This is a genomic window from Streptomyces sp. NPDC045846, assembly GCF_056431605.1.
In genome coordinates, this window is record NZ_JBWKKJ010000001.1 from 491,459 (window position 1) to 549,129 (window position 57,671).

The following is a 57,671-nucleotide window of genomic DNA, read 5'->3' on the forward strand; positions in this document are numbered from 1 at the left end:
CAAAACAGGGGGGAACCCCAGGACACCTCTCCCCCCCCCCCTTCTTACTCCCCTTCAAAGCCCCCCGCACAAGTGCCGTTCCCCGCCCCCGGACCGCGGTCCGGGGGCGGGGCACTTCGCGTGCGCGGCGAATCAGGTGAGGGCGGGCAGCGCGACCCCGGTCAGGGACTCGCTCAGCTCCCGCAGCCGGGCGCGGGCCGCCGGGTCGTAGGCCTGGGCGCCCGCCCGTGAGCGGCGGTCACGGTCGAAGTACTCGCCGCTGACCTCGGCGAGCGCGGGGTCGGTGACGAGCCGCGCCACATTGCGCATGCCCTCGGCGACGGTGCTCTGCGGCGTGAACAGGTGCACCACCATCTTGGTCGGCATGTACGAGGCCGGGTGCAGCGCGTTGACCGTGACGCCCGTGCCGGCGAGCTGCTCGGCGAGGTCCACGGTCAGGCTGATCTGCGCCAGCTTCGCCTGGCAGTAGGCCTGCACCCCGTCCCAGCGGCGCTCCAGCATCACATCGCCGAAGTCGATCGGGGCCTGCCCGGCCGAGCTGACGTTGATGACGCGGGCGGGAGCGGAGCTCACGAGCAGCGGGGCCAGGCGGCAGCTCAGCATGTACGCCGCCAAGTAGTCGACCTGGAAGGTCAGTTCCAAGCCGTCGCGGCTCTCCTGGCGGGCCAGCTCCACGCCGATGCCGGCGTTGTTCACCAGGACGTCGAGACGCTCGTGCTGGGCCAGGACGCGGTCGGCGAGGGCGCCGATCTCCTTGAGCGAGGCGAAGTCGGCGAGCTCGTAGGAGATCCTGTCGTTGCCGGTCTTCTCGCGCAGCTCGGCCAGCAGCTCCTGACCCTTGCGGGCGCTGCGGCCGTGCAGGATCAACGAGTAGCCCTGCGTGGCCAGTTCATGGGCGAGGGCCCGGCCGAGGCCGTCGGTCGCACCGGTGATGAGGACGGTCTGCTCGGTGACAGCGGTCATGCGGTTTCACTCCGTGGGATGTGTGATGGTGCCAATGGGGGCACGGCCGGTCGAGTGACCGGCCGTGCCCCGTGCGATCGTGCGGATTCACGCGTACGTCCGCAGCTCTTGTGGTGACTGGTCGGTGTAGCCCTGGCTCACCTCGATGACCACCCCGTCGGGGTCGGCGACCCACACGGTGCGCCAGCCGGGGATGAACTCGTCGAAGGAGAGCGGTCCGAGGGTGATCTCCAGTTCGCCGTCCGCCGCCGCGAGGAACGCGTCGACGTCGTCGACCTGGAAGGCCAGGTGCCGGGCCGCCCCCGGGTGGTCGGGCCCGTCCTTCGCGGTCTTGAAGGCGGGCGCCGCGTCGGTGGGGAAGAGCTCCAGGTAGACCGGCCCGCTGCGCAGGAACACCACGCGGCTGCCGTCGGCCTCGACGACGCGGGCCCTGCTGAAGCCGAACCAGCGGCTGTAGAACTCCTCGGTGGCTTTCTGGTCACGGCAGTTGAGGCCCACGTGGGACCAGCGTACGTGCACGTCGACGGGTGCGGACACGGGCCTCACGCTCCCGAGACGGCCGCGAACGGCACGCTGTCGTGGAAGTTGGACATGTAGTGGATCAGGCCCGAGGAGACGCGGAAGTAGTTGCAGACCTCCGCCTCCACGCTCGCGCCGCTCGTGGTGACGGCCGCGATGTGCGAGACCACCGCGGCCTGCTCGCCGTCCACCACGATGTGCACCGGGGTGTTGGAGAACGACGCGTACATCTCGGGGAAGCCCTTCATCATCTCCCGCAGCGTCTCCCGGCCCTCGACGTGCCCGGCCAGCTGCTCGTCCATGGTCTGGTCGACCGCGAACAGGTCGCACCAGGCGTCCCACTCACCGGAGTTGGCCAGCCGGTAGTACGTGTCGACGATGTCTCGCGTGCTCTGGGTGCTCTGCGTGCTCTGTGTGGTCTGTGTGCTCATCGGGGAAGTCCCTCCTCGGTCGGCGCGTACTTACGGCAGGGGCACGTCGAGCTGGCGCATCAGGCCCGCGGTGTCGGCCTGCACCCAGCGCTCGACCACCTTGAAGTTCTCCAGGCGGTAGACCTCCAGGCTGGTCCACGACACCTCCTTGCCGCTGGCCTCCATGCCGAAGAACGGACCGACGTGCTTGCCGTGGAAGGTGATGTGCATGATCACCTTGTCGGGCGCCGCGGCGTACAGGGCGTCCAGGGTGACCTTGAAGTCGAGCGCGTCGTGGGCGCCCTTGATGATGCCCTTGAGCTCCTCCAGGCTCCGCACGTCCCAGGCCGGGTTGTTGTCCCGGAAGGTGGGCCCGAACAGCTCGTCGAGGTCGTCGTAGCGCCGCTCGTTGACGGCGTCGCTGACCTTCTGCACGACCGCGACGTTCTCCTCGTCGGGCGACAACTGCCCGCGCAGGCCGAGCAGATCGTCCTCCGCCCAGCGCTCCACCAGGCGGCCGCCCTCGATGCGCCAGATCTCGGTGGTGGTCCACTCCAGCTTGCGGCCGGTGGCCGGCAGGTCCAGGACGGTGTCCTGATGGGTGCCGGTCAGCCGCACCCGGGTGATCAGCTTGTTCCCGGCCTCGATGGACTCCAGGAGCTCGCCCTTGATGTCGAGCGTGCGGTGCGCGCCGCGCAGCGCTTCGAGGTAGGACTCCAGGCCCTTGATCCCGAAGCCGGGGTGGTGGTCCTCGAAGTCGGCGTCGATGACGCGGGCGATCTCGGCGTAGTCCGCGGTGTTGAGCGCGGCGAGGAACCGCTCGTACAGCCGGAGGTTGTCAGACGTGGGCATGGGGATTCCCCTCGGTCCGAAGTGACGGTTGCAGGAAGGACTTCTTGATGAGACCGGCCGCCTTCTCGCCGATCATCACGCTCGGTGCGTTGGTGTTCCCGGCGACGATCGTCGGCATGACGGAGGCGTCGGCCACCCGCAGCCCCTCGACGCCGTGCACCCGCAGCTCGGCGTCGGTGACCGCGTCGGGCCCGGTGCCCATGCGGCAGGTGCCGACCGGGTGCCACAGCGTGGTCGCGTGCGCGGCGACATAGCCGCGCAGCTCGCGCGGGTCGGTCACCCGCTCGCCCGGCCCGAGCTCCGCGCCGCGGAACGGGCCGAACGCGGAGGTGTGCGCGAGCTCCCTGGCCAGCAGGATGCCGTGCACCAGCACATCGGTGTCGGCCGACGAGGCGAGGTAGTTGGCGCGGACGACGGCGTTGGCCGCCGGGTCGGCGCTGCGCAGCCGGAGACGGCCGCGGCTCTGCGGAAGCAGCGAGATCGGCGCGAACGTGAAGCCGGGGCCCTGCTGGTGCGCGGCCGGGGCGTCGGGCGGAAGGAACTTGACGGGCCCGAACGTGAACTGGAGGTCGGGCGGATCACCGGGACCCGCGTCCTTGGTGTGGGTGAACAGGCCCGCCTCGGAGAGCAGCGCGCCCTCGGGATGCTCCTGGAGCGACTGGTAGCACACCGGCACGAACAGGTGGTCCTGGAGGTTGCCGCCCACGCCCGGCAGGTTCTGTACGCAGTCGATGCCGTGCGAGCGCAGATGCGCGGCCGGTCCGATCCCCGACAGCATGAGCAGCTTCGGTGACTCGAAGGCGCCCGCCGAGACCACGACCTCCTGCTCGGCGACGGCCCGGTGCAGCCGGCCGTCCCGCTCGTACTCGACGCCCGTGACCCGGGTGCCGTCCAGGATCAGCCGGGTGGCGCGGGCCCGCACCTCCACGGTCAGGTTGGGACGCTTCAGCGCCGGGCGCAGATAGCCGTCCGCGGCGGAGGAGCGCGCCCCGGCGTCGTCCCGGGTCGTCTGGTAGAGGAAGCCGAAGCCGTCCTGGCGCTCGCCGTTGTAGTCCCGCTCCGGCGCGGTGTAGCCGAGTTCGGCGGCACCGGCCACGAACGCCTCGGCGAGCGGCGTCGGGTCGTCGAGGTCGCGCACCCGGACCGGGCCGCCGCTGCCGCGCGAGGCCGAGGCCCGGCCCGTGTAGTCCTCGGAGCGCCGGAAGTAGGGCAGCACGTCCTCGTAGGACCAGCCGGGATTGCCGAGCGCCGCCCAGCGGTCGTAGTCGTACCGGCTGCCGCGCACCCACATCAGCGCGTTCACGGAGCTGCAGCCGCCCGCCACCTTGCCCCGGGCGACCGGGATCCGGCGCCCGTCCAGGGCGGGTTCGGGCTCGGTGGCGTACCCCCAGTCGATCTCGGGGCTCCACTCGGAGGTGAGCAGCGCGAGGACCGCGGCCGCGTCCGTGCGGTGGATCTCGGGGCGCTCGTCCCAGCCGCCCGCCTCCAGGACGAGCACGGTCAGGTTCTCGTCCTCGCTGAGCCGGCTCGCCACGGCGCAGCCGGCCGACCCGGCGCCGACCACGATGTAGTCGAAGGCGCGGGACGCTGAATTGCCCGGGGAACGGGGCGACATGGTCTCTCCTTGGTCGGCGGGGTCGGGGCTCAGGCCGGGTCGAGGTCGCCGACGCGGTAGCCGGTGATGAGCGGCCGTCCGGTGCCGGCCTCGCGCGTCAGGCGCCAGGTCTGGCCGATGCGGAACGAGCTGACCGAGCCGTCGGAGGTCAGCTTGGCCGTCCACACGACGGTCAGCGAGATGTCGACGCCGGTGCCGTCCTCGGTGGCGTCGAGGCGCTCGACCACGTGGCTCTGGTCGGTGAAGGTCTCGCCGACCACCTCGTACCAGTCGCGGAAGTCGGCGTGGCTGCGCAGGGTGCGCTCGGGGAAGACCATCTCCAGGCCGTCGTCGACGACATGGGCGAGGAGCTCCTCGACGGGCTCGTGGCTGCTGAGAATGTCGAACCAGTGCTGGACGAACGCGGCGATGCCCGTGCCGGGCGCGGTCTTTTCGGCCGTCATGGCTGACTCCCTTCCGGTGCCGTGGGCGCGGGGCCCGCGGCACGACTCGGCGCGGCGCCCGGGGCGGGGGGCCGCACCCCGATTCCGGCACGGCGCGTACCGGCCGCGCACGGCCCGCCGCCCGGCCGGTGCGCACTGCGTGAAGTCGTCGTACGGGCTGCGGCAACTCGGCCTTCCGGCAGCCGATTTGGGCCTCCGCACCCCCTGTGGCCTGGGCCTGAGCGCGACATGCCGTAGTCCGTCCGCCCACTTGTGGATGTCCGTGCGCCGGGCCGTCAAGGGCTGGTCCCGGCCGAGCGCGCGGATCTAGACAGGACCCCGGCACCACGTGGAACCCCCCAAGGAGAGGAACTCCCGTGAGCAAGCGCATCCTCGTCGTCCTGTCCGAATACGGTTACTGGGGCGAGGAGTTGATCGGCCCCCTGGAGACGTTCGACAAGGCCGGCTATCACGTCAGCTTCGCGACGCCGACCGGCAAGCGGGCCCCGGCCCTGCCGCCGAGCATGGACCCCGACTACATCGACCCGCCGCTCGGCCGCTCGGTCACCACGCCCGACATGGCCGCCAAGGTCCGCGCCATCGACACCTCGGACCGGCTCGACGACCCGCTGGACCTGTCGTCCTGGCTGCCCGACCGCCCCTACCGCAGCAAGCCGTACTTCCTGCGCGACTGGGAGGCCTACAACACCCGCCTGGAGCAGGTCCGCGAGCAGATCGAGGGGCGCTACGACGCGCTGCTCATCGTCGGCGGCAGCGGCCCCATCGTCGACCTCGCCAACAACTGGCGGGTGCACGACCTGATCCTCGCCTTCCACGCCCTCGACCGGCCGATCGCCGCCGAGTGCTACGGCGTCGCCGCCCTCGCCTTCGCCCGCGACCAGGAGGACCGCACCAGCATCATCCGGGGCAAGCACGTCACCGGTCACTGCATCGAGTACGACTACAAGGACGGCACCGGCTTCATGGGCACCGACTTCGTCATCGGCCCGCCGCCGTACCCGCTGGAGTACATCCTGCGCGACGCCACCGCGCCGGGCGGTGCCTACCACGGCAACTTCGGCAAGGAGACCTCGGTCATCGTCGACTACCCGTTCATCACCGGGCGGTCCACCCCCGACTCCTACCTCACCGGCCAGAAGGTCGTCGAGGTCCTGGAGAACGGCCTGCGGCAGTGGGGTTACCTCACCAACTGACCGAAGGCGCACGGCAGTTCCCGTTCCGCACGAGAGGTGAGCACACCATGGTCAGCAGGCCCGCGCGGGTCGCGATGCTCGAACAGCTGCAGGCCGACGGGGTCCGGTACATGTTCGGCAACCCCGGCACGGTCGAGCAGGGATTCCTCGACGAACTGCGCCACTTCCCCTCCATCGAGTACGTTCTCGCGCTGCAGGAGGCCGTCGCCGTCGGCATGGCGGACGGATACGCGCGGGCCACCCGGCGCCCCACCGTCGTCCAGCTCCACACCGGAGTGGGCCTCGGCAACGGCATCGGCATGCTCTACCAGGCCAAACGGGGACACGCCCCGCTCGTGGTGATCGCCGGCGAGGCCGGTCTGCGCTACGACAACATGGAAGCGCAGATGGCCGCCGATCTGGTGGCCATGGCCGAGCCGGTCACCAAGTGGGCCACCCGCGTCGTGGACCCCGAGTCCACGCTGCGCACCCTGCGCCGCGCCTTCAAGGTGGCCGGCACACCCCCGTACGGCCCGGTGCTCGTGGTGCTGCCCGCCGACGTGATGGACCGGCACACCACCGAGGAGGCCGTGCCGGTCACCCACCTCGACACGGCGAGCACCCCCGGACCCCAGGCGCTGGGCCGGGCGGCCGAGCTGCTCGCCGGCGCCGAGCGCCCGATCGTCATCGCCGGGGACGGGGTGCACTTCTCCGGCGCCCAGCAGGAGCTCGCCCGCCTCGCCCAGACCTGGGGCGCCGAGGTGTGGGGCGCCGACTGGTCCGAGGTCAACCTGTCCGTCGAACACCCGGCGTACGCGGGGCAGTTGGGTCACATGTTCGGCGAGAACAGCCGCCGGGTCACCGCGGCCGCCGACGCCGTCCTCATCGTGGGCACCTACGCGCTGCCCGAGGTGTACCCGGCCCTGGACGGGGTCTTCGCGCCGGGCGCCCCGGTCGTCCACATCGACCTGGACACCGACGCCATCGCCAAGAACTTCCCCGTGAGCCTCGGACTCGTCGCCGACCCGAAGCACACCCTGGCCGCCCTCGCCAGTGCGCTGGAGGCCCGGATGAGCCCCGAGAGCCGTCGGCGCGCCGAGGAGTGGCTGCGGCGCCGCGCCACCGAGCGGTCCTACGAACTCGCCGCGAACCAGCAGAAGAACGAGGCGGCGCTCGACCCGCTGGCCCTGCCCACCACCGCCTTCGCACAGGAGCTGGCCCGCCAGCTCCCCGAGGACGCCATCCTGTTCGACGAGGCGCTCACCGCCTCGCCCGACCTCTTCCGCCACCTGCCGCCCACCCGGCCCGGGCACTGGTTCCAGACCCGCGGCGGCTCCCTCGGCGTCGGCATTCCGGGCGCGATCGGCGCCCAGCTCGCCCACCCCGACAAGGCGGTCGTCGCCTTCACCGGCGACGGCGGCTCGATGTACACCGTCCAGGCGCTGTGGACGGCGGCCCGCTACGGCATCGGCGCCAAGTTCGTCATCTGCAACAACAGCAGCTACAAGCTCCTGGAGGACAACATCGAGCAGTACTGGCGCTCGGTGGACGTCCCCGCACACGACCACCCCGAGATCTTCGACCTGAGCCGGCCCGCCATCGACTTCACCGGCCTCGCCAAGGCCCTGGGCGTACCGGCCGTGCGCGTCGACAAGCCCGGCCAGGCCGGGGCGGCCGTCGCCGAGGCGCTGGGGACCCCGGGACCGTTTCTCATCGACCTGGTGACCGGCCGGGGGAGGGAGTAGCCGTGCGACTCACCGGCCACAGGATCGCCGTCCTGATGGAGAGCGACTTCTACGAACCGGAGATCCTCTACTACCAGCACCGCTTTCCCGAGGAGGGCGCCGAGGTGCACTTCCTGACCCGGCTGTGGGGCCAGGACCGCATCACCTTCACCGGACACGAGCACCGGATGCCGTTCGAGGTGACCCGCTCGTTCGAGGACGTCGACGAGTTCGCGCTCAAGGAGTACTCCGCGGTGATCGTCCCCTCCGGGATGGTCTCCGACCGGCTGCGCTACACCGAGGACCCGGACCGGCTGCCGCCCGCCTCCACCTTCCTGCGCCGGGCGTTCAACGACCCGGCGATCGTCAAGGGCATCATCTGCCACGGCATGTGGCTGGCCGCCCCCGTCCCCTCGCTGATCCGCGGCCGCAGGGCGGTCGTCCACAACAACCTCCTGGGCGATCTGCGCAACATGGGCGGCGAATACGTCGACCAGGACGTGGTGGTCCACGACGACCTGGTGACCGCACGGACCGGCGCGCACTGCCATCTGTTCGCCCGCACCATCATCGACCTCCTCGCGGACCGGCGCGGCCCGGTCCGCGGGGCCGCCGTGAGGAGCGCCCGATGACCTCCATGACCTCCGCGCGCGCCGCCACCCCGGTCGCGCCGCGCCCCGCCCGCATCCCGGTCCTCGACGTCACCCCGCAGGTGCGCGGCGGCACGGCGCCCGCCAAGGCGGTGACCGGTGAGAGCGTGACCATCGGGGCCACCGTGTTCCGCGAGGGCAGCGGTCTGGTCGCCGCCAACGTGGTGCTGCGCGACCCGGCGGGACGCCCGGGCCCGTGGACCCCGATGGAGCTGGTGGACGCCGACGCCGACCGCTGGGAGGCCACCGTCGTCCCGGACGCCACCGGGCTATGGACCTACACCGTGGAGGCCTGGGCCGACCCCGTCGGCACCTGGCGCCGCGACGCACAGCTGAAGATTTCCGCCGGGGTCGATGTGGAGCTGACGCTCGCCGAGGGGGCCCTGCTGCACGAGCGGGCCGCCCTCGCGATCCCGGACAAGGACCGCCGGGAGGCGGTGACAGCGGCGGCAGGGGCGCTCCGCGACGAAGCGAGCCCCACCCCCCGTCGGCTCGCCGCGACCACCGACCCGAAGGTGATCGCCGCGCTGGACGCCCGTCCGCTGCGCGAACTGGTCACCGTCTCCCGGCCGCTGCCCCTGCTCGTCGAGCGCCGGCGCGCACTCGTGGGTTCCTGGTACGAGCTGTTCCCGCGCTCCGAGGGGGCCGTGCTCACCCCGGGGCAGACGCCCGTCAGCGGCACCTTCAAGACCGCCGCCCGGCGGCTGCCCGCGGTCGCCGCGATGGGGTTCGACGTGGTGTACCTGCCGCCGATCCACCCCATCGGGCGCAGCCACCGCAAGGGCCCGGACAACGCGCTCACCGCGGGGCCCGACGACGTGGGCTCGCCCTGGGCGATCGGCTCGGCCAACGGCGGACACGACGCCGTCCACCCCGCGCTCGGCACCCTCGACGACTTCCGCCAATTCGTCATGCGGGCAGGGGAGTTGGGGATGGAGGTGGCCCTGGACTTCGCGCTCCAGTGCTCGCCCGACCACCCCTGGCTGACCCAGCACCCCGAGTGGTTCACCCACCGCGCGGACGGCACCGTCGCCTCCGCCGAGAACCCGCCGAAGAAGTACGAGGACATCCACCCCCTCGACTTCGACACGGACTTCGAGGGGCTGGTCGCCGAGACCGTGCGGATCCTGCGCCACTGGATCGCCCAGGGCGTCCGCATCTTCCGCGTCGACAACCCGCACACCAAGCCGGTCGCCTTCTGGGAGCGCGTCATCGCCGCGGTCGCCGCGACCGACCCCGACGTGGTCTTCCTCGCCGAGGCGTTCACCCGCCGCGCCATGGTGCACGCCCTCGCGCAGGCCGGCTTCCAGCAGTCGTACACGTACTTCACCTGGAAGAACACCAAGGAGGAGCTGACCGAGTACGGCACCGAACTCAGCCGCGACAGCTCCTCCTTCCTGCGCCCCAACCTGTTCGTGAACACCCCCGACATCCTGCACGCCTACCTCCAGGACGGCGGCAGGCCCGCCTTCGAGGCCCGCGCGGTGCTCGCCGCCACCCTCGCCCCGACCTGGGGCGTGTACGCGGGCTACGAGCTGTGCGAGGGCGAGGCGCTTCGGGCGGGCACCGAGGACTACGCCCGCTCGGAGAAGTACGAACTGCGCCCCCGCGACTGGGCTGCCGCCGAGGCCGAGGGCGCCACCATCGCCCCGCTGATCACCCGCCTCAACGAGCTGCGGCGCGCCCACCCCGCCCTCCAGGAACTGCGCAACCTCCGCTTCCACCCCACCGACCACGACCAACTCCTCGCCTACTCCAAGCAGGTGGAGCGGGCGGACGGCGGCGCCGACACCGTCCTCGCGGTCGTCAACCTCGACCCGCACCGCGCGAGCGAGGGCACCGTGTCCTTCGACCTCGCCTCGCTCGGACTGCCCGATGACGGCACCCTGAAGGTGCGCGACGAGCTCACCGGCGACCTCCACACCTGGCACCCGCACACCTACGTACGCCTGGAGCCGGGACGCGCCCCCGCCCATCTGCTGACCCCGCTCGCCGAGGGGCGCACGCCGTGAGCGTCACCGCCACCGAGCCGGTCCTCGCCCCGCTGCTGCCCGCGCTCGCACCGTGGCTCACCACCCGGCGCTGGTTCGCGGGCGGCGGCGGCCCGCTCACCGCCCTGGACCCGGTGGCCGTCACCGTCGTACGGGAACAGTCCCCGGCACTGGTCCACGCCGTGCTGCGGGCCCGCCACACCGACGGCACCGAGCGGCTCTACCAGCTGCTGCTCGGACTGCGCCCGGACCTGCCCGGCCGCCTCGCGCCGTCCGCCATCGGCGAGGTGCCGGACGGGCCGTGGCGGGGCTGGACGCTGTACGAGGCCGTCGAGGATCCGGCCCTGCTCGGCGTGCTCCTGCGCACCCTGGCCGTGCGCGACCGGACCGGCGGGCTGCGCCTGGAGCGCACCTCGGGGCTGCCGCTGCCCGTCGGCCTCGTACCGCGCGCGCTGACCGCCGAGCAGAGCAACAGCACGGTGGCGTACGGCGACCGGCTGCTGCTCAAGCTCTACCGGCGGCCGGAACCGGGCCCGCACGCCGAGATCGAGGCCCTGCGCGCGCTCGCCGACCGGCGGTGTGCCCGCACCCCCCGCCCGCACGGCGCGCTGCACACCGACGCGCCGGGCGGCGAGGGCCTGGTGCTCGGGCTCGTGGAGGACTTCCTGCCCGCCGAGGCCGACGGGTGGGAGAGCGCGGTGCGGCACGCCGCCGACTGCATCGAGGGGAGCTGCCGCACCGTCCCGGCCACCGGCGGCTTCACCGCGCACGCCCGCACCCTCGGCCAGGCCGTCGCCGAGGTGCACACCGCGCTCGCCGAGTCCTTCCCGCGCACCCTGCTGGGGCCGGGCGAGGTGGCCGACGACGCGGCCGACATGGTGCGCCGCCTGAACGACGCGATCACCGAGGTGCCCGCGCTCGCCCGCTACCGCACCGCCCTGTGCGCCCTGTACGAGGACTACGCGGCCCTCGCCGCCCGCGGCTGCCCCATGCTCGCCCAACGCACCCACGGAGACCTGCACCTGGGGCAGGCGCTGCGGACCGCCGACGGCTGGCGGATCATCGACTTCGAGGGCCAGCCCGCCACCCCGGCCGCCGAGCGCACCCGGCCGCGCCCCGCACTGCGCGACGTCGCCTCCCTGCTGCGCTCCTTCGACTACGCCGCCCGCACCGCCCTCGCCGACGTGCAGGAACGGTCCCCCGACGGGGGGCCCGGGCCACGGCTGCGGCGCACCCGCAGGGCCTACGCCTGGGCCGTGCGCAACCGGCGCGCCTTCTGCGACGGCTACCGGGACGCGGGCGGCGCCGACCCCTCCTGCCGGCCCGCCGTGCTGCGCGCCTTCGAGGCCGACAAGGCGGTCTACGAGGCCGTGTACGAGGCACGCCACCGCCCGGCCCTGCTCCCCGTCCCGCTGGCCGCCGTCCACCGGCTCGCGGGCTCCCGCCGACCCTGAGAGGAACCCAATCCGTGCTCCAGACGCGGCACTTGACGACCCGTATGGCCGAGGCCGAGCTCGACCGGCTGCTGGCGGGTGCGCACCACGACCCGCACGCCGTGCTCGGCGCGCACCCGGTGGCGGACGGTGTCGCGGTCAGAGTGCTCCGCCCGCTCGCCCGGTCCGTCGCGGCGGTCACCGCGGACGGCACCCGGGTCGAACTCGCCCACCAGCGCGACGGGCTGTTCACCGGGCTGCTGCCGGGGGCCGAGGTGCCCGCCTACCGGCTCCGCGTCGCCTACGGCGAGCGGGAGGAGAGCCACGAGGACGGCTACCGCTTCCTGCCCACCCTCGGCGACCTCGACCTGCACCTCATCTCCGAGGGCCGGCACTGGGAGCTGTGGCAGGCACTCGGCGCCCGGCCGCGCACCCTCGACGGCATCCGGGGGACCGGCTTCGCCGTGTGGGCCCCCAACGCCCAGGGGGTGCGCGTCATCGGCGACTTCAACGGCTGGAACGGCACCGCGCACCCCATGCGCTCGCTCGGCTCCAGCGGCGTGTGGGAGCTGTTCGTGCCCGGCGCCGGACCCGGCACCCGCTACAAGTACGAGATCCACACCCGGGACGGACGCATGCTCCAGAAGGCCGACCCGCTGGCCCGCGCCACCGAGTGCCCGCCCGCCACCGCCTCCGTCGTGCACGAGTCCTCGTACGTGTGGGGCGACGCCGAGTGGATGGCACGGCGCGGCGGGGAGGACTGCCGGCAGCGCCCGATGTCGGTCTACGAGGTCCACATCCCGTCATGGCGGCCCGGCCTCGGCTACCGCGAACTCGCCGAGGAGTTGCCGAAATACGTCGCCGACCTCGGGTTCACACATGTGGAATTCATGCCGGTGATGGAACATCCCTTCGGCGGTTCCTGGGGCTACCAGGTGACCGGCTACTACGCTCCCACCGCGCGCCTGGGCACCCCGGACGACTTCCGCTACCTCGTGGACGCGCTGCACGGCGCCGGGATCGGCGTCATCGCGGACTGGGTGCCGGCGCACTTCCCGAAGGACGAGTTCGCCCTTTCCCGATTCGACGGCGAACCCCTTTACGAGCCCGCCGACACCCGGCGCGCCCACCATCCGGACTGGGGCACCCTGGAATTCGACTACGGCCGCCGCGAGATACGCAACTTCCTCGTCGCCAACGCGGTTTACTGGTGCACCGAATTCCATGTGGACGCGCTGCGCGTGGACGCCGTCGCCTCGATGCTCTACCTGGACTATTCCCGGCAGGAGGGCGGCTGGAGCCCCAATGAGCACGGCGGACGGGAAAACCTGGCGGCCGTCGCCTTCCTCCAGGAAATGACCGATACTGTGCGCCGCCGGGCCCCGGGCGCCCTCACCATCGCCGAGGAGTCGACGTCCTGGCCCGGGGTGACGCGGCCCACCTACGAGGTGGGCGCGGACGGATTCGGCGGGCTCGGCTTCGACCTCAAGTGGAACATGGGCTGGATGCACGACTCGCTCGGCTATGTCGCCCGCGACCCGGTCCACCGTGCCTATCACCACGACGAGTTGACCTTCTCGATGGTGTACGCGTACAGCGAGGCCTATCTGCTGCCGCTCTCGCACGACGAGGTCGTCCACGGCAAGCGCTCACTGGTCGCCAAGATGCCGGGGGACTGGTGGCAGCAGCGCGCGAATCTGCGCTCCTACCTGGCGTACATGTGGGCCCACCCGGGAAAGCAACTCCTCTTTATGGGACAGGAGTTCGGACAGGGCGAGGAATTCGACCACGACCGGGGCCCGCAGTGGTGGGTCCTGGACGAGGAGTGGCCGGCCCACCGCGACCACCGCGGCGTCCGCTCCCTGATCAGCGATCTGAACCAGGTCTACAACGCCACACCCGCCCTGTGGGAGCTGGACAGCGACCCCGCGGGCTTCTCGTGGATCGACGGATCGCGCGCCGAGGACAACGTGCTGTCCTTCGTGCGGTACGACGCCGAGGGGCGGCCCCTGGTGGTCGTCTGCAACTTCTCCCCGGTGGTCCGCACCGGCTACCGCATCGGGCTCCCGGAGGCCGCCGCCTGGGCGGAGGTCCTCAACAGCGACGCGGAAGGGTACGGCGGCAGCGGGGTGCTGAACCCCGGGGTCATCGTGCCCGAGCCGGTCTCCTGGCACGGCCGCGCGCGGAGCGCGGCCCTGACCCTGCCGCCGCTGGCCACCTTCTGGCTGCGGCCGGTCCCCAACTCCCCGGAGGGCGACGATGAGTGAGGCACGCGGCACGGCCGAGCGGATCGTGGGGGCGCACGGCATCCGCGGCCGGGTGCCCGACGAACTGGACGGGGGCGGCGCCTACCGGGCGGGCGCCGCGTTCGCGCGGCTCACCGGGGTGCCGGTGATCGCGGTGGCACACGACGCGCGGGGGTGTTCACCGGCCCTCGCGGACGCCTTCGCCCAGGGCGTCCTCGACCAGGGCGCCGACGTCCTGGACGCCGGTCCCGGCCCCGCCGACTGCCTGACCTACCTCTGCGGATACCTGGAGGTGCCGGGCGCCCTGGTCACGGCGGGGCAGGGGCCGGGGGCGCCCCACGGCATCCGGCTGTGCGGGCCCGGCGCCGTGCCGGTCACCGAGGGCAGCGGGCTGGAGGCGATCCGCGCGCGGCTGGCCGGCCCCCGGCCGCCGATGGCCGAGCTGCCGGGCTCCGTGGTCCCGGCTCCGGTCCTCGACGACTACGCCTGTCATCTGCGGTCCCTGGTCGACCTGTCCGGCATCCGCCGCCTGAAGGTGGTGGTCGACGCGGGCCACGGCATCGCCGCGCTCACCGCGCCCCGGGTGCTGCACCACCATGCCGTCGAACTCGTGCCCGTGCGCTTCGGGAGCGCCGACGCGCGCGCCGAGGAGGCGGGCGACGACCTCGCGCGGCTGGTGCGCCGCGCGGGCGCCGACCTGGGGCTCGCCTTCGACGCGGGCGCGGACCGCTGCCGCGCCGTGGACGAGCTCGGCGCGCCCGTCCCGTCCGCCGCCGTCATCGCCCTGGTCGCGGCCCGGGAACTCGCCCGGCGCCCGGGCGCCGCGGTGGTCCACGACCTCATCACCTCGCGCTCCGCCGTGGAGGCGGTCGAGGCGGCCGGCGGCATCCCGCTGCGCTGCCGGGTCGGCCGCTCGGCCATCCGCTCCCTGATGACCGAGCAGGACGCGGCCTTCGGCGGCGGCCACGCCGGCCGCTACTACTTCCGCGACTTCTGGTGCGCCGACTCCGCCATGCTCGCCGCCCTGCACCTGGTGGCGGAGCTCGGACAGTCGGGCCGCCCGCTGTCGCGGCTGGCGGCCGGACACGACCGCTACCCCCGCTCCGGCGAGATCGGCATCCGCGTCGAGGACCCCGTGGCGGCGCTGCACCGCGTCACCGCCCACTTCGCGGCCACCGCCGCGCTCGATCATCTCGACGGCGTCACGGGGGAGTTCGGCGACGGATCCTGGTTCAACGTGCGGGCCGCGCGTACCGCCCCGCTGGTACGCATCCACGTGGAGGCCGAGGACCCGGCCGCGATGGAGGCGCTGCGCGACCGGGTCCTCGGGGTGGTGACGGCTTCGGCGGCTAGCGCGAGCCCTGCTCGCTGAGCGCGTCGCGGGGGTTGGGCGTGGGCTGGAGGCCGGTCGCGGACAGCGCGGCGTCGTAGGCGACCAGGGCCTGCTTGGTGTAGCCCTCGCCTTTCCAGAGGTCGCCGATGGCCCTCCAGTACGCGGCCGTCTCGTAGGACGGCGGGAAGTGCCGCAACTGGCGCATGGCGGCGTCCAGTACCTGCTTGCCGAGGTCGGTCTCCTGGCGCAGGAAGTGCAACTGGGCAAGCGCGGCACGGGCGGAGACCGCCAGCACCCGGGGTTCGGTGCCGAGCAGGCCGAGGGCGCGCTCGGCGTGGGCGGACGCCTCGTCCCAGTTGCCGAGCATGGTGTCGGCCTTGGCGAGGTTGAGTTCGCAGCGGGCGAGCTCGTCGGCGTTGCCGGACTCCGCCAGCGACTGCTGGGCCTCCTCCAGGAGGTCCTTGGCCCGGGCGGCGTCGCCCGTCTCGGTCTGGAGCAGCAGCCAGCCGTAGTTCATCTTGAGCATGGCCACGTGGCGCACGTTGTCGTCCTCGGCCATCATCGCCAGCGCCCGCTCGGTCAGGGCCAGGGCCTCGGTCAGCTGCCCGCGCGACTGGGCGACCAGACCCGCGTTCCAGTACACCGCGCCGCGCGAGGCGCGGGCGCCCTGCTTCTCCGCGATGGGGATGAGGCGCTGCGCCAGCAGATGGGCCCGGGCGTGGTCGCCGCGCAGCCGGTAGGAGCCCATGAGCGTCGAGCCGAGCTGGATGTGATCCACCGTCACATCGAGCCCCAGGGAGTCGAGCTTGCTCATGGCCCGCTCGCCGATCTCGATGCTGACGGTGATGTCCCCCATGTTCCGGTAGCAGCGCGACAGCGCCACGGCGGTGCGGGACCACTCGTCCGAGCCCGCCGCCAGGGCGGGGTCGGCGAAGAGCTCCTCAAGCAGCGGGATGGCCGCCTCCAGGCGACCGAGCTTCTCCAGGGCCGCGGCCTGGCCCATGCGGGCCCGCCGCCTCATGGCCGCGTCCAACGGCAGCGTGCCGCCGAGGAGTTCGCTGAAGGTCTGCAGCGCCTCGCCGTCGGCCCCGTTGCGCAGCGCCATGTCCCCGAAGGCCAGCTTGAGCCGGGCCTCCTCCAGCTCGTGCTGGTCGCGCCCGGTGCGCAGGTACTCGGCGGAGCAGTCCAGCTTGGTGGCGAGGGAACCCAGGACGGCGTCGGACGGCGCCCGCTTGCCGGCCTCGATCAGCGACACGTAGCTGGTCGAGATCTCCTCCGACGCGAGGTCCTGCTGCTTCAGTCCGCGCCGGACCCGCAGCTCCCGGATGCGCTGTCCCAGGCCGACGGGCGAGTGGGGCTCAGAGTGATCCACGGCGACTCCTTGAGCAGCAGGTCGAGCAACAGGTCCAGCAACAGGTCGGGCAACAGGTCGGGCAGCGGGTTGAGTGGGCGAGCTTGACTCAGATCATTACAACCGATGCTACTCGCATGTCAGGTGCCCGCAAGCGCTTAGCCCCTGAAGACTGGGCGGAACTGTGGGCGCGTTGGCTCCTTTCGACCCCTCCCGCACCCCACGATTCGGAATTCCCGCCTCCGTAACGACCGTGATCGTGCATTGCGGAACCAATACTTGACTCAAATGGTCACACCTGGTTGACTCATCGAGTCAAATTGAGTCGTCCGGGGAGGGGCTATTTCAATGGGATCGAAGCAGATTTGGCTGATCATCATCGCGGCATTCTCGGTGGGGGTATTCCTCAGCGGGGTCCTGATATTCGAATCCGGACCCACGTCGATATCGCCGGGCAGCGACCACTCCCGCATCGAGGCGGTGCACGCGAACGGCGGAACATGCTGCTGAACCGCTGCATGGCCCGACAACGGCAGGAGAGGGAATGCGCATCGACTTGCTCACCCGTGAATATCCGCCGGAGGTGTACGGGGGCGCCGGCGTTCACGTAGCCGAGCTGACCCGGGGGCTGCGCCGGCTCGCCGAGGTCCGTGTGCGCTGCTCGGGGGCGGCCAGAACCGAACCCGGCGTCGACGCATACGAGCCACCGCCGCGGCTGGCCGAGGCGGACGCCGCACTGGGATTCCTCGGGGCGGACGCGGCGATGGCCGCCGACTGCGCCGGAGCGGACGTCGTGCACAGCCACACCTGGTACGCGAACATGGCCGGGAACCTCGCGGCCCTGCTGCACGACGTGCCGCACATCATGACCCTGCACAGTCTGGAGCCGCTGCGGCCCTGGAAGGCCGAGCAACTGGGCGGCGGCTACGCCCTGTCGTGCTGGATGGAGCGCACCGCCGTGCGGTCCGCGTCCGCCCTGATCGCGGTCTCGGCCGCGATGCGGGACGACATCCTGCGCGTCTACCCCGACGTGCCGCCCGAACGGGTGCGCGTCATCCACAACGGCATCGACCCGGAGGCCTACCGGCCCGATCCGCGCCGCGACGCGCTGGAGCGGTTCGGCATCGACCCGGAGCTTCCCATCGTGCTGTTCGTGGGCCGCGTCACCCGCCAGAAGGGGCTGCCGCACCTGCTGCGGGCGGCGTTCGGGCTGCGCTCCGACGTCCAGCTGGTGCTGTGCTGCGGACAGCCCGACACCCCCGAGATCGCCGCCGAGGTGGCGGGACTCGTCGAGGAACTGCGCGCCGTACGCAAGGGGGTCTTCCGCATCGACGGGATGCTGGACCAGACCTCCGTGCGTCAACTCCTCACCCACGCCTCGGTGTTCGTGTGCCCGTCGGTGTACGAGCCGATGGGCATCGTGAACCTGGAGGCCATGGCCTGCGGAACCCCGGTCGTGGCCTCCGCGGTCGGCGGGATCCCCGAGGTCGTCGACGACGGGGTGACCGGACTGCTCGTCGCGTTCGAGGCCCTGGCCGACGCCACGGGCGAGCCGGTCGACCCCGACAAGTTCGCCGCGGGCCTCGCCGACGCCGTCAACGAACTCGTCGAGGACCCGGGCCGGGCCGCCGCGCTCGGCCGGGCGGGCCGGGCGCGGGCGGTGGAGCACTTCTCGTGGGACAAGGTGGCCGAGCGGACCCTGGGTGTCTACCGCGACGCGGTGGCGGCGCATCGGGGATGAACTCTCAAGCCACCGGGGGGTGTTCCTCCGGCTCCGCACGGAGCCGGACGGGCACCCCCTTCGCGTCGTACGGGAAGTGACAGGCCACGGTGTGCCCGACCGACGGGTCCGCCTCGGCCGGCGCCGGAGTCTCCCGCTCGCACAGCCGCCGCCGCGGGCCCAGCGCGGCGTACACCGCGCAGCGGCCGCGGAAGCGGCAGCCCGCCGTACGCTCCCCGGCCGCCGGGGGTTCGCCCGGCAGCACGACTCTCGCGCGGGCCCGCTCGGCCACCGGATCGGGCAGGGCGACGGCGGAGAGCAGGGCGCGCGTGTAGGGGTGCCGCGGGGACGCGTACACCTCGGTGACCGGGCCGCTCTCCACGGTCCGGCCCGCGTACATCACCACCACCCGGTCGGCGATCTGCCGCACCACGGCCAGGTCGTGCGTGACGAACAGGCAGGCCGGGCCCCGCTCCTCGCGCAGCCGCCGCAGCAGATCGAGGATGCCCGCCTGCACGGACACGTCGAGCGCCGAGACCGGCTCGTCCAGGAGCAGCAGGTCGGGGCGTACGGCGAGAGCGCGCGCGAGCGCGATGCGCTGGCGCTGGCCACCGGAGAACTCGTGCGGGCGGCGCTGTGCGTCCGAGGCGTCGAGGCCGACCCGGCGCAGGAGGTCGGGCACCCGCGCGGCGATGGTCCGCCGCGGGGCGCGCTGGGCGCGCAACGGCTCGGCGACTATGTCGGCCACCCGCATCCTCGGGTCCAGGCTGGCCATCGGGTCCTGCACCAGGATCTGCACCGTGCCCCGCAGCCCGCGGACCTCGGCGCGGCTCAGCGCGGACGTGTCGTGTCCGGCGAGTTCGACGGTCCCGGACTCGGGGGCGGCGAGCGCGATGATCTCCCGCAGGGTGCTGGTCTTGCCGGAGCCCGACTCGCCGACCAGGGCCACCGTCTCGCCCCGGCGCACCTCCAGGTCCACCCGCTCCAGCACCGGCCGCACCGCGGAAGGCCGCCCGCGCAGGCGGAGCCCCGAACGGCCGGGCAGGGGGTAGGACTTGGCGAGGCCCTCGACCCGCAGCAGCGGGACGCCGTCCGGGGGAGTGCGGTGCGGCGGGGCCGAGGCGGGGAAGAGGTCCGCGGCCGTCCGTCCGGTGAGGGCCTCCGGCCGCACGCAGGCCGCCAAGTGGCCCTCCGTACCCGTCAGTTCGGGCTCGCCCGTGCGGCACTGACGCGCCGCGACCGGGCAGCGCGGGGCGAACGCGCAGCCGGGCCCGGTGCCGCCCGGCACGGGTGGGACGCCGGGTATCGGGGTGAGCGGCACGGCGGCGTCCAGGCGCGGCACCGAGCCGAGCAGGCCCAGCGTGTACGGCATGCGGGGCCGGGCGAACAGGGCGTGCACCGGAGCCGTCTCGACGACACGCCCCGCGTACATCACGGCCACCCGGTCGGCGGCGCCCGCGATCACGCCCAGATCGTGGCTGACCAGGAGGAGGGCCGCGCCGGTCGCCCGGCGGGCGCTCTCCAGGGCGTCGAGGACCTGCGCCTGGACCGTGGCGTCCAGGGCGCTGGTGGGCTCGTCGGCCACGATCACCTCGGGGTCGTTGGCGATCGCCATGGCGATCATGGCGCGCTGGCGGAGGCCGCCGGAGAGCTCGTGGGGGTACGAGCGCGCGACACGGCCCGGGTCCGGCACACCCACCCCCTCCAGGAGCTCGCACGCGCGGCCGCGCGCCGACTCCCGGGTGGGGCGCGGCCGTTGGTGGATGCGCAGGGCCTCGCCGATCTGGTCGCCCAGGCGCTGGGCCGGGTTGAAGGCGGCGAGCGGGTCCTGGAACACCATCGCGATGCGCCGGCCGCGCAGCCGGGCCAGTTCAGCCGCCGGCAGGCCCACCAGTTCCTGACCCAGCAGCCGCACCGAGCCGGTCACCCGCGCGCCCGGCGGCAGCAGCCCGAGCAGGGCGAGCGCGGTCGCGGTCTTGCCGGCCCCGGACTCGCCGACCAGGCCGAGCACTTCACCGCGCCGCAGCTCGAACCCGACCCCGCGCACGACCGGCAGCGGCCCGCGCGCCGCGCTCGGGTAGGACACGCGCAGGTCCCTGGCCTCCAGCACGACGGGGGGCGTCATCGCAGCGCCTCCGGCCGGTCGGACCCGAGGTCGAGCACGTCCCGCAGCGCGTCGCCCACCAGGTGCACGGCCAGGACGAAGACCAGCAGCAGCCCGGCCGGGAAGAAGAACATCCACGGGCAGGTGAGGGCCACGTCGGTGCCGGAGGCGATGAGCGTGCCCAGGGACACGTCCGGGGGCTGCACCCCGAACCCGAAGTAGGACAGGCCGGTCTCGCTGATCACGGCGGCGGCCACCGCCACCGTCGCATCGGTGATCAGGAACGAGGCCAGATGCGGCACGATGTGCCGCACGATGATCCGGAACGGCCCCACGCCCATGTGGTGCGCGGCCGTCACGAACGGCCGCTCCCGCAGCGAGAGGGTCATGATCCGCACCGCCCGCGCCGTGATCATCCAGCCGAGCGCGGCGAGGAGCCCCGCGAACGCGGGCCAGCCGAGCCCGCGCAGCCTCGGCGCGAGCAGCACCAGGAGCAGGAAACCGGGGATCACCAGCATCAGGTCGACCACGAACATCAGCGCCCGGTCCACCCACCCCCCGAAGTATCCGGCGCAGGCCCCGAACGCCGCCCCGAGCGCCGTACTCACCAGCGCGACCAGCGCCCCGATCAGCAGCGACTTCTGCAACCCGCGGACCGTCTGCGCGAACACGTCCTGGCCGATCCGGCTGGTGCCCATCCAGTGCGCGGAGCTCGGGGCGGTGCGCAGAGCCGTGTAGTCGATGTCGGTGTAGCTCCACCCGGTCACGTACGGCCCGGCGTACGCGAGCAGGAACAGGCCCGCGATCAGCGCGAGTCCGGTCAGCGCCCGGGGAGAGCGCAGCAGGGCCCGCACCGCCGTGGTGGCGCGCCCGCGCAGGGCGACGGCTTCCCCGCTCACCGTCGGCGCACCCGCGGGTCGAGCAGCGCGTGCAGCACGTCCGCGACGAAGCCCGCCAGCAGCACGGTCACCGCCGCGAACAGGTTGACCGCGACCACCGAGTTGATGTCACCCTTCTGCGCCGACTCCATGAACCAGCTGCCCATGCCGGGCCAGCCGAAGATCTGCTCGGTGAACACGGCCCCCGTGAACAGGGTCAGGAAACCGAACGAGAAGAAGGTGGTCAGCGGGATCAGCGAGGTGCGCAGACCGTGCCGCAGCAGTGCCCGGCCCGGAGTGAGCCCCTTGGCCTGGGCGGTCCGCAGGTGGTCGGAACCGAGCACGTCGAGGGTGGCGGCGCGCTGGTAGCGGCTGTACGAGGCGATCGCCCCCAGCGCCACCGTCGCGGCGGGCAGCGCCAGATGGACCGCCCGGTCCCTGAGGTGGGTGGCGGTGGAGCCGGAAAGGCCGGGGGTGCGCTCGCCGGTGTAGCGGATCACCGTGTGCCCCGCGCTCTGGTTGAACCAGAGGGCGCCCTCCTTGAAGAGCAGGGCGAGCACGAACGTGGGAACCGACAGGACCAGGAAGGAGAAGACGGTCAGCGCCCGGTCGGGCAGACGGTGCCGGCGCACCGCCGCCCACAGCCCCGCCAGCACCCCGAGGCCGGTGCCGACCAGGGTCCCGACGAGCAGCAGCCGGGTGGACACCCCGATCCTGCGGCCGAACTCCGCGTCCACCGAGGCCCCGTCGACGGTGCGCCCGAGGTCGCCGTGGGCGGCCCGCCACGACCAGTGCGCGAACCGTTCGAGGACCGGCGTCCGGTCGTCGGTGCCCAGCAGCGCGAGCTCGTGGTCGACCGTCGCGGCCGCCGGACGCGGCTCGCGGTCCTCGAAGTAGGCGCGCGGGCTGAGCGCGGCCGAGGAGATGACATAGGAGAGGAAGACCGAGAAGAGCAGCAGCAGCGCGCCGTGGGCGAGGCGCTTGGACAAGAGGCCGACCAAGAGTGTCTCCTCGAAGGGGCGGGACGGCATGAGCGGTTCATCGGCCTGACATGCCGCAATGCTAAGGTCCCAGCGGTAAATCGCAGATCAGTTCGGCTATTTGACGCGTTGTCAGGGCGGAGGCTGGGGTGGCTCGGTTACGTGGTGGGCGAAGATGGGCGGTCCTGGGCGCGGCGGCGGCGCTGACGCTCGCCGGCTGCACCTCCGCGGCGGTGCCGCACCAGAGCGCGTCCCCACGCGCCGTGCGGGCCCCCGCCTACGGGGCCGAGGACATCGGACGGCAGCCCGCGCGGGACCTGCGCCAGGGCGGCACCCTCACCCTCGCCACCTCCCAGTGGGTCACGCAGTACAACGTGAACCAGGCCGCCGGGACCATCGGCGAGGCCGCGGAGATCGACAGCCTGGTCGAGCCGCAGCTGTTCCGCCGCGACGCGAAGGGCGTCCCGCACCCCGACCCCGACTACCTGCTCTCCGCCTCCGTCACCGCGACCGCACCGCAGACGGTCACCTACCGGCTCAACCCGCGCGCCCGCTGGTCCGACGGGAAGCCGCTCGGCGCGGCCGACTTCGCGGCGCAGTGGAAGGCGCTGGGCCAGGGCGACGAGCGGTACCTGGTGGCCGACACCTCCGGCTACGACCAGATCTCCGCGGTGCGCCAGGGCCCCGGCCCGAGCGAGGTGCAGGTCGTCTTCCGCAGCCCGTACGCCGACTGGCAGCGCCTGTTCGACCCGCTCTTCCCGGCCTCCGCGACCAGCACACCGGAGCAGTTCAACAACGGCTGGGCCGGGCGGATCCCGGTCACCGCGGGCCCCTTCAGGATCGCCTCGATGGACCGCACCACCCAGGCCGTCACCGCGGTCCCCGACCCCGCCTGGTGGGGCGCGAAACCCCGCCTCGACAAGGTGGTCTTCCGCGCGCTGCTGCCGGCCGCGGCCCTCCAGGCCTTCCTCAACGGCGAGATCGACGCGGTGAACGCGGCCACCGCCGAGGCCTACCAGCAGCTCAAGTCGGCGTCCGACAGCACCGTGCGCACGGGCTCCGCGTGGGACGAGGTCCATGTCAGCCTCAACGGCGCGGGCGGCCCGCTCCAGGACATTGACGTACGGCACGCCGTCCAACGGGCCGTCGACCGGCAGGCGTTGGCGAACGTCGCGGCCGAGGGGCTGCCCGTCGGGGTGCCGCTGCTCGGCAACCACATCTTCATGACCAACCAGCCCGGGTACGCCGACAACTCGGGCGAGCTGGGCACGTTCGACCCCCAGGCCGCGGAGCGGCTCCTCGACCGGGCGGGATGGAAGTCGCCGGGCCGGGGCAGGCCTCGCGTCAAGGACGGCCGGGCCCTGAAGCTGCGGTTCGTGGTCGCGGAGTCCACCAACCGGCTCGGTCTCGACCTCGCCCAGCTGCTGCAGCAGATGCTCGGCCAGGTGGGGATCGGGGTGGAGATCCAGAAGGTTCCGGCCGACGACTACGGGCCGAAGTACCTGGACGTCGGCAACTTCGACCTGGCCATCTTCCGCTTCACCGATCTCACCTATCCCAGTCAGTCCCGGGCCGTCTACCGGCTGCCGCGCGGCGCCCAGAGCTTCCAGAACTACGGCCGGATCTCCGACGCCACGCTCGACAGCCTCCTCAAGCAGGCCTCCGGCACCCTCGATGCGGGGCGCGCGGCCCAGCTGTACAACCAGGCCGACGCGGAGATCTGGAGGCTCGGCCACGACGTCGAGCTCTATCAGCGCCCCCAGATGATGGCGGTCCGCAAGGGGCTGGCCAACTACGGGGTCCCGGGCCTCGGCGACATCGACTTCGCCGCGGTGGGCTGGACACGATAGCCCGCGGCCGTCCGCCGGACCCGGGGTGGGCCCGGCGGACGGCCGGTGGAAGCGCTCTCACGACCTCAGGCGCCCTGCCCGCTCAGCCACTCCTCCTCGGTGTGCCTGCTGAGCGCGTCGAAGGCGAGCGCCGCCGACGCGAGGGTGACGTGGTGGTGCCAGCCGCGGAACGAGCGGCCCTCGAAGTCCCCGAGCCCGAAGTCCTCCTGGAGCCTGCGCAGCCCGTCGGCGGACAGACTGCGCAACTGCGCCAGCGGGATCGCCTCGGCGAGGCGGCGGGCCGGCAGGTTGGTCAGCCAGTAGGCACGCGGCGCGGGCCGGCCGTAGGGCCAGTCCGTTACCAGGTGCCGGGGCCGCTGCCGGTGCACCGCGTGCTGCGGGCCGTCCGAGCACAGCAGCGCCGGAGCGGACAGGAACTGCGAGCGCCGCATCCGCTCCGTGGTCCGGTCGTGCCAGGCGATCGGCGTGCGCTCGTCGCGCCGCGCCACGTGCTCGGCGAGGTCGGTCACCGTGCCCCGCGTCGCGGGCGACGCGGCGTGCGGGCGCGGCAGGGTGACCCCGGTGCTGGGCGACACCTCGATCAGATAGCCGTGGCCGCGCGCCTCCAGACCCCGAAGGAGCGGTTCCACATCGCTCTCCGAGCGCCAGTCGGCCAGCACCGGCTGCGGCTCCAGGAACCACTCCTCGGTCATCTCGTCGAGGGCCTCCAGGACGTAGCTCCAGCGCGGCCGGCAGTGCTCCGCGTCCGGCAGATGGGCCTGGCCGCGCAGCCGCTCGTCCTGGTCCCACCGCTGGGGCAGCAGCAGCCGCCAGTTCACCGGGAGCCCGCCGCCCGTGCCGACCAGCGAAGTGGCGTACGCCAGCTGGCAGTTGACGGTGCGCTGCTGCGACGGCGCGTACTGGCGGGCCACGCCGACCGAGCGGTCACCGTTCTTGGCGAAGACCACCTCGTCGACGGCCCAGGCCTCGGTGCGGAACACCGCGCCCGTCCGCTCGGCGATCCGCCGGCGGACCGGCCCCGAGTCCCAGGGGCTCTGGTGGACGAACTGCTGGAGCTGCTGCACGGCCCGGTGCCCCAGGACGTGCTCGGAGATCCTGGTGGGCGTCTTGCGGCCCGGTACGTCGAGCAGCCCACGCAGATACACCTCGCCCCAGCGCCGCTGGTCGGAGCGCGTCAACGCGACGAACAGGTCCTGGCAGTAGGCGGAGAAGTCCGCCGTCGCAGGAGCCTTGCGGGCCTCGGAGAGTTGGAGGATGGAAGACACGGTGCCCCCGGGAGTGTCCGAATCGATCGGTGGCGCTGGAGCCCAGCGGACGAGAGAGGTCATTCATGGGCGCACTCGTCACCGCCCTCGAGGAGGAAGGCGTCGGTGGCCAGCAGGGCGTCCGCGACCTCGGGCAGCGTGCAGCCCACGATCACGAAGTCGGCGTCGAGCCCGGCCTTGGTGCGCTGGAAGAGCAGCTCGTTGATGGCGGGCCGGCACATCTCGGTGACCTGGCACAGGTGGAACTCCACCCGCTGCGGCTCGGCCGCCATCACCTCGCCCAGGATCCGCCGGAACTTCTCCAGCTCCGCCGCGTCGATGATCCCGTCGCAGCGGATGTGCGCGGTGTCGCCGTCGAACTCGGTGCGCATCCGCAGCCGCATCTGCGCCGGCTCCAGCTCGACGCGCACCCGCACCGGCACGTCCCCTTCGGGCAGCTGGACGGTGAGTTCCTTGTTGTCGAAGCGGTGGTAGGGCTGCCCGTCCACCCACACCCGGGTCAGCTCCACCGAACCGGCCGGCAGCAGATCGGGCGCGACCCGCAGGGTGCGCTCCGGCAGGTCGCTCGGGCGCGGCCGGAAGTGCAGCGTGAGCGGGTCGTTGCTGATCAGCAGGCCGGTGTAGACGGCCGCGAGGTAGCAGAGTTCGAGCGCGTGGTAGCCCGCCATGGCGTGGCTGCCCTTGAGCCGCTCGGTGCCGAGCAGATAGGGAATGCCGTTGGCCAGCACGTTGAAGTACACCCCGCCGTCCTCGTAGTCGAGGAAGAACGCGTTGTAGAACGAGGCGGCCTCGCGCGCCAGGCGCAGCTGCTCGGGGTCGCCCGAGGTGCCGGCCAGGATCAGATAGGCCAGGATCGCCTGCTCCTGCTGCCACCACGCCTTGCGGTCGTGCCACACCATGCGGTGGATGCCGCTGTCCGGGTCGGGGCGGCGCTCGACCACGTCGTACCAGCCGCCGCGCAGCTGGTCGCTGCCGACGGCCGGCATGATCTCGCCGATCCGGTCGGCGGTGACGCCGTACTCCGTCTTGTCGTGCAGCGCCTTGATGCGGGTCAGGTTCCAGGCGATCTTGAGGTTGTGGCCGACCACGGCCCGGTCCTGCTGCCAGCCCCAGGTGCGGTCGGGGCTCCAGTCGGCGTGGAAGCGCTCCTGGACGAACGGGCTGGTGGCCTCGTCGGGGAAGCGCTCGACGATGGTGTCGGCGGTCTCCTCCAGCAGCGCCGCGAAGTCCTCGCGTCCGGTGGCGAGGTAGGCGTTGATCAGGTAGGCGGGGGCGTGGTCGCCGACCGAGTTCCAGTTCTTGCGGGACCGGTTGCGGCCCAGCGAGTCGGCATTGGGGTCGAGCGTGATCGGGTCCAGGTGCGAGAAGAACCCGCCGAGCCGACGGTCCCTGAAGTAGCGGTCGAACAGGGCCACCGTGCCGTCGATGTCGTTGAGGATCCGCGGGTCGCCGGTGACGCGGTAGGTCTGGGTGGGCCCGGCGAGCGCGTAGATCTGCTCGTACATCGGAATGGCGTCGAAGTCGTCGCCGAACTCCGAGGCGAACACCTTGCGCTGCCCGGTCCGCGTCACGTCGATGCCGTGGTACCAGTAGATGATCCCGTCCTGCTCGTCGGTGACCCGCATGTGCTCGCGCAGGTACTCGGTACCGCTCTCGGCCGCCTCCAGGAAGCGGTCCTCGCCGGTCAGCAGATACGCGGTGGACAGGCCGTACACGAGGCGCGAGATGGTGTCCGTCTCCTGGCGCACGTCCACGCCGTCGAAGTCGGGCAGGTGGGTGCCGCTGAGCGTGAGGTTGGTGCGGAAGTTGCGCCAGTCGTACGTGCCGTCGGGGAAGTGTCCGCGCAGGTAGAAGTCGGCGACCGCGGCGGCCTGCTGGACCCACCACGCCGGGTGCTCGAAGACGTAGGAGCCGCGGCTCTCCTCGGGGAAGGTGATCTCCTTCGCCTCGAACCGCTCACCGCCCTTCCACTGGTAGGTGATCCCGTACGCGAACAGGTACCGGCCCTCGGCGAGCATGTCCTGGGTGCAGGCGGTGGTGTCGCGGTAGTCGTCGCCGAGGTTGCGCACGATGCGCGAGGAGACATTGCGGGGCAGGTGGACGGTGAATTCCCGGTCGTCCGAGGTGCGCAGACCGAAACGGTGCTGGGTGGGGCTGTAGTAGGTGACGTAGCCCGCCAGGGTGTCGGAGAACGTGCGGCGTTCGGCAGATCCACTCATCGAGAGGTGCCCTTCTCGTCAGGCAGGGCCGCCAGCAACACGACGCTGCGGCCGTGGGCGTGGAAGGTGTGGTCGTCGATCAGCTCCTCTTGTCCGGCGGGGAGGATGTCGTACGGGCCGGGGCGCGCGGTGTCGAGCACGCGGTGCCAGCGGCGGCCGCGGATCCGGGGCAGCTCGAAGTCCAGTCCCAGGTGGTACATGTTGAGGATCAGATGCAGGTCGGGGTCCTGGTTGAAGCCGCCGAGCGTGCAGGCCAGGACCCGGGCGTGGGTGTCCTCCCAGCCGGGCTGCTCCAGTTTGGTGCCGTGCCAGGTGACATCGGACAGCAGACGGGAGTTGAGGTGTCCGTTGTAGAAGCGCGGTTCACGGAAGGTGCGGTAGCGCCTGCGCAGTTCGATCAGCCGTCGGGTGAAGTTCCAGGTCTCCTGCTCCTTCTCGGCCTGGTCCCAGTCGAGCCATGAGGTCGGGTTGTCCTGGCAGTAGGCGTTGTTGTTGCCTCCCTGGCTGTTGCGGAACTCGTCGCCGGCCAGCAGCATCGGCACGCCCCGGCTGAGCATGAGCACCGAGAGCAGGTTCTTCATCTGGCGCACCCGCAGCCGCTCGACCTCGGGGTCGTCGGTGGGGCCCTCGACGCCGCAGTTCCAGCTGAAGTTCTCCCCGGCCCCGTCGGCCCCGGCCTCGCCGTTGGCGTAGTTGTGCTTCTCGTCGTAGCTGACCAGGTCGTTGAGGGTGAAGCCGTCGTGGCAGGTGATGAAGTTGATGCTGTTGGTGGGCAGTTCCTGCTGCGGTCCGAACAGGTCCTCGGAGCCGCTGAGCCGCGCGGCGATGTCGCCCACGAGCCCGGCGTCCCCGCGCACGAAGCGGCGTACGTCATCACGGAAGGGGCCGTTCCACTGGGCCCAGCGCTTTCCGGGGAACCGGCCCACCTGGTAGAGGCCGCCGCCGTCCCACGGCTCCGCGATGATCTTCGTCTCGGCGAGCACCTGGGACAGCTCGATCGCCCACAGCACCGGCGGCACCGCCATCTCGTACCCGAGCGCGCCACGCGACAGCTCGGAGGCGAGGTCGAAGCGGAAGCCGTCCACGTGGTGCTCGCGGACCCAGTACTCCAGGGACTCCAGGATGAACTTGGTGACCATCGGATGGTTGGCGTTGACCGCGTTCCCGCAGCCCGTGAAGTCCATGTAGTGACTGCGGTCCTGCGGCCACAGGTGGTAGTACGCCTCGTTGGCCTGCCCGCGGAAACTGATCGTCGGGCCGTACTCGTTGCCCTCGCTGGTGTGGTTGAAGACGACGTCGAGGATGATCTCGATGCCCGCCCGGTGGAACGCCTTGACCATGTCGCGGAACTCGGCGATGTGGCCCGCGAGATGGGGCTCGGAGCAGTAGCCGGTGTGCGGGGCGAAGAAGCCGTACGGGTCGTAGCCCCAGTAGTTGCGCAGCTCGCTGCCGTCGGGGCCGATCCGCAGCACCTGCGTCTCGTCGAAGTCGAAGACGGGCAGCAGCTCCACCGCCGTGATCCCCAGCTCCTTGAGGTGCGGGATCTTCTCCGTCAGCGCCGAGAACGTGCCGGGGCTGGCGGCGCGCGAGGTCGGCGAGGCGGTCGCGCCCCGCACGTGCAGCTCGTAGATGATCGTCTCCGACATGGGGGTGCGCAGCGGCTCGTCGCCCTCCCAGTCGTAGTCGTCGAGGTCGACGACCAGGCTGCGCATGGACTCCGCGACGTTGTCGTCCAGGCCGATGGCACGGGTGCGCTGCCAGCGGCTGTTGATGTTGGCGCGGGCGTACGGGTCGAGGAGCACCTTGCGGTGGTCGAAGCGGGCGCCCGACCTGCTGGTGTCGTGCGGCCCGTCCATCCGGTACGCGTAGACCTGCCCGGCGCCGAGCCCCCGTACATGGCAGTGCCAGAAGTGGAAGCTGCGGTGGCGGTCGGGGTGGAGCTGGATGGTCCGGGAGGGTTCCGGGTCGTCGCAGCGGTCGAACAAGAGAAGGTCCACGCGCGTGGCGTGCTCGGAGTAGACGGAGAAGTTCACCCCGTCGGCGTCGACAGTGGTCCCCAGCGGCTGCGGCCGTCCTGCGGTGATCTGCGGCGCCTCGGTCACGGGTGCCTCCCTGGTCTGATGACTCGACGTCAAGCGGATGGTCAAGCAATGGCCCGGTCGGCGACCGGATCGGGTAACTGGCGGGCGTCGGCCTCCCGGGCCGGCTCGTCCGAGCGCAGCCGGGCGAAGAGCGGCTCCCAGTCGGTGGGGCCGCTGCCGGGCTCGCTGCGCATCTCGAAGGTGACGCCGCGCGCGGAGGGGCAGTACAGCGCCTGCACGCAGGCCTCGGCGACGTCCTGGCGCGAGACGTAGCCGTCCCTACGGTCGCCCTGTTCCAGGGTGATGCGGGAGTCGCCGCCGAGGTCGGTCAGCCAGCTCGGCCGCACCACCGTGTACGGCAGGCCCGATCCGCGGACCGCCTCCTCACCGGCGAGCCGCCAGTCGAGCATCCGGCCGTACGCGTTCATCGGGTGGTCCCTGTGGGTCACATAACGCTGGCTGACCAGCACGAACTGCGGGAGCGCGGAGCCGCCGCGGGCCGCGGCCAGCGCGTTGCGGACGCCGGTGTGCAGGGTCGACTCGGGGCTGTCGGGACCGGCCGGGTCGGTGCCGGGCTCCACGGTGTAGACGATCGCGGAGCAGCCGCGCAGCGGAATGAGCAGGGTCTCCGGTTCGCGCACGTCCCCGAGGAAGAACTGGGCCCGCTCGGGCAGTTCGCGGCCGCGCTGGGTGCTGCGGCCGACGACCCGCACCGCCTCGCCGCGGTCGAGGAGCCGTTGCGTCACGAGCCGGCCGACCCGGCCGGTACCGCCTATCACTGCGATCGGACTGTTCACGGAAATCTCCTGAAAGAGCGTCAGATCCGTTGATCGGTCAGGTGGTTGGGTTCCGGCGCCGGTCAGACCCATTGCAGGATGTCGTCCGAGCTGGTGAGCTGCGTCCCGGCGGGCAGTCCCGACACGGCCGGGACCCGCAGCCTCGGGTAGACCATGACCCCCGACAGCCGGGTGCCGGGCCACAGGTGGGCACCGTCGCCGAGGGCGGAGTGGTCGTCGAGGCGGACCGGGCTGCGCCGCTCGGAGTGCACCTGGGCCATCGGCCCGATGTAGGAGTCGCTGATCTGCGCGTACGCCCCGACCACCGCGGCGTCGCCCAGCGCGGAGCGGTTGAGGTGGACGCCCTCGTGCACGTCGACCCCGTCGCCGATGTCGGTGTACTGGAGGTGGACGCCCGCGCCGATCTCGGCGTGCCGGCCGATGCGCACCCCGGGCCCGATGACGACACTGCCGTCGGCGATCTTCTGGGCCAAGGTGGTGCCGGTGACGTTGTCCTTGGTGCGCAGGCTGGACTCGTGGATCCAGTACCGGGGCTCCACGCTGAGCGGGCGCTCCATCGCCCGGTTCATCTGCTGGTACTGGCCGGTCAGCACCTCGCCCAGGGTGGCGAGGTAGTCCCCGATGCTGCCGAGGTCGCCGAGCCGGTCGATGGGCTCGACCGCCACCGGCAGGTCGTGGCCGACCAGCCACGGCAGCAAGTCGCCGCCCCAGTCAAGGCGTTGCTGGGCGAGCCGGATCAGCTCCGGGTTGCGGGCGGCCAGCCGGAGCCTGCCGCAGTCGATCAGGTACATGCCCGCGCTGGTGGCGATGGTGCGGGCGTCGGGGGTGGCGAGCGCCTCGGGGAAGAGGTGCTCGATGAGCTGGAGGCGGGGCTTCTCGACGAAGCCCGAGACCAGGCCCTGTTCGGTGGTGCGCATGACGCCGTACTTGTTGGCGGTCTCCTGCGGGGTGCGGGTGACGGCCGCGACGGTGACCACCGCGTCGGTCGCGGTGTGGGTGGCGAGCAGCCGGTCGAGCGAGAAGTCGAACAGCGAGTCGACCGGCATGACGAGCGCGGGTCCGGTCAGGTCCCACTGCTCCAGGTTGTGCAAGGTGGCCGCGCCCGAACCGACGTTGTACTGGTCGAACCGCGACCGCGAGTAGTTGATCTCGACGCCGTACCGCTCGCCGTGACCGAGAACGAGTTTGATCTGGCTCCGGTTCTCCATGCCCTGGGCCACCACGTAGAAGCGGCGGATGCCCTGTTCGCGGCAGGCCTCGACGATCCACTCGATGAGCGGCCGGCCGGCGAACGGTATGAGCGCCTTGCTGCGGATGTAGTCGGCGGACTGCAGGGTGATGGGCTTCGCCCGTTCCCCCCGGCCGCCCGCCAGGATGATTCCGGCGGTGCTGTCGTCCCCCATCGTGTCCTGCCTCCTCGGCTGACTCTGCGACCCAACAAATTCAACATAGGCAGTCATCTTGAGTCAAGTAACAAGTAAATCTGGCTGGTTGGGGGTGGTGTGACGGCGTCTTACCGACCCCGGAGACTGTGGCTGCGGGGGCCCGAGTGAGGGCTGTGACCAGTGGTCACAGCCCTCGAACGGATTCGGCCCCGATGGCTCAGCCGGGCCGGTTCCCGGCGGTGCTCGCCGCGGCGGGCGCCTGGACGCCGCTCTCCGCGCCCGTCGCGGCGACCCCCTCCGGGCCGCACTCGGCGCCCGGCAGCGCGGCGAGCGCCCGGGCACCGAACTCGGCCAGAAGATCCCGCCCTTCGCCGGGCTCCAGCGCGTCCAGCGCGCGGACGGCCGCCCGCGCGTGCCGGCCGGCCCACGCGAGGGACTCCTCGATCGCCCCCGAGGTCCGCAGGATCGCGGCCAGCGCGGCGAGCGCCTCGGCCGGATCCGTACGTCCCGAAAGGCAGGCCTCGATCTCGCGCCGGGTGGCCGCGTCGGCGCCGCGGTGCGCGAGGACGACCGGCAGCACCGGCCGCCCGTTCCTGATGTCGCTCGTCGACGCCTTGCCCGTGCTGTCCGGATCGCTCGTGTAGGCCAGCAGGTCGTCGTGGACCTGGAAGGCGATGCCCAGCTGGTCGGCGTACGCGACGAGCGAGGCCGTCTCGCCGGGCCCGCCCCCGCCGAGGATCCCGCCGACCTCGCACGCCGCACGGAACAGCGCCGCCGTCTTGAGGCGGACCATCTCCAGATACGGACCCACCTCGAAGACCCGGCCCGCGGTGAGCCGCGCCTCCAGACTCTGGCCCCGGCACAGATCCGTTCCGGCCCGCGAGATCGCGGCGACCGCGGTCACCACCCGGTCGGCCGGAACACCCCGGTCACGGCACTCCGCGAGGCACTCGAAGAGGGAGAAGAAGAGCAGGTCGCCCGCCACGATGGCCTCGTCGGCCCCGTACTTGCGGTGGGCGGCCGGACGCCCCCGGCGCACCGCGTCCGCGTCGATGATGTCGTCGTGGATCAGGCTGCCGACATGGCCGAACTCCGCCGCCACCGCCGCCGGAAGCACGCTCGCCGCATCACCGCCGACCGCCTGCGCACTCGCCAGGAGCAGACAGGGCCGCAGCAGCTTCCCGGCGGGCAGCAGGGAGTGCCGGCACACCTCGTCGAGGCCGCCCGCCCCGTCCGGCCAGCGCTCGTCGAGCTCACGGACCACCAGGTCGCGCAGCCCGAAACCCGCCGCGAACGCTTCCGGCGCCGTGCTGGACGCCTCGATGTCGGTCATGTGCCGAGTCCCGTCTGTTGATCGAGCCCCTCAAGACTGCGGTACGGCGTGGTCGCCGACGGCCATCGACATCAACGGGAATGGCCGCCCGACACCGCCCGCGGCGGCCGGGGCGGGGTGCCGCCGCACGACCCGAACGCGCCGCCCCCGGCGAACGTGCCGCAGACCGTCCGAACGCGCCGCCACCTGACGAAGGATCACATTCCTTTACCGCAGGCGCTGTTGGCCCAGGACGACGCACGTGCCTACCCTGGTGTCCGCCCAAGGGGGAGACGCATGAGCGAACGCATCGAGCGCACCCGGCCCAGCGGACGGCCGCCCGAGAGCGGCAAGGGTGAACGGCTCGCCGACTGGGCCGACGGCCGCCTCGGCATCCACACACTGGCCAGGGCCAACATGCGCAAGATCTTCCCCGACCACTGGTCGTTCATGTTCGGCGAGATCTGCCTCTACAGCTTCCTCATCCTCATCCTGACCGGCATCTGGCTGACCCTGTTCTTCGAACCGAGCGGCGTCGAGGTCGTCTATCACGGCTCCTACGTGCCCTTGAACGGCGTCCGCATGACACGCGCCTACGAATCCGCCGTGCACATCAGCCTCGACGTGCGCGGCGGACTGCTCATCCGGCAGATCCACCACTGGGCGGCGGTCGTGTTCGTCGCCGGGCTGCTCGTGCACATGATGAGGGTCTTCTTCACCGGCGCGTTCCGCAGGCCGCGCGAGGTGAACTGGCTGTTCGGCTGGACCATCCTCATGCTGGCCCTGGTCACCGGGCTCACCGGCTACTCGCTCCCCGACGACATGCTCTCCGGCACCGGCATCCGCTTCGCCCAGGGCGCCATCCTGTCCGTCCCGGTCATCGGAACCTACCTCTCGTTCTTCCTGTTCGGCGGCGAGTTCCCCGGCCACGACATCATCTCGCGGCTCTACCCGGTCCACGTCCTGCTGCTGCCCGGCCTCATGCTCGGCCTGGTCGTAGCCCATCTGATCCTGGTCTTCCACCACAAGCACACCCAGTTCGCCGGGCCCGGCCGGACCGAGAAGAACGTGGTCGGAGCGCCCTTCCTGCCCGTCTACCTGGCCAAGGCGGGCGGCTTCTTCTTCCTGGTGTTCGGGGTGCTCGCCGTGATGGGCGCGGTCGCCACCATCAACCCGCTGTGGGCGATCGGCCCCTACCGCCCCGACCTGGTGTCCACCGGCGCCCAGCCCGACTGGTACCTCGGATTCTCCGAGGGGCTGATCCGGGTGATGCCCGGCTGGGAGATCAACGCCTGGGGCCACACCCTCCAACTCGGCGTGTTCATCCCCTTCATGCTCTTCCCACTGATCATGACGGCGATCGCGGTCTACCCGTTCATCGAGGCGTGGATCACCGGCGACCGCCGGGAGCACCACATCGCCCAGCGGCCCCGCAACGCCCCCGTCCGCACCGGCATCGGCGTCGCCTGGCTGACGCTGTACGGGGTGCTGCTCATCGGCGGCGGCAACGACCTGTGGGCCACCCACTTCCACGTGTCGATCAACGCCATCACCTGGTTTGTGCGCATCGCCTTCTTCGTGGGCCCGGCCGTTGCCTTCGTCGTCACCCACCGCTTCTGTCAGGGGCTCCAGCGCCGCGACCGGGACAAGGTCCTGCACGGCCGCGAGTCGGGCATCGTCAAACGCCTGCCGCACGGCGAGTACGTCGAGGTCCACGAACCGCTCACACAGGCCGAGTTGTACACCCTCACCGCCCACGAACAGCCCCAGCCCTACGAGCTGGGCCCCACCGTCGACGCCAACGGCGTCACGCGCAGACCCCGCCGCTCCGACCGGCTGCGGGCCCGCCTGGCCAAGGCCCTCTACGGCCCCGGCAGCCAGATCCCCAAACCCACGGCCGAGGAGTACCTGGAACTCCACCGGGGCGACGGACACCACTGACGCGGCCGTACGCGCGCGAGAGAGCGTGCCGGCGACCGCCTGACGCGACACGGGCCGATCCATGACCGGCCCATGGTCCGTCCTTGCCCTCGCCTTTCCCCTCCCGCGATCCGGCGCCGGACATTTGCCATCCAGTACCGCAATCACCGCGCGCCCCAATTCCCTTGTGCTGGGCAAAGGTTGACCCATTCGGTGGAGAGCCGTCCGGCGGCCCGCCAGTATGGTCGGCCGCATGCCCCCCAACCGTCCGGCACTCCCGGTCCTTCCCTATCGCAAGCCCAAACCCGGCCGGGACTACTGGGTGTTGGACGACGTGCTGCCCAACATCGACGAGGTGCGGGCCCGTTGCGTCGCCAAGGACGACTGGGTCGAGGGCTATCCGCACAAGCCCGAGTCCTGGCCCGGCCTGCGCGCCATGCCGGGCCTCGCCCCCGCGGAACTCGCCCGCGTCGAGCGCCTGGTCAAGCAGCACACCGGGGCCAAGGAACTGTGGCAGGCCACCGCGCCCGGCGGGGCGACCCTGAACCACAACTGCATCCAGGTCGTCGGCGCCGGCGAGAGCGAACCGCGCCCGCACACCGATTCACGGGCGCTGTGCCGCTACGCGGCGGTGCTCTACCTCAACCCGAAGGCGCCCAAGGACTGCGGAACCAGCTTCTTCCGGCAGAGCCTGCCCGGTGGCGTACTGGGCGGCAACATGGTCACCGCGCCGCACAACAACCTCGTCGAAGCACTCGGCACGCGCTTCGTGCCGCCGGACTCCTTCACCGAGGACGTGCGCATCGCGCACCGCTACAACCGGCTGCTGCTCTACACCGCCAACACCATGCACAGCGCCACCGGATACTGCGGTAGCACCATCGACGACAAACGCATGACCGCGGTCTTCTTCTGGATGGCCTAGGCGCCCCGCACCAGAACTCCACACCCCTGGGGCCCCGGCCGCCCCAGGGGCTTCTGTTCGTTCGCCGTACCCCGGAACGTCACAGTGACGACATGGGGGCTTCCGCGACCCTGGGTGTTCTTGGTACACCCCTTTCGCCCCCCTGTTCCCTCACGCATGCAGAGGCCTCCACTCATGGCTGAACTCAACCGGCGCCGGTTCATGCAGCTCGCGGGCGGCACCGCCGCCTTCGCCGCGCTGTCGCAGAGCATCGCGCGGGCCGCCGCCATCCCGGCCGCGGGCAGCACCGGCACCATCCAGGACGTCGAGCACATAGTCGTCCTGATGCAGGAGAACCGTTCGTTCGACCACTACTTCGGTTCCCTGAAGGGCGTCCGCGGCTTCGGCGACCCGCGTCCCGTCACGCTGCCCAGCGGCAAGTCGGTGTTCCACCAGGTCGGCGGCGGAAAGGAAGTACTGCCGTTCCGGCCCGAGGCGGACAAGCTCGGCCTCCAGTTCATCCAGGACCTCAACCACGACTGGACCGGCAGCCACAAGGCGTTCAACAACGGCAAGTACGACCAGTGGATCCCCGCCAAGACGTCCACGACGATGGCCTACCTCACCCGCGAGGACATCCCCTTCCACTACGCGCTCGCCGACACGTTCACGATCTGCGACGCCTACCACTGCTCCTTCATCGGCTCCACCGACCCCAACCGCTACTACATGTGGACCGGCTACACGGGCAACGACAACACCGGCGGCGGACCCGTCCTGGGCAACGACGAGAAGGGGTACGGCTGGACCACCTACCCCGAGCGTCTTGAGCAGGCGGGCATCTCCTGGAAGATCTACCAGGACATCGGTGACGGCCTCGACGCGGCCGGCGGCTGGGGCTGGATCAACGACGCCTACCGGGGCAACTACGGCGACAACTCGCTGCTCTACTTCAACAACTACCGCAACGCCAAGCCCGGCGACCCCCTGTACGACAAGGCGCGCACCGGCACCAACGCCAAGAACGGCGACGGCTTCTTCGACATCCTCAAGGCCGACGTCAAGGCGGGCACCCTGCCCAAGGTCTCCTGGATCGCCGCCCCCGAGGCCTTCACCGAGCACCCCAACTGGCCCGCGAACTACGGCGCCTGGTACATCTCGCAAGTCCTGGACGCGCTCACCTCCAACCCCGCGGTGTGGGCCAAGACCGCGCTGTTCATCACGTACGACGAGAACGACGGCTTCTTCGACCACGTGGTGCCGCCCTTCGTGCCCTCCGGAGCCAACCAGGGCGCGTCCACCGTGGCGACCGGCCCCGACTACTTCCCCGGCAACCTCAGCTACGCGGCCGGACCCTACGGGCTCGGCCAGCGCGTGCCGATGCTCGTCGTCTCGCCCTGGAGCACCGGCGGCTACACCTGCTCCGAGACCTTCGACCACACCTCGATCATCCGGTTCATGGAGCGCCGCTTCGGCGTGCACGAGCCGAACATCTCGCCCTGGCGGCGCGCGATCTGCGGCGACCTGACCTCGGCTTTCGACTTCAGCCGCACCAACTCCTCGGCCCCCGCGCTGCCTTCGACGACGGCGTACATCCCGCCGGACCACAACCGGCACCCCGACTTCGTGCCGGTGCCGCCCGCCACCGGCACCCTCCCCAAGCAGGAGGCGGGCTCCAGGCGCACCCGCCCGCTGCCGTACGCGCCGTTCGTCGACGGAGCCGCCAACGTCACCACGGGCAAGTTCGCCCTCACCTTCGGCGGCGGCGCCGGGGCCGGCGCACAGTTCCTGGTCACCTCGGCGAACCGGACGGACGGCCCCTGGACCTACACCACCGAGGCCGGCAAGACCCTCTCCGACGCCTGGAACACCACCTATTCGAGCGGCGTCACCAAGCTCAGCGTGTTCGGCCCCAACGGCTTCCTGCGCACCTTCCAGAACCCCGGCAAGACCGCGGGCCCCGAGGTCACCGCCCGCCACAACGCGTCCACCGGCAACCTCGATCTGACCATGACCAACGCGGGCCGGACCACCGTCCACCTCAAGGTCGCCAACGCGAGCGCCTACGGAGGGGCCACCCGGACCTTCACCGTGGCGAGGGGCGCCACCGTCCGGTTCACCGTCGACCTGCGGGCCAGCAAGCGCTGGTACGACGTGTCGGTGACCTCCGACGCGGACGCCTCCTTCCTGCGCCGCTTCGCCGGACACGTCGAGACCGGCGCGACGGGCGTGAGCGACCCGGCCCTGCACACGGCCTGACCCCGGGAACAGGGGCCGCGACACGACTGAGGGCCCCTGCCCGATCACCGATCGAGCAGGGGCCCTCAGGGCGGCGTCACGCCTCGTCGGCGCCGCCGAAGCGCTCGCGGTAGGACTCCAGGTCCTCGTCCGTGATCTTCGCGAACAGGACGGGCGGCACCGTGAAGGCCGTGCCCGCGGGCACCGCGTCCAGCGCCCGTGCCCGCTCCGCGGTGACCCAGGTGGCGGTGTCACCGGCGAGCGCGAACGCGGAGCGCATCGCCTTCGCCGAAGCGGGGATGAACGGCTCCGACACCACCGAGTAGAGGTGGATCAGGTTCATCGCCGTACGCAGCGTCAGCGCCGCGGCCTCCGGATCGGTCTTGATCTCCAGCCAGGGCGCCTTCTGCTCCAGGTAGGAGTTTCCGGCCGACCACAGCGCCCGCAGCGAAGCGGCCGCCTTGCGGAACTGGAGCGCCTCCATGTGGCCCTCGTACTCCGCGAGCAGCCCGGCGATCTCCTCGCCCAGCTTCGCCTCCGCCGCACCGGCCGCGGCGCCCGCGGGCACGTCGTCACCGAAGCGCTTGCGCGAGAACGACAGGACCCGGTTCACGAAGTTGCCCAGGGTGTCCGCGAGGTCCTTGTTGACCGTGGCGGTGAAGTGCTCCCAGGTGAACGACGTGTCGTCGGACTCCGGGGCGTTCGCCATCATGAAGTAGCGCCAGTAGTCGGCGGGCAGGATCTCCAGCGCGTCGTGCGTGAAGACACCGCGGCGCTGCGAGGTGGAGAACTTGCCGCCGTAGTAGTTGAGCCAGTTGAAGGCCTTGACGTAGTCGACCTTCTTCCACGGCTCGCGCACCCCCAGCTCCGTGGCCGGGAACATCACCGTGTGGAACGGGACGTTGTCCTTGCCCATGAACTCGGTGTAGCGCACGTCCGCCGCGCCCTCGGGCTCGTACCACCACGACTTCCAGTCACGGTTCGCCGGGTCGAGGTCGGCCCACTCCTTCGTCGCTCCGATGTACTCGATCGGCGCGTCGAACCAGACGTAGAAGACCTTGCCCTCGGCGGCCAGCTCCGGCCACGTGTCGGCCGGGACCGGCACGCCCCACTCCAGGTCACGGGTGATCGAGCGGTCGTGCAGCCCCTCGGTCAGCCACTTGCGGGCGATCGACGACGCGAGCTGCGGCCACTCGCCGCCCACCCGGTCGATCCACTCCTCGACCTCGCCCTGGAGCTTGGACTGGAGCAGGAAGAGGTGCCGCGTCTCGCGGACCTCCAGCTCGCTGCTGCCGCTGATCGCGGAACGGGCGTCCAGCAGGTCGGTCGGGTCCAGGACGCGGGTGCAGTTCTCGCACTGGTCGCCGCGCGCCTTGTCGTAGCCGCAGTGCGGGCACGTGCCGACGATGTAGCGGTCCGGCAGGAAGCGGTCGTCGGCGATCGAGAAGACCTGGCGGATCGCCCGCTCCTCGATGAACCCGTTCTCCTTCAGCTTCCGCGCGAAGTGCTGCGTGATCTCCACGTTCTGCTGCGAGGAGCTGCGGCCGAAGTAGTCGAAGGCCAGGTGGAAGCCGTCGTAGATCGCCTTCTGGGTGTCGTGCGACTGCGCGCAGAACTCGGCGACCGAGAGCCCGGCCTCCTTGGCGGCCAGCTCGGCCGGGGTGCCGTGCTCGTCGGTGGCGCAGATGTACAGCACGTCGTGGCCGCGCTGGCGCAGGTAGCGGGAGTACACGTCCGCGGGGAGCATCGACCCGACCATGTTGCCCAGGTGCTTGATTCCGTTGATGTACGGCAGCGCGCTGGTGATCAGGTGTCGAGACATCCTCGGATGCTCCTTATGTTCGTGCGTGTGGCACCGCGACGAGGCCGCGGCGAACCCAGGTAGGGAGGCCCACCCGGAGGCTCACACCACGTGACACCCCCGCCCGATGGGCAGAGCCATGCTATCGAACCGCCCGGCCGCTTCTCGCCGGAGTTTCACGGCCCCCGACGGCGCTCGGCCCCCGCTCTTCCCCGAGGTCCTCCGGAGGTCTTCCACGGGGTCTTCCGAGGGGTCTTTCGTGAGGTCTTCCGCGGGGTCTTCCGTGAGTCTTCCGTGAGGCAGAGCAAGCACCCCGCTGAAAGGGCCGGGCTCGCGCACCGGCCCCGCCGACGCACGCACCGGCCCGGGCTCAGGCTCCGTCGCCCGGACCGTGGACGCCGAACGTGGCGCCCTGCGGATCGCGCAGGACCGCGATGCGGCGCCGATCGCCCACCGGTGTCGGCGGCATCAGCGTCCGGCCACCCGCGGCGCTCGCACCGGCCGCCGCCCGGTCGGCGTCGGCGACCGCGAAGTACGGCAGCCAGTGGGACGGCACCTCGGGCGGGTACTTGTCGTCCATGGTCATCAGGCCGCCGAAGTCCTGCCCGTCGATGCCCCACTGCGGGTAGTGGTCGGACGGGGTGACGGTCCAGCCGAACACCGCCGGGTAGAACTCGAGCGCCCCGTCCCGGTCCCGGGTCGTCAGCTCCACCCAGCCGAGCGCGCCCGGCTCGTTGAGCAGCCGCGCCCCGCCGAAGGCCCGCGCCTGCCAGAGCGAGAACACCGCGCCCCAGGGGTCCGCGAGCACCGCGAAGCGGCCCTGGTCGAAGACGTCGAGCGGCCCGGCGAGCAACGAGCCGCCCGCCCGCGCCGTCGCGGCCGCCGTCGCGTCGGTGTCCCGCGTCAGGAACGAGACCGTCCAGGCGGGCGGCTGCCCCGGCTGGTACGGCGGGGTGATCGCGGCCACCGGGGCGTCACCGAGGTGGGCGACCGTGTACCCGCCCGCCTCGGGGCGCGGGTCGGTCTCGGTGCGCCAGCCGAAGAGCGCCGAGTAGAACGCCTCTGCACCCGCCACGTCCGGGGTGGACAGCTCGACCCAGCAGGGACCGCCGTCGACCGGCTGGGAGAACTTCATGTCCGCCTCCTAGGACCGCCCCCGACGGACGGCCGTCTCCCGAGCACGGTAGAGCGGGCGGCGACGGACGGCATGTCGAGGAGGCCCGCGGGGGCGGGGTTCCTGGGCTGGCGCCGGGCGGGGGAGGGGGCGGGGACCCCGGCCTGGCGTTTGGTCCCCGGAGCCGGAGCCGGAGCCGGAGCCGGAGCCGGAGCCGGAGCCGGAGCCGGTTCGGGGCAGGAGCCCGGCGTCAGGCCCGGAGGACGGGCCGGAGCCTGACCCCGGGGCGGAGCCCGAGCCCGATCCAGAGCCCGGGGTCGGACCTGAGCCCGGGTCGGACCTGAGCCCGAGGTCGGACCTGAGCCCGAGGTCGGACCGGGAGCTTGGTGCACGACCTGGAGCCCAGGGCCGGGGGCCTGGAGCCCAGGGCCGAGCCAGGAGCCCGGAGCTGGACCTGGGCACCCGGAGCCGGACCGGGAGCTCGGTGCACGACCTGGAGCCGGTGATGCAGAGTGAGCCCCGGCATCGAGCTTGGCGTGAACACGCAGTAATCCGCATCAACTACTGGTGCTCGTGCTGCAGTTGATGAACACTCTCTCCCTGGTGTGCCCGCAGCACGGCGAACAGGCCGCGAGCGGCAGGCCATCGAAAGCCGTCGGAAAGCTCTTCCACTCGACGCGCTCCGGCCCCGCCGGACGCGGAAGGAGCAGCCCATGCGCGCTGGGAGACCGGGCCGGGCGCGGGTCACCGCCCTCGCCGCCCTCGCGATCGCCGCACTCCTCGCCCCGGGGGCCCATGCGGCCGGCGCCGGGCTCCAGGAGGACGACGAGGACGGCGGGCCCGCCGCGCCCGCCGACTACAGCTACGTACAGAAGGCGATCCCCGGGCAGCAGCTGCCCCGGCACGCCTACGACACGGCCGCCGCGCAGGCCGCCGCCCTGCCCGCCACGCCCGGCACCTGGCAGCCCGTGGGCCCCACCAACATCGGTGGCCGGGTCGTCTCGCTCGCCCTCGACCCCGGCCGCCCCGACACCCTGTACGCGGCCGCCGCCAGCGGCGGACTGTGGCGCTCGGCCGACGCCGGGAAGAACTTCGAACCCCTCTGGCCCGCCCAGCAGACCCAGGCCATGGGCGCGGTCGCCGCCGCACCGGACGGCACCCTCTACGCGGGCACCGGGGAGCCGAACCCAGGCGGCGGCAGCGTCACCTACGAAGGCACCGGCGTCTACCGCTCGACCGACCACGGCCGGAACTGGCAACCCGCCGGGCTGCGCGACTCCGGCGCGGTCGGCGCCATCGACGTGGACCCGCGCCACCCCCGCCACGTCCTCGTCGCCGCCACCGGCTCCCTCTACAACGCGGGCGGCGACCGGGGCGTCTACCTCTCGAACGACGCCGGCACCTCCTGGCGCCGCGTCCTCGACGTACCCAACGCGTACACCGGCGCCGTCGACGTACAGCGCGACCCCGCGAACCCCGAGCGCGTCTACGCCGTCCTGTGGGACCACCGGCGCGAACCGGACAAGCGGACGTACGGCGGCACCGGCTCCGGGGTCTACCGCTCCGACGACGGCGGCACCCACTGGCGACGCCTCGGCGGCGGTCTGCCCACCGCCGACTCGGGCCGGATCGGCCTCGGCATCGCCCGCTCCGAACCCGGTCGCCTCTACGCGACGGTCGGTGCCACCAACGGCACCTTCGGCGGCTTCCTCACCTCCGCCGACGGCGGCGACACCTGGTCCCGGCTGCCCGACAACCCGGCCCTGGCCGACTCGCAGTCCAGCTACTCCTGGTGGTTCGGAAAGGTCTGGGTCGACCCCGCCGACGCCCGCCACGTCCACGTGGCCGGAGTCGCCCTGATGACCACCAAGGACGGCGGCACCACCTGGACGGCCGAGGAGAACGCCGTCCACTCCGACCAGCACGCCATGATCTGGGACCCCCGCCACCCCGGCCGCCTCTACCTCGGCAACGACGGCGGCGTCTACCGCTCCGACGCGCGCGGCGACGGAGGCTGGACCAAGGCCGAGTACGAGCCGTGGACCCAGCTCTACACCGTGGCAGCCACCCCGCAGGACACCGGCCGCATCTCCGGCGGCGCCCAGGACAACGGCTCCATCCGCTCCTGGGGCGGCCCCCGGTTCAACGAGTACCTCGGCGGAGACGGCCTCCAGAACCTGATCGACCCCACCGACAAGAACAGGGCGTACGCCTGTTACCAGTACGGCAGTTGCTTCCGCTCGACCGACGGCGGCAACACCCTGACCGAGTACACGGACGCCACCACCGCCGACCGCCGCAACTGGCTGACGCCCGTCCAGTTCGACCCGGTGAACCCCAACGTCCTCTACTACGGCGGAAACCGGCTCAACCGCTCGACCGACGGCGGCGCCACCTGGACACCCATCAGCCCCGACCTCACCGGCGGACCAGGGCGCGACGACTACCCGTACGGAACCATCACCACCGTCTCCGCCGCCCGCGACGGCCACACCGTGTGGGTCGGCACCGACGACGGCCGGGTGTGGACCACGCGCGACCTCGGCGCACACTGGACCCAAGTCCTCACCGACCAACCCTGGGTGACCCGCGTCGCGGTCGATCCCGCCGACCCGGCGACGGCGTACGTCTCCCTCTCCGGCTACCGCGCGGGCTCCGCCCAGCCCCATCTGCTGCGCACCACGAACGCGGGCGCGAGCTGGACCGACCTATCGGGCAACCTGCCGCAGGCACCGGTGAACGATGTCGTCCTCGGCGCCGGGGGAGCGCTCTACGTCGCCACCGACCAGGGCGTCTTCGTCGGCACGGCGTACGGCGCGAAAGAAGCCGACGGCCGGGCCCGCTGGCTCCGGCTCGGCGGCGGACTGCCGCTGGTCCCGGTCAGCGACCTCGCCTACGACCACGCCAACCACCGTCTGGTGGCGGCGACCTTCGGCCGCGGCTTCTACACCTTCCGCACGCTCTGACCCCGGCCGGGGCGGCCGGTCACTCCTTGGTGCGGCCCGCGAAGTAGGTCGCCACCATGTCCTCGGCGCCGTGACCGGCCGCCTGCGCCCGGGCGAACCGTGCGGCCGACGCCTGCGTCAAGTCGAGCCGTACGCCCGCCTGTTCGGCCGCTCCCAGGATCAGCTGGGTGTCCTTGAGGGCGGTCGAGACGGCGAAACTCGGCGTGAGGTCGCCGGTGAGGAGAGCGGCGGCCTTGGTGTGCAGGTAGGCGGTGTCCAGCGGGCCACCGGCGATCGCGTCCAGGAAGAGCCGGGGGTCCACCTGGAGGCCCTCGGCGAGGCCCAGGCACTCGGCGACGGCGCCGACCAAATTGATCACCCACGTGTTGGCGACCAGCTTCAGGCGCGAAGCCCCGCCCGGCTCGTGGCTCACCCAGACCGTCCGCTGCCCGATCGCGTCCAGGACCGGCGCGAGCGTCTCGCGCGCCGAAGGCGGACCCGAGACGAAGACGGTCAGCTTGCCCTCCTCGGCGGGCTTGCGGGTGCCCAGCACGGGGGAGTCGCAGTACACCACCCCCAACTCGGCCGCCCGCGCGGCCAGTTCGAGCGTCGCGTCCGGTCCGACGGTGGAGGTCTGGAGCCACAGCTGCCCGGAGCGCAGGCCCGGGGCGGCGGCGTCGAGGGTGGCCGACACGGACGGGCCGTCGTTCAGCGCGGTGAGGACGACATCGGCGCCGCGCACCGCCTCGTCGGCGTCCGCGTACACCGTGGCCCCGTCCTCGGCCAGCGCCTCGGCCTTGGCGCGGGTCCGGTTCCAGACCCGTACGGCCAGACCGGCCCGCAGCAGACTCCGGGCCATACCGGCCCCCATGATGCCGGTGCCGAGTACGGCGACAGTGGGCGTGCTCGAAGCTTCGGACACGGTGAACTCCTTCGCGGATGGTGGCGCTCGGTCGCGTACCCCCGAGTCTTATACGGCCGCGGCCGGACGAGGGCGCAAGGCGCCGCCACATTATGGACGTGGCTACCTCCGCTCGGGGGCAGACGGCATCCGGTACGAACGGAGGTCTGTCGCGGATGGCTTGGCTTGCGGGAGGGGGAGCACCCGGCGGGGGGAGGGTGTGAGGGCGAGAGCGCTCCTGCGGACACGCGCTTCCCGTGGTTGAGAGGGTCCCGTGAGGGGTGAGAGCGCTCTCGCAGGGCCTGCACTCCCTGGCTGACACCGTGCCCGTGAGGGCGAGAGCGCTCTCGCAGACCCGCGCTCCGACCGGCCGAGACGGCGACCGCGAGAGCGAAGAGCGCTCTCGCGGGCACCTGGTCCCGGCGCGACCCGCCGCGCGCCGGGCTCTTTCAGACCCCTCGCGGTACCCGCGACGGGCGGCCCCGTCCGCGGGTCAGGGTGTAGCCGGCCAAGCCCGCGAGCGCGGCGAGCAGGCCGCCGGCTCCGGTCCACAGCCAGCGGTCGGTCCACCAACCGGACGCCCAGCCGCCATCCGGCTCGACCGCGGACTTGGCGCCCAGCGGCGTGGACAGCTTGCCGTCGACGGCGTGGGCGCCGCCCGTGTCCAGGACGGTCGGCTCGACCTCCGTCTTGAACGGAAGGCCCCGGTCGGTGTCGGGCAGTGAGACCGCCGTCAGGCGGATGTAGTAGCTGCCCGGCAGCGGGTCGTTGGACCAGGTGTCGGCCCAGGCGACGGTCGGCCGCAGGGTGCATGACAGTTCGACCGTGGCCGCGTCCTGTGCGGCGGACCGGGACTGCGTGCCGTACATGCACGGCTGGCGGCGGCGCAGCCCGTCGTACACGTCGATGCGCCAGGTGGAGGCGCCGTGCCGGGCTGCGGCGTCGGGGAGCGTGACCTTGGCGGTGACGGTGGGGCGCTGCCCGGCGTCGGCGGGGAACATCCAGTACAGGTAGTCGCCGGTCGACGCCGACGCGGTGGCCTTCTGGCCCTGCTGCACGGCGACCGCGGTACGGAAGGCGGTACCGGCCTCCGTGGGCGCGGCACCGCTCTTCGACGCGGAGGGGCTGGGTGAGGGCGAGTCGGCCAGCGCGGGCGCCGCCCCGCCGAGCAGGGCCGCGCCGGCCAGCGCCACGGCCGTCAACGTCCGTACGGTACGCATGAGTTGGCCCCCCGGGCGAGATGAGGTGTTCGGCATCAGTTGGTCCGCCAGACCGCGATGCGCCAGCGCGAGATCCAGCCCCACACCAGACCGGCGACGAGACCGGTCAGCGCGAGCGCGCCGAGCAGCCACCAGCCCCGGCCGAGGCCGAAGGAGGCCACGTCGGAGGCGGGGTGGGGGCCGTCCACCAGGTCGATGGCGAGCTCGACCGGCAGGCCCGGGTCGGTCTTGACGCCGGGCGGCGCCGAGAAGGAGTTGGAGACCTGGAGGCAGACGGTCTCCGGGGTCGACTTGTCGGCCGAGTCGTCGGCGGTCGCCTTGGGGTAGCGCAGGCCGGTCGAGATGAGGTCCGTACGCCCGTCGCCCGCCTCCGAGCCGCGCACGATCTCGCGGCCGTGCGTGGTCATCGCCCGCAGCAGGACGCCGTAGTCCGGATTGGTCTGCCGGTCCACGCCGACGCTGGCCGAGGCGCGCAGCTCCTGGCCGGGCAGCACGTCGACCTTGTACGTGCGGTGCTCGGCGAACTTCTCGCGGTCCGTGTACAGGCCGGGCTTGAGCTGGGGAGCGCTCTCACAGCTCGCGGTGCCGTTGGTGGCGACGGGCACGGCGACCGGGTCGGCCGCCCGGTCCACCAACTGCTTCACCTTGCCGGAGAGTTGGTCGGTGTGCTGCACCGAGGTGTAGGTTCCGCCGGTGGCCTCCGCGATGCAGGTGAGCTGCTCACGGGTCTTGGCGTCCGGGATGAGGCCGAGCGTGTCGATGGTGAGGTGGATGCCCTGGGCGGCGATGTCGCGGGCCACCTCGCACGGGTCGAGCGGCTGGCAGGTGTCCTCGCCGTCGGTGATGAGCACGATCCGGCGGGTCGCGTCACCGCCCTTGAGGTCCTCGGCCGCGCCCTGGAGGGCCGGGCCGATGGGCGTCCAGCCGGTGGGCGCGAGGGTGGCGACGGCGGTCTTCGCCTCGGTACGGTTCAGCGGGCCGACCGGGTAGAGCGCGCGGGTGTCCTTGCAGCCCACCTTGCGGTCCTCGCCCGGGTAGTTGGCCCCGAGGGTGCGTATCCCGAGCTGGACCTCCTGCGGGACCGAGTCGAGGACCTCGTTGAACGCCTGCTTGGCGGCGGACATCCGGGACTTGCCGTCGATGTCGGTGGTCCGCATGGACCCGGAGACGTCAAGGACCAGGTCGACCTTGGGCGCGGCCTGCTGGGCGGGTTGCCCGTCGGGCCGGGGCGCCGCGGAGGCGGCTGTGTCCACGGCCGGGAGGATGCCGGTGGCGAAAGTGGCGACCAGCGCGCACACTCCGGCCGCCAGCCGTTTTCTGGTGATCATCGCCGGATCCTATGGAAGATCGATACGCACCCCAAATCGGCTGCGGCCGATGAGCCCAAATCCCGTGATCCTTAAGCGGGTTGACGACTTGGGCTACGGAGTCGTCTGCGGGCGCTGGGCCACCGTGAGCTCACGCTCCGTCAGCGGTGGCGCCGTCAGCCTCGGCAGGGAGGGGCCGCGCAGGACGGCCAGCACGATCCTCGGCCGGACAAGGGCGGAGCGCGGCGCAGACAGCGTCATCACGTCGAAGAGCGCCCTGGTGACAGCGGGATGGCCGGTCGCGGTGAGCAGCAGCCGGTCGACGTACCGGCGCAACAGCTTGGAGCCCGCACCGGGCTGGGTGCCGATCGCGCCGGGGTAGAGGATGTCCTGTCCGATCGCGAGCTCCCAGGCGAGGGAGACCGGGCGGGCCACCGCGCGCTGGACCCGCGCGGCCAGGCCCGGGGCCTTGAGGCCGCGGTCGGCCAGGTGGTCCCGCAGTGCCTCGGCACCCTGCGCGGCCACCGAGAGCCCATGCCCGTAGACCGGGTTGTAGGTGGCGACCGCGTCACCCAGTACCACGAAGCCCTCGGGCCAGTTCTTCACCTTCTCGAAGTAGTTCCGCCGGTTGACGGTGCTGCGTGTGACCACCACGTCCGTCAGGGGTTCCAGGTGGCTGATGAACTCACCGACCACAGGATGCCGCACCGACCGGGCGAACGCCTCGAACTCGTCGGCGGAGCCGCTGGGTTGGCCGCCACGGGTTCCCGACAGCGTCACGAGCCAGCGTCCGCCCTCGACGGGCACGATGGTCGTGGTGCGGCCGGGAACCGGTTGGCGCGCGTCCGACTGCACATTGATCAGAGGGAACCGCTCCGTCCCCTCCGGGGCGCGGAAGATCCGGCTGGCGTAGGCGAGGCCCGAGTCGACTTCCTCCTGGCGGGGCCGGGCGACGCCGAGCCCACCGAGCCAGTGCGGGGCCCGCGAGCCGCGCCCCGACGCATCCACGACCAGGTCGGCGTGGAGAGCGCGCTCATCGCCGTCCTGGGTGCGTACCCGTATCCCGGTCACCCGGGCCGCGCTGCCCTCCAGGCCGAGGAGCTCGGTGCGGGTGAGGACGTCGATCCGGGGGTCCGCGGTGACCTGCTCGCGTACCACCCAGTCCAAAAGGTCGCGGCTGCAGGCGATCACGAACTGCATCTCGGGCCAGCGCCGCAGCCAGCCCTGGGACTGCATGGACACGAGTCCGGTGGGCAGGGAGATGCGCCGGGCGCCGGCGGCGATCCAGCGGTCGTTGAGCCCGGGCAGCAGGTTCTCCATGGCACGTGCCCCGCCGGACCACAGCAGGTGGGCGTGGTGGGCCTGGGGGAGGCCCTTGCGCGGGGCCGGCCCCGCGGGGAGGCTGTCGCGCTCGACCACGGTGATCTCGTCGGCGTGCTCGCGCAGTGCGGCGGCGGCCAGCATGCCCGCCGCTCCGCCGCCGATGACGAGGGCGCGACGCCGGGTGGGGGCTCTGAAGGAACGGTCGGGCTCGCTCAATGGACTTCGCTCTCTGGCAGGGCCGCGTGCCCGGGGGCCGCTGCGGCGACGGACGCCTCACGCAGGACGGCAGAGATCCGCACCAGATCACGAGGGCCTTCGGCGGTGGTGGGTTCAGCGGTCCCGACCGAGTCTAGGATCTTGCCTTCGGGGTCGGCGATGCGGGCCCGCACCGCCGCCGTCAGCATCGCCGCGTCCGCCACGGCCTGCGCGCGTTCCGGATCGGAGCCCTCCGCGACGGCCGCGGCATGAACACGGGCATGCTCCGCACGGTCGAAATACGGATGCAGGGCGAGCAGACCGTCGTGGATGTCGGATTCCCGGCGGGTCAGGGACAGTTCGGCGGAGGACCACCACAGGATGCGTACCGAACGGGCGTGACCGGGGGCCGCCCTGTTCAGCTCGCGCCACAGCGGACCCAGTTGGCGGTAGGTGCTCCAACTGTGCCAGCTGTCCGCGAGCCGCTGGCAGACCAGGGGAAGACAGAAGCCCACCGCGCTGACCTGGGCGCCCACGGAGGCGAGGATCGGCGCGAGATCGGTGCTCAGCCAGTCCCAGTCACCCCCGGCCCACCGGGCGAAGACGGCCGCGAACTTCGCCGCCGCGTAGAGCGTGTTGAACGTGTAGCCGAGTACGATGATCAGCAGCCCGATGCGCAGCCACCCGTGGACCTGGAGCGCCCAGCGCCAGCACAGGTAGTTCATGGTGACGCCGGCGACGGTGACACCCATGAGGTAGAGCACGATCATCTCGCGGATGTACGGCGTGTTGGCGTAGTACGTGTCCAGGTCCCGCAACCGCTCGACCGGGGCGTCTCCGAGTAGGAAGAGCACCACGAGCAGGACCATGTGCACGCTGTACCCGGCGATCCAGCGGCGGGAGACGCGCCGGGTCTGCTCGGGAGGTCCGCCGCGCCAGTTGACGATCAGTACGAGACAGGACGCGCTGAACCCGCTGAGTAGCGCGTACACCAGTGGGGCGGAGAAGTTGGTGATGCCGGTGAGCTCGTTGACCTTCGCGATGGTGGGCGGCGCCGCGAAGAAGAACACCAGACCGGCCATGGCGAGCAGGGCGCACACGGCGCGCATCAGCGGGTCGCGCCAGGCACGCACCAGCGAGGGCACCTTGAACGCGAGAGCGGCCGCCATCGCGGCGGCCGGGACGTAGTAGGAGGGACCCTGCACGCCTCAGCCCTGCGGCCCGCGGTACCCCAGCGAGGCCTCGATGCGGCCGGCCAGCATGTCGCGACGCACCGGCCCCCGCATACCCGAGCCGTTGAGCCAGGGTCGGCACTTGCTGCCGAGCAGCACGCCGAAGCTTTCGGCGTCGGTCTCCTCGGCGAGGTGCGAGCGGGTGCGGGCGGCCACCTTGCGTACGGTGTCGCTCACGTCGGCGTCGGGCGAGAGCAGCCGGGCCGCGACGGCCGCGCCCTCGACATGGTGACTCCCGTGCCCCGCGTTCATGTGCCACAACTCATGGCCCAGGATGACCAGTTGGTGGTCCGGTGCGGTGCGCTCCTCCACCACCACCAGATCGCGGTCGGCCATGTCGAGCCAGAGTCCGCTCGCGGTGCCGGGCGGGAAGGCCGCCATGCGGAACTCGACGGGGCGGCCCCGGCGCTTGCTCATGCCCTCGCACAGGGCGGCGTACAGAGCGGTCGGCTCCGCCGGGGCCGGGATCGTGATTCCCGCGACCAGCTCGCCGCACAGCCGGCGCATCTCCTTGCCTATGCCCACCGTTCTCCCCGCCAGCCGTTCATGGAGCAGCACTTCGTCGAGCAGCCCGTCACTGTGCAGCCTGCCGAGCCGTACGCGATTGATCCAGTCAACATTGAGCCGGAGTTCGTTGAACTCGGCATCACTTGACGGCCGGAAATGGACGGACGATGACGTCCGGGCAGGCTGATGGGTGCGGCGGAAGGCCGCCGCGAGGTGCGGATCATGTCAGGACTCCGACCGCTTGACGCTCTCCAGGAGCATGTCGAGCCACTCCGTGACCTTGTCGCGGTGCTTGTCGGTGGGGAGCTGGGCGGCCCGCCAGGCGATGCCGCGGACCCCGTGGTCCTGGAGCAGTCGCTCCAGCGCGTCGCCGCCCGGTGCCCCGGTGAGCGTCACCTCCCGCTCGCGGCCCGCCAGTTGCTGGAGCAGTTCCTGCTCGGTGCGCAGCAGGGCGCCGCCCAGCGCGTCGGTGTCGTCGGCGGTCAGGAACCCCGCGTGGACGCCGAAGAAGCGCTGGATCGCGTCGCAGTGCTCCATCGTCGGCCGCCGGTCGCCGTTGATCAGCGCGCCCGCCTGCTGGCGCGACATGCCCGCGCCGTCGGCGATCTCCTGCTGGGTGTACGGGCGGCCGTTGGGCTTGCGGCGGGTTCTGCGCAGCAGGCTGAACCGCTGAAGGAAGCGCGCCTGCAGATCGGGTTCGCCGGCCGGCTGCCCGTCGAGCAGCGCGCCCACGACGTCGGCCGGAACGCCCGAGGCCTCGGAGAGCAGATGGACGTCGAACACGTCCGCCTGACTCATCCCGAGTTTCGCGGCGAGCTCGGCCACACGGGCGACGACGGCCGCGAGGGGGCCCGTGGCCGCCGGTCCCGGAACCAAGAAGCCGTCCGTCACCAGTAGTTCTCCTAGATCATGCGAGGTCGGTGGGCACAACAGTGGATGCTCCGGAGGTTAGCGGGTCCCGGCAACAACAACCAGAACTTGCCACAGTTGTGGCGCAATCAACGCTTCGGGGGGCCGGAATGCCACGATGCTTGACATCATTGTGGTGGCGGTATCAGGATCGCCACGCGGTGTGAAGATCGCCCTCCGAGCCCCGGGCGGGCCCGAAGGCCGGCCGCCGCACTCGCGGGCCAGCAAGAGGAGTCGCGTACTCGATGGCGGAAGAATCGGTGGCGAAGGATTCGGTGACCAAGGTTCCGGTGGCGCACGTCCCGGTGGTGGGGCGCCCGTTCGCCCTGGTCCAGGAGCGGCCCGGACAGCAGGCGGCCGCGGGGGAGCGGGCCGCCGACGACCCGGCGACCGGGAGAACGGACGCCCCCGGCCTCCCGGACGACCCCGAGCTCGCGGCCTACGTCCACGACTACTTCGCGATGACGGACGCGCTTCCCTTCCCCTCCGTGGTCCTCGACCCGGGCTGGGGCGTGGCGCACGCCAACGCGGCGTACGACGCGCTCTTCGGCGGAGTGGGGCCGCACCCCACCGCCATGCCCGGCCACAACTTCCTGCGCTTCGTCCTGTTCCACCCGGACGCGGCCAGTGTGCTCGCCGAACACGAGACGGCCTGGTGCCTGCCGATGCTGGCCCAGTTCGCCGAGGCGTTCGCCGACGATGAGAGCGCTCCCGGGCTGTGGGACATCCGCCGCGAGATCGCCGACGACCCCATCATGGACGCGGCGTTCCGCCTCGGTCTGCCGCACTGGGTCGAGGCGGTCGGTGACGCGGCCGTGCACCACGACGGCGCGGAACGCCACGTACGCCACCCCGACCCGGCCCGCGGCCGCACCAGCTGCCGTCTGATCAGCGAATCCCCGCGTACGCTGCGGGAGTTCGGGCTGCGCAGGCTGACCCTGGTGCTGCGTGAGGCCGAGCCCGCCGCGCCGCGCCGAGGCCGCGCCCACCTCAGCGTGGTGCCGACCCGCTAGCCGCCCCGAGCCCATCCGCACCGAACGATTTCGGCCAACCCCGGGCGAAGTCGGCCTGCCGCAAAGGATGTTGCTAGCGTGGCCGCGGCAGGCCGGGGCGTGGAGCGGAATCGGGGGCGGGACATGCTGGATCCCACATCGACGGCGGCCGTCGCCGCCGTGCTCGGCGCGGTCGGCTCGGGACTCGCCAACGAAGCGGGCAAAGCGGCCTGGGAGAGCGCGGGCGGCCTGGTCCGCCGCATCGTCGGCCGCGAGGTCCGTGCCCCGCGAGGACGCGACGAACTCGACGGCGTCGCCCGCCAGGTGCACGACGCCTTGCGTCAGGACCCCGCTCTCGCCCGCGCCTGGACCGCGTTCGCCCGCAGCGCGCCGCGCCCCGGCCACGCCCTCCAGGTGCCCGCCCTGCACGCCTCCACCCGCTTCTTCACCGACCGCGACGGCGAGCGCAAGGCCCTGACCCGGGAAGCCTCCCGGGCGGCGGACGGCCGGCCCCGGGTGGCCGTCCTGCACGGCCCGCAGGGCATCGGCACCAGCGCGCTCGCCCTCCACTGGGGCTGCACCGAACTGCGCCGCTTCCCCGACGGACAGCTGTACGCCGACCTGCGCGGAACCGGCACCGGCGCCACTGCGGGGGCCGACCCGTCGACCGTACTGCGCCTGCTGCTCCGGCAGTTCGGCATCCCGGCGGCGGAGATTCCACCCGGCCCCGACGACCGCCGGGCGCTGCTGCGCGCCTGTACCGCGGACCGCCGACTGCTGATCGTCCTCGACCACGCCAAGTCCGCCGCCCAGGTCCTCCCCGTCCTCACCTCCGCGCCCGGCGTGTTCGTCATCGTGACGGCCCGCCACCCCCTGCCGGGCCTCGACGCGGTGGGCATTCCGGTGGGAGCGCTCTCCGACAAGGACGCGCTGCGCCTGCTCACCGACGTCGCCAAGGCCCAGAACGTGGCGCTGGACCGGGCTGCCCTGACTTCCGTCCTCGCCCGCTGCGCCGGTTCCCCCTTCGCGCTGCGCGCTGCCGCCGCCCGCCTCGCCGCACGGCACTGGCGCGACGAAGGGAGCGCGGGAGGCGACGCGGCCCGCACGGCCGTCGCGGACGGGCTGCGCGCCCTGGAACCGGAGGCGGCACGCGGCCTGCGGCTGCTCGCCCAGCGCGACTGGCCCGCCATCGGCGCGCCGATGGCTGCGGCCACGCTAGGCCTTGACGAGGCGGCCGCCGAACGCCTCCTCGCTGAACTCGCCGACAGCCGCCTCGTGGAGAGCGCGACCAACGGCAGGTACTGGATCAGACCGCTGATCCGGGAGTACGCCGTGACGGAGGCCCTGCGCGAGGACGGTCTCACGGCGGTCGAGGAGGCGGTGAGGCGCGCGGTGAACTGGTGTGTCTCCTTCGCCGAACCGGCGAGCAAGGCCGCCCTCAGCCAGGGCTGGCGCCTGGGCGGTCCGGAGCAGGGGACATCGGCCGGCGCGCGGTACACGGACGCAGGCGAGGCGCTGACCGCGCTGCACGACGAACTCGGCAACCTCCTCCAAGCCATCAGCGCGGCCGAGGAGTTGAGGGATGCGGACTCGGTGTTCCGGCTCAACCAGGCCTTGTGGCCCGTGCAGCTGAAGATGGGCTGCCACGACGAGCTCCTGCCTGCCCTGCGCGCGGGCGTCCGGGCCACACTCGCCCAGAACCCCAGCTCCCGCGAGGCAGCCCGCATGCACACGCTGCTCGGTCTCAACCTCACGGAACTACGTCAATGGACCGAAGCCGAGAGCGCTTTCGCGGCGGCCGCCCGCATAGAAGAAGCCGTCGGTCACACCCGGGGCCACGCCACCGCCGTCGAGTCCCTCGGTCTGCTGCGGCTGCGCGAGTGGCGCCACCAGGAGGCGTACGACTGCTTCGAGGCGGCGGACCGCATCCTCGACGGCGTGACCACCAACGGGGAGGGTAGCGGTGATCTGCCCCGTGCCCGCGCTCTCCTGGAGCGTCACCGCGGCCGGGCACTGCGTGGCCTCGGGCGCTGGGCGGAGGCCGAAGTCCGGCTGGAGAGCGCTCTCGCGTTCTTCCGAGGGACCCACGAGGCGTACAACACGGCCCGCACGCTCACCGACCTCGCCGAGACCTTCGAGGCCAGCGGACGGACCTCGGACGCGCTTCCCCTGATCGACGAGGCGATCGCAGCGCTGGCGAACGAACAGGCCCACTATCACCTGATCCACCTGAGAGCGCTCCGCGAACGGTGCGCGGACGAGGGCGTTACTGAATGACGTCCGGCTCCGTCGGGCGGGAGAGCGCGTTCACGTCTACGTCTACGGGCACGTGCAGGGGCGCGGGTGCGGGTGCGACTCCGGCGTTCTTCGCGGAGTGAAGCGGGCCCAGCCCAGGTCTGAGACTCCGGTTGCTGGGATCGTTCCGTTCTGGTGCGGGGGTTCGGTTGCGCGAGTGGGGCAGCCCCTCAGCCTGGTGCTGGTATCGGTGCAGGCACCAGCACCAGCACCAGCACCAGCACCAGCACCAGCACCGGTACTGGGATCGGTCATGCGGCTGCGGCGGTCTGACCGTCTCGTGAGAGCGCTCTCAGTCCGACGGTACGGACCGTGGCTGCTCCAGCCCCTGAAGCAGGAGGGCGACCAGCCTGCGGGGGTCCTAGCGGGGGTCGCTGTCGCGGCCGATGCAGAGATTCCCGATGCCGCGCATCAACTCGTAGGCGTGGGTGCCGGGCCTGATGTCTCCCGACTCCACCGCCGCGTCGAGCAACTCCGCGCAGACGGGCGCCAACCGGTCGAGGAAGTAGGCGTGCAGCGCGTCGAACCCGCTGCTTTCCGACTGCATCGCGTTGGCCAGCCCGTGCTTCGTGACCAGGAAGTCGACGAACAGCTCTACCCACTGGCGCAGTGCCGCGAGTGGTGACTCGCTGCCGGCCAGCAGGCTCGGCCCCGCCTCGGCGCACGCCTCGACCCTGATGGCGGTAGACCGCGACGACGAGGTCCGCCCGGGTGGGGAAGTTGCGATAGATGGTGCCCATCCCGACGCCCGCACGGGCCGCGATCTCGCGGATCGGCGCGTCCACGCCGGATGTGCCGAAGACGGCGGCGGCCGCGTCGAGAAGCGTCTGCTGGTTGTGCAGCGCATCGGCCCGCTTGCCGCGGGGCGCTCCCCCCTGCGGGACTTGTCCCGGACACCATGCACTCCTTCCGGCAGTCATTGACTAGGCGGAACGGCGCTCCGTATAGTAAACGGAACAACGCTCCGCTTGAAACCTAACTCAAGCCGGACGCTCCCGACCGCCTGCCCAAAGGCCGTCGAAGGTAAATCGAGGGGAAACGCGCATCATGAGTGCACCGACATCGACCCCCGCAGCTGACACCTTCAGCTCGCGTCCCCAGTACGGAAGTCTCGGGGCTTCCGGAAGTCCCGTACTGTCCGTCAGCCCGATCGTGCTCCCTGTTCCCGGCCGCCCCGTCGACCTGGAACTGAAGGTCTCCGCACCGGTGATCGGAACCGAGCTGCCGATCATCCTGCTCTCCCATGGTCAGGGTTTCTCCAACCACCTCTCCTCCCTGCACGGCTACGCCCCGCTCGCCAATTACTGGGCAGCGCACGGGTTTGTGGTCGTTCAGCCCACTCACCTGAGTTCGAGGACGCTGACCCTCGACCCGGGCATCCCGGGCGCGCCGCTGTACTGGCGATCCCGTGCCGAGGACATGAAGCACATCCTGGACGGGCTCGACGCGATCGAGGCCGCAGTCCCGCAGGTGCGCGGCCGTCTGGACCGCGACCGGGTCGCCGTGGCAGGCCATTCGATGGGTGGGCACACGGCGAGCCTCCTGCTCGGAGCCCGCCTCACCGACCCGGACGACGGTAGGGAGGTGGATCTGGCGGAGCCCCGGATCAAGGCGGGCGTCCTGCTCGCCGGGCCGGGGCGGGGAGGCGACGCTCTCACGGAGCAGGTGGCCGAAGACTTCCCCGTCTTCCTCACCACCGACTTCTCCCGGATGGCAACGCCGACGCTCGTGATCGCGGGCGACAAGGACACCTCCGCCCATATGACGGTGAACGGCCCGGACTGGCACGCCGACCCGTACGTCCTGGCCCCGGGGCCCAAGTCCCTGCTCACCCTCTTCGACGCGGAGCACGGGCTGGGCGGCATCTCGGGCTACGACGTGGCCGAGACCACGGACGAGAACACCACTCGGGTGGCCTTGGTCCAGCACCTCACCTGGGCCTACCTCCGCTCTCGGCTCTACCCCGGGGATGACGCTTGGCAGTCGGCGACGGAGGCCCTGACGGCCGAGTCCGACCCGCTGGGGCGAATCGAGTCCAAGGAGGGCGCCACCGGCCCCAAGTAGGGGCGACCATAGGTCACTTGGTGACCTCCACCCGATGCGCGACACCTCCCGTGCGCACGATCAGCCCGCCCTCGACCGCCTTCTCAACGGTCCGGCCCGCTGTCAGCCAGGCGTACAGCGCCGAGGCCGCGGCCCCGGGATCGAGTCCTGCGGGATCGCCGGTGAGGCGCACGAGCGGTCCGTTGCGTGGCCGTACGGTGCACGTGCCCGGGCCCGTGATGAAGGCGGCAAGAGCGCTGTGCGGGTGACGTGCGAGCACCTCGCGTGTCCAGAGTTCGGGCGACCCGAACCGCAGGTCGTCCGGCGCGCCATCGCGCAACAGGACGTCAGCCAGGGCGAGTTGACCCGGATCGCGCGTGTCCTCGTGAACCGCTATGTGGGCGTCGCCTTCCCTGTCCGGCTCGAACCAGGGGTCGGCGTACCGGGCCACGTGAACCTCATCCGCTGCCTCCGTGCTCACCCGCGTGAGCACCTTCAACGGGGCGTTGAGCGACGGGCGTTGGCAGGGCGG

The 57,671-nt window shown here is 71.8% G+C and carries 42 protein-coding genes and 1 pseudogene (1 of these 43 cut by a window edge); 16 read left to right on the top strand and 27 right to left on the bottom strand.

From position 1 onward, the window contains the following. Window positions 1-132 precede the first annotated feature (132 nt). The 6 genes from AC07F3_RS02200 to AC07F3_RS02225 all read right to left on the bottom strand — a co-directional run bounded on the left by AC07F3_RS02200 (window position 133) and on the right by AC07F3_RS02225 (window position 4,802). The gene (locus AC07F3_RS02200; protein WP_479109574.1) at window positions 133-963 is read right to left on the bottom strand and encodes an SDR family NAD(P)-dependent oxidoreductase; all 831 of its coding nucleotides are present in this window, start codon (window positions 961-963) and stop codon (window positions 133-135) included. An 87-nt stretch (window positions 964-1,050) separates the two neighbouring features. Next, complete coding sequence (locus tag AC07F3_RS02205) at window positions 1,051-1,500, bottom strand: VOC family protein (RefSeq protein WP_479109576.1); 450 nt, start codon at window positions 1,498-1,500, stop codon at window positions 1,051-1,053. 5 nt (window positions 1,501-1,505) lie between these two features. After that, window positions 1,506-1,913, bottom strand: coding sequence for a nuclear transport factor 2 family protein (locus tag AC07F3_RS02210; RefSeq protein ID WP_479109577.1), 408 nt, complete (start codon window positions 1,911-1,913; stop codon window positions 1,506-1,508). Between the two features lie 30 nt (window positions 1,914-1,943). Further along, on the bottom strand, window positions 1,944-2,744 hold the full coding sequence (locus AC07F3_RS02215) for an ester cyclase (RefSeq protein ID WP_479109578.1): 801 nt from the start codon (window positions 2,742-2,744) through the stop codon (window positions 1,944-1,946). Further along, window positions 2,731-4,359, bottom strand: a complete 1,629-nt coding sequence (locus AC07F3_RS02220) for a GMC family oxidoreductase (RefSeq protein WP_479109580.1) — start codon at window positions 4,357-4,359, stop codon at window positions 2,731-2,733. Before AC07F3_RS02220 ends, AC07F3_RS02215 begins: the two co-directional genes overlap by 14 nt. A gap of 29 nt (window positions 4,360-4,388) precedes the next feature. Then, window positions 4,389-4,802 (bottom strand): nuclear transport factor 2 family protein, encoded by a 414-nt coding sequence (locus AC07F3_RS02225; RefSeq protein ID WP_479109581.1) that lies wholly within the window; start codon window positions 4,800-4,802, stop codon window positions 4,389-4,391. A 356-nt stretch (window positions 4,803-5,158) separates the two neighbouring features. Between AC07F3_RS02225 and AC07F3_RS02230 the strand changes: the two genes are divergently transcribed. Genes AC07F3_RS02230 through AC07F3_RS02260 form a run of 7 tightly spaced genes read left to right on the top strand, consistent with a single transcriptional unit; the run spans window position 5,159 to window position 15,390 of the window. Further along, window positions 5,159-5,995 carry a type 1 glutamine amidotransferase domain-containing protein gene (locus tag AC07F3_RS02230; RefSeq protein ID WP_479109583.1) on the top strand — a complete coding sequence of 279 codons (837 nt, stop codon included), beginning with the start codon at window positions 5,159-5,161 and terminating at the stop codon, window positions 5,993-5,995. A gap of 47 nt (window positions 5,996-6,042) precedes the next feature. Next, window positions 6,043-7,719 (top strand): thiamine pyrophosphate-binding protein, encoded by a 1,677-nt coding sequence (locus tag AC07F3_RS02235; protein WP_479109585.1) that lies wholly within the window; start codon window positions 6,043-6,045, stop codon window positions 7,717-7,719. Between the two features lie 2 nt (window positions 7,720-7,721). Next, window positions 7,722-8,330, top strand: a complete 609-nt coding sequence (locus tag AC07F3_RS02240) for a DJ-1/PfpI family protein (RefSeq protein WP_479109587.1) — start codon at window positions 7,722-7,724, stop codon at window positions 8,328-8,330. After that, complete coding sequence (locus AC07F3_RS02245) at window positions 8,327-10,360, top strand: alpha-1,4-glucan--maltose-1-phosphate maltosyltransferase (protein WP_479109589.1); 2,034 nt, start codon at window positions 8,327-8,329, stop codon at window positions 10,358-10,360. The genes AC07F3_RS02240 and AC07F3_RS02245 overlap by 4 nt, the downstream gene beginning before the upstream one ends. After that, window positions 10,357-11,793, top strand: a complete 1,437-nt coding sequence (locus AC07F3_RS02250; protein WP_479109590.1) for a maltokinase N-terminal cap-like domain-containing protein — start codon at window positions 10,357-10,359, stop codon at window positions 11,791-11,793. The genes AC07F3_RS02245 and AC07F3_RS02250 overlap by 4 nt, the downstream gene beginning before the upstream one ends. Before the next feature lie 44 nt (window positions 11,794-11,837). Further along, the gene (glgB, locus tag AC07F3_RS02255) at window positions 11,838-14,039 is read left to right on the top strand and encodes a 1,4-alpha-glucan branching protein GlgB (RefSeq protein WP_479110580.1); all 2,202 of its coding nucleotides are present in this window, start codon (window positions 11,838-11,840) and stop codon (window positions 14,037-14,039) included. Beyond that, window positions 14,032-15,390 carry a phosphohexomutase domain-containing protein gene (locus AC07F3_RS02260; RefSeq protein WP_479109592.1) on the top strand — a complete coding sequence of 453 codons (1,359 nt, stop codon included), beginning with the start codon at window positions 14,032-14,034 and terminating at the stop codon, window positions 15,388-15,390. The genes glgB and AC07F3_RS02260 overlap by 8 nt, the downstream gene beginning before the upstream one ends. On the opposite strand, the gene AC07F3_RS02265 is transcribed toward AC07F3_RS02260, so the two are convergent. Beyond that, complete coding sequence (locus AC07F3_RS02265; RefSeq protein ID WP_479109594.1) at window positions 15,368-16,723, bottom strand: helix-turn-helix domain-containing protein; 1,356 nt, start codon at window positions 16,721-16,723, stop codon at window positions 15,368-15,370. The genes AC07F3_RS02260 and AC07F3_RS02265 overlap by 23 nt on opposite strands. Before the next feature lie 523 nt (window positions 16,724-17,246). Here AC07F3_RS02265 and glgA point away from each other — a divergent pair. Further along, window positions 17,247-18,443 (top strand): glycogen synthase, encoded by a 1,197-nt coding sequence (gene glgA / locus AC07F3_RS02270; protein WP_479109596.1) that lies wholly within the window; start codon window positions 17,247-17,249, stop codon window positions 18,441-18,443. 4 nt (window positions 18,444-18,447) lie between these two features. On the opposite strand, the gene AC07F3_RS02275 is transcribed toward glgA, so the two are convergent. Genes AC07F3_RS02275 through AC07F3_RS02285 form a run of 3 tightly spaced genes read right to left on the bottom strand, consistent with a single transcriptional unit; the run spans window position 18,448 to window position 22,405 of the window. Continuing rightward, complete coding sequence (locus tag AC07F3_RS02275; RefSeq protein ID WP_479109598.1) at window positions 18,448-20,547, bottom strand: dipeptide ABC transporter ATP-binding protein; 2,100 nt, start codon at window positions 20,545-20,547, stop codon at window positions 18,448-18,450. After that, window positions 20,544-21,425, bottom strand: a complete 882-nt coding sequence (locus AC07F3_RS02280; protein ID WP_479109600.1) for an ABC transporter permease — start codon at window positions 21,423-21,425, stop codon at window positions 20,544-20,546. The genes AC07F3_RS02275 and AC07F3_RS02280 overlap by 4 nt, the downstream gene beginning before the upstream one ends. Next, on the bottom strand, window positions 21,422-22,405 hold the full coding sequence (locus AC07F3_RS02285) for an ABC transporter permease (RefSeq protein WP_479109602.1): 984 nt from the start codon (window positions 22,403-22,405) through the stop codon (window positions 21,422-21,424). The genes AC07F3_RS02280 and AC07F3_RS02285 overlap by 4 nt, the downstream gene beginning before the upstream one ends. 128 nt (window positions 22,406-22,533) lie before the next feature. On the opposite strand from AC07F3_RS02285, the gene AC07F3_RS02290 reads away from it, so the two are divergent. Then, on the top strand, window positions 22,534-24,234 hold the full coding sequence (locus tag AC07F3_RS02290) for an ABC transporter family substrate-binding protein (RefSeq protein WP_479109603.1): 1,701 nt from the start codon (window positions 22,534-22,536) through the stop codon (window positions 24,232-24,234). Window positions 24,235-24,299: 65 nt separating this feature from the next. On the opposite strand, the gene AC07F3_RS02295 is transcribed toward AC07F3_RS02290, so the two are convergent. The 6 genes from AC07F3_RS02295 to AC07F3_RS02320 all read right to left on the bottom strand — a co-directional run bounded on the left by AC07F3_RS02295 (window position 24,300) and on the right by AC07F3_RS02320 (window position 33,314). After that, window positions 24,300-25,499, bottom strand: coding sequence for an IS701 family transposase (locus AC07F3_RS02295; RefSeq protein WP_479109605.1), 1,200 nt, complete (start codon window positions 25,497-25,499; stop codon window positions 24,300-24,302). Between the two features lie 59 nt (window positions 25,500-25,558). Continuing rightward, entirely contained in the window at window positions 25,559-27,718 is a 2,160-nt protein-coding gene (locus AC07F3_RS02300; RefSeq protein ID WP_479109607.1) for an AGE family epimerase/isomerase, read from the bottom strand. Beyond that, window positions 27,715-29,820 carry a glycogen debranching protein GlgX gene (gene glgX / locus AC07F3_RS02305; protein ID WP_479109609.1) on the bottom strand — a complete coding sequence of 702 codons (2,106 nt, stop codon included), beginning with the start codon at window positions 29,818-29,820 and terminating at the stop codon, window positions 27,715-27,717. Before glgX ends, AC07F3_RS02300 begins: the two co-directional genes overlap by 4 nt. Before the next feature lie 41 nt (window positions 29,821-29,861). After that, on the bottom strand, window positions 29,862-30,596 hold the full coding sequence (locus AC07F3_RS02310; RefSeq protein ID WP_479109611.1) for an SDR family oxidoreductase: 735 nt from the start codon (window positions 30,594-30,596) through the stop codon (window positions 29,862-29,864). A gap of 62 nt (window positions 30,597-30,658) precedes the next feature. After that, complete coding sequence (locus AC07F3_RS02315) at window positions 30,659-31,999, bottom strand: sugar phosphate nucleotidyltransferase (RefSeq protein ID WP_479109613.1); 1,341 nt, start codon at window positions 31,997-31,999, stop codon at window positions 30,659-30,661. A 199-nt stretch (window positions 32,000-32,198) separates the two neighbouring features. Further along, on the bottom strand, window positions 32,199-33,314 hold the full coding sequence (locus AC07F3_RS02320; RefSeq protein ID WP_479109614.1) for a polyprenyl synthetase family protein: 1,116 nt from the start codon (window positions 33,312-33,314) through the stop codon (window positions 32,199-32,201). A gap of 276 nt (window positions 33,315-33,590) precedes the next feature. Here AC07F3_RS02320 and qcrB point away from each other — a divergent pair, with 276 nt between their 5' ends. From qcrB to AC07F3_RS02335, 3 genes are all read left to right on the top strand, one after another. Next, window positions 33,591-35,234: a cytochrome bc1 complex cytochrome b subunit gene (gene qcrB, locus AC07F3_RS02325; protein WP_479109616.1), complete on the top strand. Its 1,644-nt coding sequence runs from the start codon at window positions 33,591-33,593 to the stop codon at window positions 35,232-35,234. A 232-nt stretch (window positions 35,235-35,466) separates the two neighbouring features. Then, complete coding sequence (locus AC07F3_RS02330) at window positions 35,467-36,138, top strand: DUF6445 family protein (RefSeq protein ID WP_469488211.1); 672 nt, start codon at window positions 35,467-35,469, stop codon at window positions 36,136-36,138. 174 nt (window positions 36,139-36,312) lie between these two features. After that, on the top strand, window positions 36,313-38,376 hold the full coding sequence (locus AC07F3_RS02335; RefSeq protein ID WP_479109618.1) for a phosphocholine-specific phospholipase C: 2,064 nt from the start codon (window positions 36,313-36,315) through the stop codon (window positions 38,374-38,376). A gap of 76 nt (window positions 38,377-38,452) precedes the next feature. On the opposite strand, the gene metG is transcribed toward AC07F3_RS02335, so the two are convergent. Both metG and AC07F3_RS02345 read right to left on the bottom strand, forming a co-directional pair. Next, entirely contained in the window at window positions 38,453-40,177 is a 1,725-nt protein-coding gene (gene metG, locus AC07F3_RS02340) for a methionine--tRNA ligase (RefSeq protein WP_479109620.1), read from the bottom strand. A 349-nt stretch (window positions 40,178-40,526) separates the two neighbouring features. Next, complete coding sequence (locus AC07F3_RS02345; protein WP_479109622.1) at window positions 40,527-41,291, bottom strand: VOC family protein; 765 nt, start codon at window positions 41,289-41,291, stop codon at window positions 40,527-40,529. A gap of 692 nt (window positions 41,292-41,983) precedes the next feature. On the opposite strand from AC07F3_RS02345, the gene AC07F3_RS02350 reads away from it, so the two are divergent. Next, entirely contained in the window at window positions 41,984-44,236 is a 2,253-nt protein-coding gene (locus AC07F3_RS02350) for a WD40/YVTN/BNR-like repeat-containing protein (RefSeq protein WP_479109624.1), read from the top strand. Window positions 44,237-44,255: 19 nt separating this feature from the next. Here AC07F3_RS02350 and AC07F3_RS02355 read toward each other — a convergent pair whose 3' ends face one another. From AC07F3_RS02355 to AC07F3_RS02385, 7 genes are all read right to left on the bottom strand, one after another. Beyond that, entirely contained in the window at window positions 44,256-45,137 is an 882-nt protein-coding gene (locus tag AC07F3_RS02355; RefSeq protein WP_479109626.1) for an NAD(P)-dependent oxidoreductase, read from the bottom strand. 428 nt (window positions 45,138-45,565) lie between these two features. Beyond that, on the bottom strand, window positions 45,566-46,336 hold the full coding sequence (locus AC07F3_RS02360) for a hypothetical protein (protein WP_479109628.1): 771 nt from the start codon (window positions 46,334-46,336) through the stop codon (window positions 45,566-45,568). A 35-nt stretch (window positions 46,337-46,371) separates the two neighbouring features. Next, entirely contained in the window at window positions 46,372-47,664 is a 1,293-nt protein-coding gene (locus AC07F3_RS02365; RefSeq protein WP_479109630.1) for a VWA domain-containing protein, read from the bottom strand. A gap of 93 nt (window positions 47,665-47,757) precedes the next feature. Further along, the gene (locus tag AC07F3_RS02370; protein ID WP_479109632.1) at window positions 47,758-49,182 is read right to left on the bottom strand and encodes an NAD(P)/FAD-dependent oxidoreductase; all 1,425 of its coding nucleotides are present in this window, start codon (window positions 49,180-49,182) and stop codon (window positions 47,758-47,760) included. Further along, a complete protein-coding gene (locus tag AC07F3_RS02375) occupies window positions 49,179-50,366 on the bottom strand; it encodes an MAB_1171c family putative transporter (RefSeq protein ID WP_479109634.1) in 1,188 nt (395 codons plus the stop codon). Before AC07F3_RS02375 ends, AC07F3_RS02370 begins: the two co-directional genes overlap by 4 nt. A gap of 3 nt (window positions 50,367-50,369) precedes the next feature. After that, window positions 50,370-50,900, bottom strand: a complete 531-nt coding sequence (locus AC07F3_RS02380) for a toxin-antitoxin system, toxin component (RefSeq protein WP_479110582.1) — start codon at window positions 50,898-50,900, stop codon at window positions 50,370-50,372. Between the two features lie 225 nt (window positions 50,901-51,125). Further along, window positions 51,126-51,791, bottom strand: coding sequence for a helix-turn-helix domain-containing protein (locus tag AC07F3_RS02385; RefSeq protein ID WP_479109636.1), 666 nt, complete (start codon window positions 51,789-51,791; stop codon window positions 51,126-51,128). A gap of 263 nt (window positions 51,792-52,054) precedes the next feature. Here AC07F3_RS02385 and AC07F3_RS02390 point away from each other — a divergent pair, with 263 nt between their 5' ends. Further along, the gene (locus tag AC07F3_RS02390) at window positions 52,055-52,822 is read left to right on the top strand and encodes an MmyB family transcriptional regulator (protein ID WP_479109638.1); all 768 of its coding nucleotides are present in this window, start codon (window positions 52,055-52,057) and stop codon (window positions 52,820-52,822) included. Between the two features lie 123 nt (window positions 52,823-52,945). After that, the gene (locus AC07F3_RS02395; RefSeq protein ID WP_479109640.1) at window positions 52,946-55,078 is read left to right on the top strand and encodes a tetratricopeptide repeat protein; all 2,133 of its coding nucleotides are present in this window, start codon (window positions 52,946-52,948) and stop codon (window positions 55,076-55,078) included. A 379-nt stretch (window positions 55,079-55,457) separates the two neighbouring features. Here the strand turns inward: AC07F3_RS02395 and AC07F3_RS02400 are convergent. Then, window positions 55,458-56,016, bottom strand: a pseudogene (locus AC07F3_RS02400) (TetR/AcrR family transcriptional regulator). 127 nt (window positions 56,017-56,143) lie between these two features. On the opposite strand from AC07F3_RS02400, the gene AC07F3_RS02405 reads away from it, so the two are divergent. Then, window positions 56,144-57,160 carry an alpha/beta hydrolase family protein gene (locus tag AC07F3_RS02405; protein WP_479109642.1) on the top strand — a complete coding sequence of 339 codons (1,017 nt, stop codon included), beginning with the start codon at window positions 56,144-56,146 and terminating at the stop codon, window positions 57,158-57,160. Between the two features lie 13 nt (window positions 57,161-57,173). On the opposite strand, the gene AC07F3_RS02410 is transcribed toward AC07F3_RS02405, so the two are convergent. After that, window positions 57,174-57,671, bottom strand: partial view of a hypothetical protein gene (locus AC07F3_RS02410; protein WP_479109644.1) — the 3' portion only. The gene runs 750 nt beyond the window's last position; 498 of the gene's 1,248 nt are visible here — the last part of the coding sequence; the start codon falls outside the window, past its right edge — the gene reads right to left on this strand; the stop codon is at window positions 57,174-57,176.

Bases quoted from the DNA above. Each gene is read 5' to 3' on its own strand.
- AC07F3_RS02200 (WP_479109574.1), bottom strand. From the start codon at position 963: ATGACCGCTGTCACCGAGCAGACCGTCCTCATCACCGGTGCGACCGAC.
- AC07F3_RS02210 (WP_479109577.1), bottom strand. From the start codon at position 1,913: ATGAGCACACAGACCACACAGAGCACGCAGAGCACCCAGAGCACGCGA.
- AC07F3_RS02215 (WP_479109578.1), bottom strand. From the start codon at position 2,744: ATGCCCACGTCTGACAACCTCCGGCTGTACGAGCGGTTCCTCGCCGCG.
- AC07F3_RS02220 (WP_479109580.1), bottom strand. From the start codon at position 4,359: ATGTCGCCCCGTTCCCCGGGCAATTCAGCGTCCCGCGCCTTCGACTAC.
- AC07F3_RS02225 (WP_479109581.1), bottom strand. From the start codon at position 4,802: ATGACGGCCGAAAAGACCGCGCCCGGCACGGGCATCGCCGCGTTCGTC.
- AC07F3_RS02235 (WP_479109585.1), top strand. From the start codon at position 6,043: ATGGTCAGCAGGCCCGCGCGGGTCGCGATGCTCGAACAGCTGCAGGCC.
- AC07F3_RS02245 (WP_479109589.1), top strand. From the start codon at position 8,327: ATGACCTCCATGACCTCCGCGCGCGCCGCCACCCCGGTCGCGCCGCGC.
- glgB (WP_479110580.1), top strand. From the start codon at position 11,838: ATGGCCGAGGCCGAGCTCGACCGGCTGCTGGCGGGTGCGCACCACGAC.
- AC07F3_RS02260 (WP_479109592.1), top strand. From the start codon at position 14,032: ATGAGTGAGGCACGCGGCACGGCCGAGCGGATCGTGGGGGCGCACGGC.
- glgA (WP_479109596.1), top strand. From the start codon at position 17,247: ATGCGCATCGACTTGCTCACCCGTGAATATCCGCCGGAGGTGTACGGG.
- AC07F3_RS02275 (WP_479109598.1), bottom strand. From the start codon at position 20,547: ATGACGCCCCCCGTCGTGCTGGAGGCCAGGGACCTGCGCGTGTCCTAC.
- AC07F3_RS02300 (WP_479109607.1), bottom strand. From the start codon at position 27,718: ATGAGTGGATCTGCCGAACGCCGCACGTTCTCCGACACCCTGGCGGGC.
- AC07F3_RS02315 (WP_479109613.1), bottom strand. From the start codon at position 31,999: ATGGGGGACGACAGCACCGCCGGAATCATCCTGGCGGGCGGCCGGGGG.
- AC07F3_RS02320 (WP_479109614.1), bottom strand. From the start codon at position 33,314: ATGACCGACATCGAGGCGTCCAGCACGGCGCCGGAAGCGTTCGCGGCG.
- qcrB (WP_479109616.1), top strand. From the start codon at position 33,591: ATGAGCGAACGCATCGAGCGCACCCGGCCCAGCGGACGGCCGCCCGAG.
- AC07F3_RS02330 (WP_469488211.1), top strand. From the start codon at position 35,467: ATGCCCCCCAACCGTCCGGCACTCCCGGTCCTTCCCTATCGCAAGCCC.
- AC07F3_RS02335 (WP_479109618.1), top strand. From the start codon at position 36,313: ATGGCTGAACTCAACCGGCGCCGGTTCATGCAGCTCGCGGGCGGCACC.
- metG (WP_479109620.1), bottom strand. From the start codon at position 40,177: ATGTCTCGACACCTGATCACCAGCGCGCTGCCGTACATCAACGGAATC.
- AC07F3_RS02345 (WP_479109622.1), bottom strand. From the start codon at position 41,291: ATGAAGTTCTCCCAGCCGGTCGACGGCGGTCCCTGCTGGGTCGAGCTG.
- AC07F3_RS02350 (WP_479109624.1), top strand. From the start codon at position 41,984: ATGCGCGCTGGGAGACCGGGCCGGGCGCGGGTCACCGCCCTCGCCGCC.
- AC07F3_RS02360 (WP_479109628.1), bottom strand. From the start codon at position 46,336: ATGCGTACCGTACGGACGTTGACGGCCGTGGCGCTGGCCGGCGCGGCC.
- AC07F3_RS02365 (WP_479109630.1), bottom strand. From the start codon at position 47,664: ATGATCACCAGAAAACGGCTGGCGGCCGGAGTGTGCGCGCTGGTCGCC.
- AC07F3_RS02380 (WP_479110582.1), bottom strand. From the start codon at position 50,900: ATGCGCCGGCTGTGCGGCGAGCTGGTCGCGGGAATCACGATCCCGGCC.
- AC07F3_RS02390 (WP_479109638.1), top strand. From the start codon at position 52,055: ATGGCGGAAGAATCGGTGGCGAAGGATTCGGTGACCAAGGTTCCGGTG.
- AC07F3_RS02395 (WP_479109640.1), top strand. From the start codon at position 52,946: ATGCTGGATCCCACATCGACGGCGGCCGTCGCCGCCGTGCTCGGCGCG.
- AC07F3_RS02405 (WP_479109642.1), top strand. From the start codon at position 56,144: ATGAGTGCACCGACATCGACCCCCGCAGCTGACACCTTCAGCTCGCGT.